We start from the raw sequence: 42,976 nt of genomic DNA on the forward strand, positions 1-42,976 counted from the left end.
TTCCGCAATTGGGGCTACGCCCTGGCCGAGCGCGAATTCGGCGACAAGGTGTACACGTGGGAGCGGTGGGAGCGGACGAAAAAGGACAAGGGCGAAGAGGCGGCCAATGCTGAGCAAAAGGCGGCCCTGGCTTCGGGCAAGTTGTTGATCAAAGACGTGATCGCCGATATCGTCTTCCAGCAAACGATCACTCGCGCCACCGAGTTCGATATGATCGCCACCATGAATTTGAACGGCGACTATCTCTCCGATGCCCTCGCCGCGCAGGTGGGCGGCATTGGCATCGCCCCCGGCGGCAACATCAACTACGACACCGGCCACGCCGTGTTCGAGGCCACGCACGGAACCGCGCCCAAATATGCCGACCTCGACAAGGTGAACCCCGGCTCGGTCATCCTCTCCGGCGAGATGATGTTGCGTTACCTGGGCTGGACGGAAGCCGCCGACCTGATCGTCAAAGGCATGGACGGCGCGATTGGGGCCAAGACCGTGACCTACGATTTTGCCCGCCTGATGGACGGCGCGAAGGAAGTGAAGTGTAGCGAGTTCGGCGACGCGGTGATTGCCTGGATGGATGGGAAGAAAAGGGAAATGGCGCGAAAGACAGGAAAGAAGACTGCTAAAAAGAAGGCGGTTGTAAAGAAGAAAACGGTTGCCAGAAAAAAGGCGGCTAAAAAAACCAGACGGTAAGAGTGTGGCGGGTCGAGGTTGAAAACTTCGGCCCGTTTTTTTGCCTTACTGTAGGATTAGAAAAGACTGAGTCAATCAATCTTGAAGCGCGACTATGGTATATTGTTTGTTGGATATCCGTTGCATTCCCGGGTACAAAACAGACAGGCAACATGTTCCCGCGTTCAAATCAGGACTGGTTGTGGGCGCTCAACGAATCGCCCGGCGAGGCTCAGACCGAGGCGCTGGATGAATTGCACGATTTCCTCCTGCGCGCTGTTCTGGTTTACCTGTCTCAAAACCGCCATGAGTTGGCCGAGTGGGGACGGCAAGCGGTGCGCGGCCTGGCCGAAGACCTGGCCCAGGAAGCCCTGCTTGAAGTGCGCGACAACCTGCACACCTTTCGCGGCGAGTCCAAATTTACTACCTGGGCCTGCCGCGTCGTCATCAACCGCGCCGCCAGCGAATTGCGACGGCGGCGCTACAGCGACCTCTCGCTCGACAGCCTGCGCGAAAACGAACCGGCGGTCTTCCAATCCCTCGTCGCCGACAAAGAAAGGGCCGAACCGGAACACCTGGCCGAACGGCGCAACTACCTGGCCCTGCTCCGCGAGATCGTCGAGACCGAACTTGGCGAGCGCCAGCGTTTGGCCGTCATCGCCGTTCACTGGCAGGGCCGTTCGATGGACGAAGTGGCCGAGGCGCTCGGCCTCTCCCGCAACGCCCTTTATAAACTCTTGCACGACGCCCGCAAAAACATCCGCGACCAGCTCATCGCCCGCCACCTCACCCCGGGCGATATCTTGGCCGCCTTCGAGGAATAGTGGTAAGATAACGCCTACCCAAAGCGTCTAACCTATTGGTGCAGGGAGCAACAATTCTGCCAAATCTTCTCACCGGGAGAGCAAACGTGGACCGCATTCAACTACTGCACTGGCTGGATCAGATTTATTCGACGCACGACACGGAGATTGACTGCGAAACACTAAGAGAGATTCTTCCGGTTTACGTGGATGCCGAAATAACCGGCAATGGCCGGACTCCCTTGGGCGACCGCCTCGTGCCCGTCACCGTTCACCTGGCCCAGTGCCCCGACTGCGCCGAAGAACATGCCGCCCTGCTTACCGTAGCCCGCATGTTGGCCGACGGCGCCCTGCCGCAAGCCGAAAAACTCCTGGCCACCTTCGAGGAAGAAGAGACGTTGGAAGGCGAAGTCGTGTAAACAAACCGGTTTTCGATAAACCGCCCAGACACCAAATGTTCGCTTCGCGAAAACACTTGGTGTCTGGGCGGTGTTGTTTAAGACGAAGCTCCCCTTTAGTCATAATTCACTACTTGTCCTCAAACTATTTCTACCGATTTTCGACCAAACCCTAACCAAACCGTCGTAAGACGCCGCCCATTCACATCGTCCAATCTATCAAGACCGACACCATTTGTCGGCACTGATGTCTTAACGACTGCTGTTTGTCAGTCAAAAAATGGAGATGAACATGGGCCAAACATCCATCCTGTCCAAGATCGAACAATTGCAAGACGCCGGCAATTTTCGCGGCCAGCACTGGGAAGGCACATTTGAGGAGTATCTCGACATCGTGCGCCACGATCCCAAAGTGGCCCGCTCGGCCTTCCAGCGTCTTTACGACATGATCGTTTCTTACGGCAGTGAGGAATACAGCCGCAACCGTGAGACTCTGATTCACTACCGCTTCTTCGACGACCCGGTTGAGAACGGCAAGGACGCCGTCTTTGGGCTGGACAAGCCGCTCATGGAGTTGGTGCGCATCTTCCAGTCGGCGGCCCGGCGCTACGGAACCGAGCGCCGTGTTTTGCTCCTGCATGGCCCGGTCGGCACGGCCAAGAGCACCATCGTCCGCCTGCTCAAGAAAGGCCTCGAGGCTTACACTCGCACCGAAGCCGGCCGCCTGTACTCCTTCTATTGGCTTCCACCAGACGGCGAGCGCATGGATTGCCCCATGCACGAAGACCCGCTCCACCTCATCCCGCCGGAATTTCGGGCGGCGGTTTTGCAGGAGCTAAACGCCGGCAACAGCAACTACGACCGGGTCGAAATCGAAGGCGACCTGTGCCCGGCTTGCCGCTACGTCTACAACCGCCTGTTGCAACAAGCCGATGGCAACTGGCTAGAGGTGGTCAAACAAGTGCGCGTCAAGCGGCTCCTGCTTTCGGAAAAGGATCGGGTCGGCATCGGCACCTTCCAGCCAAAAGACGAGAAGAACCAGGACTCAACCGAACTGACCGGCGACATCAACTACCGTAAGATCGCCGAATACGGCTCCGACTCGGATCCGCGCGCCTTCAACTTCGATGGCGAACTCAATATTGCCAATCGCGGCCTGGTCGAGTTCATAGAAATCCTCAAGCTCGATGTGGCCTTCCTCTACGACCTGCTCACCGCCTCGCAGGAACACAAGATCAAGCCCAAGAAGTTTGCCCATACCGACATTGACGAAGTCATCATCGGCCACACCAACGAGGCCGAGTACCGCCGCCTGCTCAGCAACGAGTACATGGAAGCCCTGCGCGACCGGACGATTAAGATTGACGTCCCTTACGTCACCCGCTACAGCGACGAAGTGCAGATTTACCAACGCGACTTCAATGACCGCCGGGTGGTGGGCAAGCACATTGCCCCGCACACTTTGGAGATTGCCGCCCTGTGGGCGGTGTTGAGCCGCCTCGAGGAACCCAAACGCGCCGGCCTCACCCTCCTGCAAAAACTCAAACTGTACGACGGGCGCGTCATCCCCGGCTTTACCGAAGACAGCGTCATGGAATTGCAGGCCGAAGCCAAACAGGAAGGCATGATCGGCGTCTCGGCCCGTTACATTCAGGACAAGCTTTCCAACGCGCTGGTGAGTGATCAGAGTCGCACTTGCATCAACCCCTTCCTGCTCATGCGCGAACTGGAAACCGGCCTGAAGCACCACTCGCTCATCACCAACGACGAACAACGCAAACGCTACCGCGAATTGCTGGCCGTGGCCCGCGCCGAATACGACGAGATCGTCAAGAACGAAGTCCAGCGGGCCATCACCGCCGACGAAGCCGCCATCAAACGGTTGAGCGCCAACTACATTGACAACATCAAGGCCTACACCCAGCGCCAAAAAGTGCGGAACGCCTACACCGGCCAGGACGAGCCGCCCGACGAACGGCTGATGCGCTCAATTGAAGAGAAGATCGAAATTCCCGAAGCCCGCAAGGACGACTTCCGCCGGGAGATTATGAACTACATCGGCGCGCTGGCGATTGACGGCAAGACGTTTAGCTGGGACTCGAACGACCGCCTGCGCCGCGCTCTCGAACTCAAGCTCTTTGAAGATCAAAAGGACTCAATCAAGCTCACCAGCCTGGTCTCGAACGTGATTGACAGCGAAACACAGGAGAAGATTGAAGTGGTGAAGAGCCGGTTGATCAAGAATTTGGGCTATTGTGATGTGTGCGCGACGGATGTGTTGAACTATGTGGCAAGTATTTTTGCCAGAGGTGACACGTCACAAAAGTGAAACGGCAAACGTCAAACGACAAACGCGCTTCGCGAGTCGTTTGACGTTTGGCCCGAAGTTGTGATTGGGTAGGAGTGATAAGCCATGATACTAGCGATTGAACAGGACGCCAGCCGGTTCCGGCAAATTGTGCGCGGCCAGGTGCGCCAGAATTTGCGCAAGTACATGTCCAACGGCGAATTGATTGGCCGCCAGGGCAGGGACTTGGTCAGCATCCCGATCCCGCAGATTGAACTGCCGCACTTTCGTTTTGGCAACGGGCAGGGCGGGGTGGGCCAGGGCGACGGTGAACCCGGCACGCCGCTCGGCCCCGGCCAGCCGGGAAACGGCGATGGCGTGGCCGGCGATCAGCCCGGCGCGCACATTCTCGAAGTGGAATTGACACTGGAAGAGTTGGTGCAGATGCTGGGCGAGGAGCTTGGCCTGCCCCGAATCCAGCCCAGGAGCAAGAATCACGTTCAGGGCGAAACCACCCGCTACACCGGCATCCGTCGCGTCGGCCCGGAAGGCCTGCGCCACTTCAAACGGACGTATCGCGAAGCCCTCAAGCGGCAAATGGTGTCCGGCACGTATAACCCTCAGCGCCCGGCCATCATCCCCATTCACGACGACAAGCGCTATCGCTCGTGGAAGACTTACCCGCGCCCGGACAGCAACGCCGTCATCATTTACATGATGGACGTGTCGGGAAGTATGACTCAGCGCAAGAAAGAGCTGGTGCGATTAACGGCTTTCTGGATCGACTCCTGGCTGAAGGCTCACTACAAGAATCTGGTGACGCGCTACCTTGTCCACGATGCCGCCGCCCACGAAGTGGACGCCCACACTTTTTTCCACGTCCGCGAGAGCGGCGGCACCAAGATTTCGTCGGCCTACGAACTGTGCCGCGACATCATTCGCAAAGATTATCCGGCTGACGAGTGGAACTTGTACGCTTTTCATTTTTCCGATGGCGAGAATTTTGGCGACGAGGACGACAAACGATGCCTGGCTCTGTTGAAAGAAGAGTTGTTGCCGCCGATGAATTTGTTCTGCTACGGACAGGTGCAGGGCGGGTATGGCCGCCAGTTCATGGAAACGCTGGGCGATGTCCATAACGAAAAGCTGGCGACGGCCAAAATCAACGAGGACGGGGATGTTTATTCGGCGATCAAGACGTTTTTGGGGAAAGGTGTGTAAAGTCAAACGACAAACGTCAAGGTTTTACGTTTTACGTTTGTCGTTTGCTGGAGATAAGGAATGTCGCTCTCGCTTGATCTTCTCGAACTACAATGCGTCATCGAAGGCTACGCCCGCGAGTTTGGGCTGGACTTCTTCGAGACGCGCTTTGAGATGCTCGACTACCGGACGTTGAACCAGGTGGCGGCCTACGATGGCTTCCCGACGCGCTACCCGCACTGGCGCTTTGGCATGGAATACGAGCGCCTGTCGAAGTCTTATGCTTACGGCCTGCACCGCATTTACGAGATGGTGATCAACACCGACCCGTGCTATGCCTACCTGCTGGCAAGCAATCTGCGAGTCGATCAGAAGCTGGTGATGGCCCACGTTTACGGCCACTGTGATTTCTTCAAGAACAATTTGTGGTTCGCCCACACCAACCGCAAGATGTTGGACGAGATGGCGAACCACGCCACCCGCGTCCGCCGCCACATCGAACGGCAGGGCATTGACAAGGTCGAGGCCTTCGTTGATACCTGCCTCTCGCTCGACAACCTGATTGACATTCACGCCGCCGGGATTCGGCGGCGACCGCATCCCACTTCAGAGACGGCTGAACCCGAGTCGGTGCGGAAACTTCCGGCGAAGGAATACATGGATCAGTTTATCAATCCGCCGGAATTTTTGGCCGAGCAACAGCGCAGGATCGAAGCCGCCGAGCAGGCGCGTCAGCATTTCCCCGAGTCGCCGGAGCGCGACGTTCTGCTCTTCCTGCTCGAAAACGCGCCGCTGGCTCACTGGCAACACGACATCCTCGACATCATTCGCGAGGAAGCCTATTACTTTGCGCCGCAACGCCAGACGAAAATTATGAATGAAGGCTGGGCCGTGTTCACCCACACTCACATCATGACCGAAAAGGCCATGACGCCCGACGAATTGATTGACTACGCCGAGCATCACTCCGGCGTGGTTGCCACGCACGGGGGCCGCCTCAATCCTTACAAGCTGGGCTTCGAGTTGTTCCGCGACCTTGAAGACCGCTGGAATCGGGGCGCATTCGGGGCCGAGTACGAGGCCTGCCATGATTACAGGACGCGCAAGGAGTGGGACAAGAAGGTGGGTCTGGGGCGGCAGAAGGTGTTTGAAGTGCGGCGCATCTACAACGACATCGGCTTCATTGACGAGTTTCTTACTGAAGATTTTGCCCGCGAGCAAAAGCTCTTTACCTTTGCTTATAACGACGAGACCGAAAATTACGAGATCGCCAGCCGTAAGTTTCAGGACATCAAGCGCGGCCTGCTCTTTCAACTGACCAACTTCGGCCAGCCGTTGATTGAGGTGGTGGACGCCAATTACGGCAACCGGGGCGAGCTTTATTTGATGCACCGTCACGTGGGCGTTGACCTTGATCTGCCGTTTGCCGAAGAGACTCTGCGAAACCTGTACGCCGTTTGGATGAGGCCGGTTTACATTGAGACGGTGGTCGAAGACGAAGGGCCGGTGTTGTTCAGCCACGGCGCAGATGGCGGCGTGAGGCGGAAGCTGGACTGACGCTTGGACTTTTCTTTTGGTAAGTCAGACCGGATTGGAAAGCAAATTCCAATCCGGTTTTGATTCTTGGCAGATCTGTAGAGCGAGTTGCCAACTCGCTCTACAACTGATTCTCGGCAAGAGACCGGACATTAATCATCCGAAGATATTACATATTACATTCAACGTTTAGCCGCTGTAACGCCTCTGTGCTACAATTTCACCCGCTTCAATTCTTCTACCCTCACGGAGACTCTTCATGGCAACCCTCATCAACACCCTTTGGGAAGGGGTGCGCTACCGCGGCGGCATCGGCCACTGGGCCTATCAATTTCACCGCCTGGCCGGTCTGGCCACCCTCCTCTTCCTCATCATCCACATCCTGGATACAGCCACCGTCTACTTCTTCCCCAACCTCTATCAACACGCAATTGAACTTTACCGGAGCACACCCTTCATGCTCGGCGAGATTGCCCTCGTGGCCGGCGTGCTCTACCATGGCCTCAACGGCCTGAAGATCATCATCTTCGACTTCTGGCCGCAGTTGTGGACGCACGACCGGGAAGTGAGAGCGACCTGGGCGGTGATGGCCGGCACTTTCATTCTCTGGTTGCCAGCCGCCATTTTGATGGGCAACAGCCTCGTCCAATGTAACTTCCTCAATGCCTGTGGAGGCTAAACTGTGACTGCTACAACTTCTTCTCCAACTCTCCGGAAAGCGGACGTGCCCCGCACGTTCGACACCTGGGCCTGGTTGTTCATGCGCTGGAGCGGCATCGCCCTCCTGCCGCTGGCTTGGGGGCACGTGCTCTTGCAAGATGTGATCGTCGGCGTGCATCGTATTGATCTCAATTACGCCGCCTGGCGCTGGAGTTTCATCGGCTGGCAGATTTACGACATTGCTCTGCTGGGCTTCGCCTTCGCCCACGGCATGAACGGCCTGCGCTACGTGGTGAACGATTACGTCCACCACGAAAATTTGAGAAAGACGCTGAACCGCCTCATCTTTTTTGCCTGGCTGGTCATCACTGCCGTCGGCGGCATCGCCATCTTTGGCAGCCGAGCCGCAAACGCCAACCTCACCTTTGATCGCGGCGGCGAAGCTGTCGGCTTTGGCGTCACCATTGGCAATAGCGGGGTCACCTCACTGGCGGTTGTTGGCGCCGTTATCGTCGTCGTCGCCCTGGCCTTTCTGACGTTGAGGAGGGGGAAGAAATGACTCAACATCATCAATTCGACGCCGTCATCGTCGGCGCGGGCGGGGCGGGACTGATGGCCGCCCTGCACGCCAGCAAAACCGCCAACGTGGCCGTCGTCTCCAAGTTGTACCCGACTCGTTCTCACACCGGCACCGCCCAGGGCGGCATCGCCGCCGCGCTTGGCAATATGGAGCCGGACTCGTGGGAGTGGCACATGTACGACACCGTCAAAGGCGGCGACTATCTGGTGGATCAGGACGCCGCCGAGATTCTGGCCCGCGACGCGATTGAGGCCATCATCGAACTGGAGCACATGGGCCTGCCCTTCGACCGCACGCCCGAGGGCAAGATCGAACAACGCCGCTTCGGCGGCCACACCGCCAACTTTGGCGAGAAGGCCGTGATGCGCGCCTGCAAGGCCGCCGACCGCACCGGCCACATGATCCTGCAAACTCTGTTCCAGCAGTGCATCAAGAACAAAGTCAACTTCTTCAACGAGTTCTTCGTCACCGACGTGATCCTCGAAGACAACGTTTGCCGGGGCGTGGTGGCGATTGAAATGGCGACCAGCGAAATCCACGTCTTCCACGCCAAGGCGGTGCTGATCGCCGCCGGCGGCTTTGGCAAGATGTTCCAGGTCACGTCCAACGCCCACACCCTCACCGGTGACCCCGTGGCCGCGCTCTACCGTCGCGGCGTCCCGCTGGAAGACATGGAGTTCTTCCAGTTCCACCCGACCGGCATTTACAAGATGGGCATTCTGCTCTCCGAAGCGGCGCGTGGCGAGGGCGCGGTGTTCATCAACGACAAGGGCGAGCGCTTCATGGAGCGTTACGCGCCCACACTCAAAGACCTCGCGCCCCGCGATATGGCTTCGCGCTATATCTATCAGGAAGTGCGCGACGGGCGCGGCATCGGCGGCAAGGACTACGTTTACATGGACTTCCGCCCCGAGACCATCAACCGCCTCAAGAGCGGGCCGGGCGGCAAGGAAGTCACCCGCGAGCATCTCGAAAAAGCCCTGCCCGACATCCTGGAATTTGCGCGAGTCTATCTGGGCATTGACCCGATGAAAGACCCGGTTCCCATTCAGCCGACGGCTCACTACGCCATGGGCGGCATCCCCACCGACGTGGATGGCCGGGTTCTGGCCGACAATTCCAAAGCCGTCGCCGGTTTGTACGCCGCCGGTGAGTGCGCCTGCGTGTCGGTGCATGGCGCGAACCGGCTCGGCACTAATTCACTGGTGGACCTGGTGGTGTTTGGGCGGCGCGGCGGCAAGCACATGGCCGACTTTTGCAAGCAGGCAACGTTCGCCCCTCTGCCGGCCAATGCCGCCAGAGACACCGCCGCCGAGTTCGACCGGTTGCACGCCGGCAAGGGCCACGAGCGCCCGGCGGCTCTTCGCAACACGATGCAAAAGGCGATGACGGGCGATGTCGGCGTCTTCCGCAACGAGGCCGACATGGAACGGGCGCTGGACACTGTCCGCGAGTTGAAGGAGCGTTACCGGAATGTGAAGATTGACGACACCGGCAAAATTTTCAACACCGATGTGCTGGAGACGTTTGAGCTGGGCTGTTTGCTCGACCTGGCCGAGATTACGGCGGCGGCGGCCCTGCGCCGCACCGAGAGCCGCGGCGGCCACTCCCGCGAAGATTATCAGGCCCGCGACGATGCCAACTGGCTCAACCACAGTATGGCCTACTGCGCCATGAACGGGGCCGCCGTCGGCGTGACGGCGGGCGACATCAAGTTCGACAAGAAGCCAGTCGTCATCACCAAATTCCAGCCGAAGGAACGGAAGTATTAGACAACGGATTCAACGAATGAAGCGGATTCTTGTTTTCATCATCCGATAAATTCGTTTCATCCGTTGTCAAAGAGAAATGACATGAAAGTTCATCTCAAAATCAAGCGCTTCAACCCCGAGAAAGACGCCAAACCTTACTGGGCCGAGTACGATCTGGAAGTGGAACCGACCGACCGCGTCCTGGACGCCTTGCACCAGGTGAAGTGGTACCACGACGGCACGTTCAATTTGCGGCGCTCGTGCGCTCACGGCGTGTGCGGCTCGGACGCGGTGCGCATCAACGGCCAGAACCGGCTGGCTTGCAAAGTGCTGATTCAAGACGTGGGCGCAAACATTGTCGTCGAGCCGATCCTGGGCATGAAGGTGATCAAAGACCTGATCGTGGACATGGAGCCGTTCTTCGATCACTACAAGTCGGTGATGCCGTATTTCGTCAACGATACGCCCCTGCCTGAAGATGGCCGGGAGCGGCGGCAAAGCATTGTGGATCGCGAACGTTTTGACGAAGGCACCAAGTGTATTCTATGCGCCTGTTGCACCACCTCCTGCCCGTCGTTCTGGGCCAACGGCGACTACGTCGGCCCGGCGGCGGTGGTGCAGGCTCACCGCTTCATCTTCGACAGCCGCGACACGGCGGCGGCCCAGCGGCTGGAAGTGCTCAACCAGCAGTTCGGCGTGTGGAAGTGCCGCACGGCCTTCAATTGCACCAACGCCTGCCCGCGCGACATTCCGGTGACGCAGTTGATTGGCGAAGTGAAGAAGGCGCTGGTGACGGGCGAGATCAAATAAAAGGCTCAGACTTCCGAAGTCTTGGAGACTTCGGAAGCCTGGATTCCAATTGCAAAATCCGGCCAGCGCGAGTAAGTTTGCCCGCACTGGCCGGATTATTTTTAGAGGAGTCATTGTATAATTTTGTCGGCGCGACTTATGCGCCGCTACGCCCCAGTAGTTCAACGGATAGAACAGGGCACTCCTAAGGCTCTGATGTGGGTTCAATTCCTGCCTGGGGCACAAAAGCCGAAGCGCCTTTGGGGCGCTTCAGTTGTCAAAGGAAATCGCTATGACAATCGCTACTCGCGCTTCACGCAAACGCACCCCAAAACGCCGCCGGGCGAAGACCACGCCAAATGGCGCACATATCATTTCCACGCCCGGCATTTGCGGCGGCAGGCCGCGCATTGTCAAGCATCGCATCACCGTGGAAAATGTGGTGATCTGGCATGAGCGGATGGGGCAAAGCGCCGATGAGATTGCCGCCGACTACGACCTGACCTTGGCCGAAGTCTATGCAGCGATTGCCTACTACTACGACCACCGGGTTGAAGTAGACAAATCTATTCGGGCTGGTGAAGCTTATGCCAACGCCATGCGCGTTTCCATTCCCTCTAAAGTTCAGGCAAAGCTGAGTGGCCGACAGAATTAAGTTCTACATGGATGAACATGTGAATCCTGCCGTAGCACGCGGGTTGCGCCAGCGTGGGGTGGACGCACTGACGGCGCAAGACGCTGAGATGCTTGACTCGGAAGATGAACAACATCTAGCATTTGCTGCTTCTCAGGAGCGAGTGACTGTCAGTCAGGGCGCGGATTTTCTACGGCTACATGATGCAGGCATCTCTCACAGCGGCATTCCTTACGCGCCTCAGCACACGCCTGTCGGTGTAATGGTGCGTGGACTCATGCTGATTTATGACGTTCTAAATCCGGACGATATGCGCAATCACATTGAGTTCTTGTGACTCTTTTTCAGGAATCGGCCTTGCAATTGTTCTATTACTCCAAGAACATTGCCAGCCTCATCCATTTGTTGTATTCTATAACCGGACAGGCCTCTGGGTGCCCCCCCTCACCCAGGGGCTTGTCCATTTTTTACGCTTATGGTCCTGGCATTTCAATTGCGCCCAAGATGCCCGAGGGTATCCGCATGGCGCTGAGCGTACTAAACCATTCGTAAGCGCCCAGATCGATCTTTCCATCCTTCCGATTGCGAAGCCGTAACTCCAGATCAGTAGTCGGGCCGCCTTGCGTGGGAGCCTTGTTGATCACCGGAGAACTTGCCTGGAGATGCCAGTCAAGGCTCAAGGGATCTACGAACAGAGGATCAATGTCGAGATTCCTAAGCCCGGCCAGGTAGCCGCCGCGGATGTCGTTGTACTTGACGTAGGTGAAGCTTTCCGAGTTATTGGCGCTCTGCCATTCGGGCTGGAGCCCCGGATTGTCCACGTGCAACTCGCTCGGCGTCCACTGGTAGTTGACGCCCGATGTGTAAGGCAGGTCTTCGCCCGGCAGGTGGGCAGGTTGGTCGTACTGCAAGCGCCAGTTGCCCCAGAGGATGTTGTTGAAGATCTTCGGGTCGCTGAAGCCGGGGGCCTTGCCGACATACTCGTGGCCGTTCCGTTCGCTGTCGAGGCCGCCGCCCGCCGGATCAATGCTCCCGGCGACGATGTTGCCGACGATGGTGTTGTTGTACACCGAAGCATAAAGCGTGTCATCGAAGGCCAGCGCCCCGCCGCGAGCGTGGTTCTCGCCCCGGTCGTCGGCGATGTTTTGCGCGAACAGATTGTTGTAAACCTTCACCGTCGCGATGTCGTCACCCACGTCCTCGAAGCTGACGGCCCCGCCGTCGTCCGGGCTGTAGTTCCGCAGGAAGATGTTGCTGTAAAGCTCAACCGGTCCGGTATCTTCGAAGAACGCGCCGCCGCCGTGATCGTCGGCCTTGTTCTCCAGAATCACGTTGCCGTAGATCAACAATTTGTCCTTGACCTCGTACAGGGCGAGGCCGCCGCCATAATCCGGCGAGAAGTTGTGGAAGATCAGGTTGTTGAAGATGCGGTACGTGCCCGGCGGAGACGTGAGGGCATGGTCGTCGAGGATGTGCTCCGGCTCGCCGTGCTGGGGGCCGTACTCCGGCTCGTCGTTCACGCTGATGCCGCCGCCGTAGCCGCCGGTGTTCCCGTTCTCGGCAATGAGGTTCGACCAGATCTTCACGTTGTGGTTGGACTTGTGCAGCCAGATGCCGCCGCCGTAGTAGCCGCCGTTGCGGGCGATGATACTGTTGTTGATGTCTATGTTGTTGTTGCCGTAGTCGCCGAAGACGCCCGCGCCGATCTCGTCGTTCACACTGCCGCCGGTGACGGTGAAGCCGCTGATCACGATGTTGCTCACCCCGCCGGTCTGGCCGCCCGCGCCGATGTAGAGGGTCGGGCCTTTGCCGGATGCGCCCGGTGAAGTGTCGAGGCCGTCAATGGTCGTTTCGCGCGGCCCGGCGCCGATGAGGCGGACGTTGGAGACCGGGATTTTCACCCTTTCGTGATACGTCCCCGCCGCGACGAACACGTAACGCGGCGTGGCCGAGGGCAGGTGATTCAGCGCCTCGCCGATCGTGTTCCACGGATGCGCTTTGCTGCCGTCTTCTGCGCCAGTGTTGGCAGCGTCCACGTACACCGACCGCTTGGCCATGTACTTGGCCCATTGCGCAGTGTAAGTCACGTTGGGGTACATGGCATTGGAGATGCCGGTCGAGGTCGCCACGGTGAGCGGGCCGCTCACCAGATTCGGCGGGGTCTCGGCGTGGATCAGCGTATCCGTCCACGACATCACGGGAAGCGACTGGCCGCTCAAGGTGACGGTGGAGTTGCCTTGCGTCGCTCCAAAGTTCTGGCCGTGGATCCAGAAGCTGCCCGGCAGCACCGCGTTAATGACGGGCGCATTGTTGGGGAGTAGTTGACCGGGCACCTGGGCCATGCCCAGCCCCGCGAAGCAGACTGGCAGGAGCGACCAGTCGGCCTCGAACTTGTTCCCGCCCTGATGGAACTCATACGACATGTACAGCGGGTCGTAGCAGGGGTTGTAGCCCGACAGGCTCGGATCGTTGCCGTAGAAGCGGTGAACGCCCGGCGCCGTGCGAATTTCAACTTCCGGCTTCTGTCCCAGCGGTCCACCACCCGGGCACACCGTCGAGTCGGTATAGCAACGCGGATCACCCATGTGGCCGTCGCCCATGAAGTAGCCCAGATGGTCGTACACGCCGACCGGAACGCCGGGGACGCCGGCCTTTTCTTCAAACAGAAGGCTCTGGGATTCTTCGTCGAGGTTGAGGTCGTCAAAGACGCCGCCTTCGACTTCTCCCGCCAGAGGCGCTAGTGTATTGACGCCGAGATTGACGTCGCTGCGAGCGCCGTCGGCGACCGCAACAGCCTGCACATCTGAACCGGCAGGCGATGCGGAGAAACCGAACGGCGGGATCACCTTCACCACGTAGTCACCCGGCGTCAGCCCCCGGAACTCGTAGTAGCCGGGCACTGCGCCTTTTATCACCCGGCCAAACTCGTCCATATTGCACTTCACAAAGCCGTAAGCTGGATCGAACCCGGGATTACAGGTGTAAGGCCTGATCCATCCCTGCGCCAGCGCATCCGCCTCGCTGAACTGCCCGGTCGTCGTGGTGTCGAGCAACGTCGTTCCCGTGGAGTCGTACAACTCGACGGTGGCGCCGTGGATCGTCCCCTCTTCATCCGGCTCATAGAGGCCATTGCCGACCCAGGTACCCTGTTCCAGATGGTCGTAGAAGACCATGCCGGCGATGTTACCCGTGCCCGCCGGGATGGCTTCGAGTGTGAGGTTCGCCCGGTAGTTCATGGTGAACCACAGAATATCCCGGCTCATCAGGTTGAAGGCTTTGCCGGGGAGGGTGTCGCCGACGTTCTCGATCTGGCCGTGATAGCCCGGCGGCAGCGTGACATCCAGGTGCCCCGTGATCTCGACCTCTTCGAGGGTGTCGAAGTTGTACCAGCCGTCGGCATCCGTAGTCGTCTCTTTCCAGATGCTGCCGTCCTCCAGCCGCAGGTTCACTGTCGCGCCAGCAATGGGATTGCCCGCCGTGTCCTTCACATATCCGTTGGCGCGGGCGTAGAAGCGCGGCACGAAGATGTCCAGGCCGATCACCGCCGTGCCCGGCGCTACCGACACCTGTTGCTGGACGTAGATGTAGTTAAGGGGAACATCCACCGCGTGGATCTTGTAGCGGCCCGGCGGGACGTTGTCGAAGGTGAAGTTGCCAGACGCATCCGCCTCGGCGGTTGCCACGGGATGAACGGGCGTATTCTCGAAGTCGGTGAAGAGGACGGCCAGGCCGTTGGGCACATAGTCATTCGGCGTGACGCCGTCGGGCACACAGAGCAGTGGCGCTACCGGGGATGAACACGGAATCAAAGGCTCGTCGGCGAACCAGTTGCCGTCGGCATCCTTGAGCGTGCCGCTGATGCTACCTGCGTCCGCGCTCGGAGGCAGTTGCCCCAACTTCGGCACATACCCGAACCAGTCGAGGTAAAGGCCGGCCTCGGTGCCGGGGTCGCCGGGGTAGAGGTTGTTCTCCCAGCAGTGCGTCCCCTCCTCGGTCGTGAGGAGATACCAATCCAGTGTGGGCGGATCGGCGCACACCTTGACCTCGCCCGGCGGGAGGCCGGTGAAGTAATAGAGGCCGTTCGGGTCTGGCCCCGCGCCCGGCGGCAGGGTTGGGCTGGCCCCGCTCATGCCTGTCCATTCATTGCCCGCCTCGTCGTACACGTGAAAGGTCACGCCCGCAAGGCCGGGATCATCTGGAAAGTCGTCCTCGCCGTTCACGTAGTTATCTGTGAAGGCGTAGACGAGGAGATTAGCCAGCGGCAGGGGCAGGGGCGGCAGGTAGGCGTCTTGAGTGAGGTTGTCGCCGTCCACGACCTCGAAAGCGCGGCTGGTGGCGTCATGTCCGGGCGCGCTGAACATGACGATGTACTCGCCCGGCGCGTCCACTGTAGCCGACCAGGCATTGCCCGTCACCGTCGGGTAGCCGACGATGTCTCCCGCTTCGTTCTGGATCATGACGGTAGCGCCAGCGATCGGCGGGGCCGCCGGATCGGGAGCGTAGATCGGCAGCCCGGTCAGCGAATCTTGCGCCCCGGTGTAGATGCTGCCGCCGATGGCGGCCGTGCCGGGCGCGGCATAGGCTTTTCCGTTGGCCCACGCGCCCCACGGGGCCACGCTGGAGACAAGGATGCCGATTGCGACAAAGTACCTTGTGATTTTGAATGCTCTTCCCTTTTTTGTATTCATCGTGTCCTCCTGACCACTTACATCGCATTTGCAAGTGGTCACTATGGCGCCGATGAGTTTCGTCGGCGGTGATACGTCACACTTTTGGAAAGTGTGAGGCTCCGACCTGTGTCAAGATCAAAGGATTGATCGCCAAGCGCTGAGAGGCCCATGTGTATCATAAGAGAGGACATAGGATTAATTCGGCATGAAAAAAAGAGCGATCTTTCGATCGCTCTTTCAGGCCAATGGACTAGTTAGTTTTACGAAGCAGGGTGTGACGTCAGGCCCCTTTGCCTGTGAGCGGTTGCTTGGGCCGGGCGTACAGTACGGCCTCCTGCCGACTGCTCACGTGCAGTTTGGCCAGAATGTTGCGCATGTGGCTCTTCACGGTGTTGAGGCTGAGGTAGAGGGCGTCGGCGATTTCCTGATCGGTAGCGCCCTCGGCCACCAGGCTGAGGACTTCCTGCTCGCGGCGGGTGAGGGCCGCGCTTTGCTCGCCAGGCACGCGCTGGCTCAAGCGCCGGAACTCCTCCAGGACGTGGCTAGCCATCGCCGGCGTGAGAGCCGCCTCGCCCCGCACAGCGCCGCGCAACATGTCCAATATCTGCCGCGAATAAATGTTTTTCAAGAGGTAGCCCTGCGCGCCGCCCTTGATCGCCTCAAACAATTTTTCGTCTTCACCCCGCACGGTGAGCATCACCACGATCACGGCGGGGAGTTCTTGTACGATCTGCCGCGTTGCTTCCAGGCCGTCAAAGCCGGGCATCTCGATATCCATCAAAATGAGGTCTGGCACCAGTTCTCGCGCCTTGACCAGGGCCTCCAGGCCGTCGCCCGCCTCGCCCACGACTTCGAAATCCGGCTGGGCGGCGAGAATAGTGGCCAACCCTTCGCGAAACAGCGCGTGATCATCCGCTAGCAATACCCGAATCCGTTCCATGCTACCTGCCCTCGACCTTCGCTAGTTGTTCTTCGTCTTTTGTTTGCGGCAGGGGCCAGGCCAGGGTGACGCGCGTGCCTTGCCCCGAAGCCGAAAGAATTGTCAGATGCCCCCCGAGGCGAGCGGCGCGGGCGCGCATGATGCTCAGGCCGAAATGACTGCCTCGGTCCGGGAGAGGCGCTTTGGGATCGAAGCCCCGCCCGTCATCTTCCACGCTCGCCACCGCTTCCACCCCTCGCTGTTCCAGGCGGACGACGATGTGCTCTGCCTGAGCATGGCGCCAGGTGTTCAACAACGCCTCGCGAATTACCCGGCGTACCTGCTCGGCCTGGGCGGGCGGCAAAAACAATGGCGGGGGCTGGAGGGCGAAGGTCAGGTCAATCGCTGACCCGCCGTTCACGGCGGCCTCGCTCGCCAACTCGGTCAACTGGTCTTGCAAAGAGCGGCGCCGGGGCGGACTTTCCTGCAAACTGGCAATCGCCTGACGCGCCTCGCGCGAGGCCTGAGCAATCGCCTCACGCACACCCTGCAACACGCCCGCCGTCTCTTTGCCGTCTCCCGCCTGCGCAAGGTCGGCGGCCTGCTCGGCTTTGAGGCTCAGGTAACTGAGAGTCTGGGCGATGCCGTCGTGCATCTCGGCGGCGATGCGCTGGCGTTCTTCCAGCATCGCCAGCCGTTCCGCTTGCTCGTAAAGACGCGCATTCTCCAGAGCAATCGCCACCGAATTGGCTAGCTTGGTGAGCAGGCCCGCCGATTCGTCGGAAAACGCTCCCGGTCTTTGGCTGCCCACACACAGCTCGCCGGTGACTCGCCCGCCAATCCGCAACGGCGCCGCGATCTGACTGACCCGAAAGGGAGCGGCCAGGATGCCGCATGAGTTTGGACACTCATCCCGCCCGCAAATCAGCGCCCGGTCACCCGCCAATACGCGAACAGCCGGCGGGTCCTGCGCCAGACTACGGGTTCCAGAGACGGCCTCCGGGGAACCGCTGGCCGATTGCAGATTCAAAACCTGCGCCGTCTCGTCCAACAGGCACAACGCCGCTGTGTCCCCTCCCAGGAGGTCCCTCGCTTTCTCGGTTACCGACCGCAGAACGTGGTTGATGTCCAGGCGTGAGGAAATCTCGCGGCTGACCTCGTACAAGGCGACGAGTTCCCGTGTTCGTCGGGCGACGCGGGCCTCCAATTCCTCTGTCCAGGCGCGGAGAGTCTCCTGTGAGGTCTGCAGTTGGCCGCGCATAGTCTCAAAGCTTTGGGAGACGGTGAGGATTTCACGCGAGCCTTGAACCTGCACTGCGGTATTAAGGTCTCCACGACCAATGCGCTCGGCGACATGGGTCAGGCTCTGCAGGGGGCCGATGACCAGGCGCTGGATTGCCGCCGAGCCGATCACCAACAACGCCAGGGCGCTGACCAGGAAGATCAACTGTAGCCATTGCAGACGCCCCACTTTGCGCGCCGAGGCGGCCTCGAACAGATTCTCGACGTGGTCTGTCTTTTGGGCCATGTCGGTAGCCAGACTCTCCAAAGCTTCATGCTCGGTCTCGAATTCTGGGCTGTTCGGGTCTAAGGTTGCAAACTTGTTCAGGTGTTCGCGGTAAACGTCCCAGGCAGACTGAACCTGCTGTAAGCCGGCCACGATCTCCGAATCTTGCGCGGGCGGCACAGAGATCAGGCGGCCAGGCTGGAAGAGAACTTGACCACCGTTGGTCAAGGCTTGCAGGGTGGTGTCGAAGGCCTCGATCGACTCCTGCAGAGGCAGGATATGGGTTTCAGCCTCCAACGCATCTATGGTCATCTGCTGAATCAACAGCCGCAGACGACCGGCCAGACTGATCACCAACTCGTCACTGGCCTGGGTTCGGATGGTCAAGAAGGTGGCCGTGACTGAGCCGCTGACGAGGAGCAGAAAGGCGAGGAAGATTAGGCCAAGTTGGGCGCGCAGAGAGCGCATTTGAATACCTCACTGCTGATGCAAGCCGCGTGGCTTTCAATCCTAACGCCGATAATTCAAAATGACAAGCAACTCAAAATCAGGTCGTTTATTCTGCATATACGAAAGGTTACAATGAGCGCACTGTCTCTACTAGCTGATCAATCTCCTCCACCGTATTGTAATGCGCCGCGCCCACGCGCACCATGCCGCCGCTCTTCTGCAACTCCAGGCGCTCCATGATCGCCAGCGCGTAGTAGTTGCCGTCCCACACAAAAATGTTTTGCTCGCCGAGCTTCCGGGCCACCTCTCGCGGTTGCCAGCCTTCGAGCGTGAAAGACACCGTCGGCACGCGGCGGCCAAGCTGGTTGAAGTCGGTAACGCCCCAAACCTTGAGGCCGGGGATTTGACTGAGGCCGCTAATCAATCGTCGGCTGATTTCCTGCTCGTAGTCCACCATCAGCCGCATCGCCTCTTCCAACTGCGCCCGCCTTTGGGATTTTGGATTTTGGGATTTGCCACCGAAGGTGTCGCCCACCCAGGCTAAATACTCCACCGCCCCCAGCGTCCCGGCGATGCCTTCGTGGTTTTGGGTTCCGGTCTCAAACTTGTAGGGTGGTTTGTTTTTAGCCGGGCGCACTTTGTAGGCGGTCAATCGGTCGAGTAGATCATACTTGCCATATAGAATGCCAATATGCGGCCCGAAGAACTTGTAGGCCGAGCAGGCTAGGAGATCACAGTCGAGCGCCTGCGCGTCGGTCGGGCCGTGCGGCACATATTGCACTGCGTCCACGAAGACCAGCGCCTTAGCGGCGTGGGCCATATCAATCACGGCCTTGATGTCATTGATCGTGCCGACGGCGTTTGAGGCGTAACCACAAGCGACGATCTTGGTGCGGTCGGTGATCTGGCTTTCAAAGTCGGCCATGTCCAACGTGCAGTCTTCGGGATGAATGTCCACCCAGCGGACGACCGCCCCGCGATCTTCGGCCACCAGCAGCCAGGGCGCAATGTCGGCGTCGTGGTCGAGGCGGGTGACGACTATCTCATCGCCGGGGTTGAGAAGGCGGCCCAACGCTCGCGAGATCGAGAAGGTGAGGGTGGTCATGTTGGGGCCGAAGATGATTTCGTCAGGCGAGGCCGCGTTGAGCAAATCGGCGACGGCGGCGTGGGCCTCGTGCAGGATTTCATCCGACTCTCGGGCGGTGATGAACTCGCCATCTTTGTTGGCATTGGTGTGAACGAGATAGCGAGTCATGCGATCCAGGACGGGCTGGGCGACTTGCGTGCCGCCGGGGTTGTCGAGAAAGATTCGAGGGCGGCCATCGTCGCTGACGGCCAGGGCAGGGAATTGAGCGCGGATGCGGGCGAGATCGAGGGGCATGAGGAGTCTCCGGTGATAAGATTAAGCGCATTATATACTCTACGCAGTTATAACTCTATTTTCTTCCACGAAGTCACACGAAGAAACACGAAGGCTTGGTGAGATTTCGTGGATTTCAAAGAGGCCGTTTGAAACTTTTGATAGCGCATCTTACAGCGCCGATCCGGTTCTAAACTTGGTGGTTGCCAATTGCTCCTGAGATGGTTACACTTGGGTTGTCTGACATAGGAGACTTTGCTTGATGTCCAATATTGATCTTGTACCTCTACAAGCCACTCTCAAAGAATTTTCTCCTCAAGGCCGCGCGGCCCTGCTCCCGGCCCTGCATGCCGCCCAGGCTATTTATGGTTACCTGCCCGAACCCGTCACCGCCGAAGTTGCTCGCGCCCTGCGCGTGCCGCTGGCCGATGTTTATGGCGTGATCGAGTTTTATGCGATGTTCTACAACGAGCCGGTCGGCAAGACTGTCGTTCGCGTTTGCGCCGACCCGGCCTGCGCGATGTGCGGCGCGGATGCGGTGCTGGAGGCCGCTCAACGCAAAGCAAACAGTGATTACACGGTCGAGCGCGCGCCATGTTTGGGACTGTGCAATCTGGGCACGGCGGCGAATGTGACCAGCGGTGATCGCGGCCTGACCTTTGGCAAGGTGACAGCCGACTCGCTCGACGCAGTCTTTGCCATGAACGCCGGGGAAGCCGCCGATTACGTGGGCGGCGACTTGCGAGTGCTCACCGCCCTCTGTGGCCAAGGCCGGGCAGCAACGCTGGCCGAGTACGAAGCCGCGGGCGGCATGGCGGCGCTGAAGAAAGTCATCGGCGGCAAAACGCCGCCTGCCGGCGTGATCAACGAAGTAAAAAATTCGGGTCTGGTCGGGCGGGGCGGCGCGGCCTTCCCCACCGGAGTCAAGTGGGAAGGCGCGGCGAAGGCCGCCGGTTCGCCAAAATACTTTGTCGTCAACGCCGACGAGTCCGAGCCGGGCACGTTCAAGGATCGCATCTTGATGGAAGGCGATCCGTGCCGCATCCTCGAAGGCGCGATGCTGGGCGCTTACGCGATTGGCGCGAATAAAATCTACATCTACATTCGCGGCGAGTACCCGACGGCGATTGAGCGCGTGAGCGCGGCGGTTGACGAGTTGAGGCAAGCCGGCTATCTGGGATCGGGATTCGATTTTGACATCGAAGTGCGAAGCGGCGCGGGCGCGTACATTTGCGGCGAGGAGACGGCGCTGTTTGAATCGATTGAAGGCAAGCGCGGCTTTCCGCGAGTGAAGCCGCCGTTCCCCACCACCCACGGCCTCTTTGGCAAGCCGACGGCGATCAACAATGTGGAGACTCTGGCGACAGTGCCTTACATTTTGACTCACGGGGCAACCGCCTTCCGTCAGCTTGGCACCGAGAAGTCCCCTGGCCCCAAACTGTTTTGTGTCTCCGGCGATGTGGCCCGGCCCGGACTCTACGAAGCGCCGTTCGGGGTGACCATTCGCCATTTGCTCGACGATTTGGCCGGCGGTGTGACGGGCGGCGGACTCAAGTCCATTCTCTTCGGCGGCGCGGCTGGCGCGTTTGCGACTGAGAAAGATTTGGATGTGAAGCTGACGTTTGAAGACCTTCGGAGCGCGGGGTTGCCGCTTGGATCGGGCGTGGTGATGGTGTTCAACGAGACGCGCGACATGCGTGACGTGCTTCTGCGGCTGGGGCGCTTTTTCGCCCACGAGTCGTGCGGCAAGTGTTACCCGTGCCAGCTTGGCACGCAACGCCAGCACGAAATTCTGGAGCGAGTCGCGGAGGGCAAGCAACGGGCTGGCGACGTGACCCGCCTTTCGGATGTTGGCTGGACGATGACCGACGCCTCGCTTTGTGGCCTCGGCCAGACGGCGGCCAGCGCCGTGCTAAGCGCGATGAAACTTTGGCCGGAGATGTTTAAGGGGTAATTATGAACAATGTGACTCTCACTATAGACGGCCAACCCGTCACCGTTCCTGCCGAGACGACTATTCTCAAAGCGGCGCAAAGCGTTGGCAAGGATGTCCCCACGATCTGTTATCACGAGCATTGCACCTCCAACGCCCTGTGCCGCATTTGTGTGGTGGAAGTGGAAGGAGCGCGAGTCCTCTCCCCGGCCTGCGTGGCTCAGGTGAGCGAGGGGATGAAAGTGACGACGCGCAACGAGCGAGTGGAGCGCAGCCGGCGGACGATTCTGGAGATGCTGGACTCGGCGGTTGACCTTTCCGAAGCGCCGGAGATTCAGGGCATGATCGGCGATTACGGCGCGAGCGAGACGCGCTTTGAAGGCGGCGAAAAGCGTGAGCGCCCCCTGCTGGACGACAACCCGATGTACCTTCGTGATTACTCGAAGTGCATTTTGTGCTGGCGGTGCGTGCAGGTCTGCGCTGAGGACGCGCAATATACGTTTGCCATCAACTTCAGCGGACGCGGTTTTGAGACCAGCATCGGCACGTTCTTTGACAAAGGAATGCAAGAGACGACGTGCGTGTTCTGCGGCCAGTGCGTGGGCGTTTGCCCCACCGGCGCGCTCAAGCCCAAGCGCGAGTGGTTGCTGGAGGGCGGCAAGACGCCGGACGAGATTATGAACATGACGCGCAACGAGCGAAGGCGGAAGCGCAAATAGCGATTTGGCTTGCGGCCTCGTAACTATCCGGGCTGGTTTTTAGGACGCAGACGCTTCGCGCGCAGATTTTCGCTAGTATCTTTTTGGTTTTAAAGGAGAACAGGATGGGCGCTAACAATCTAAAACCAATATTGACGTTCTTGAGCGAGCTTGAACACAACAACAACAAGCTCTGGTTTGATCGCAATCGCGATTCTTACGACGAGGCCCGCCAGCTTTTCGAGGAACTGGTGATCGCCCTGATTTCTGAAGTCGGCAAGTTCGAAGACCTGGGCGGACTGATGCCAAAAGATTGCGTCTTCCGGATCAACCGCGACCTTCGGTTCTCCAAAGACAAATCCCCTTACAAGACGGCGATGAGCGCCGTCATCGGGCCGGGCGGCAAAAAGCAAACCAGCCTGCCTTACTACGTCCACCTTGAACCGCGTGGCCGCTCGATGCTGGGCGGCGGCCACTACATGCCCACGCCCGGACAGCTTGCCAGATGGCGGCAGGCCGTTGACCAGGACGCGGCTCGCCTGAATAAAATCATCCACCACAAAAATTTCGTCAGCGCCTTTGGCGCGCTGGAGGGCGATAAGTTGAAGAGCGCGCCCAAAGGATATTCGCGCGATCATCCTGAAATCGAACTGCTCCGCCTGAAACAACTGGTTGTGGTTCATCGGTTGACCGACAAGGAAGTTCTGTCGCCGGAGTTCGTAAAGGAAACGGCGAAAGCGTTCAAGACGATGAAGCCGTTTCTGGATTACCTCAACCAATCACTTGGCTCGATGTCAGCCGGATCAGAATGATCTGGGCTGAAGTTGCGCCGACGGTATTTGGCTTGCTCTCGGCGGCGGTGTGGGGCGCGGGCGATTTTTGCGGCGGGCTGGCGACGAGGCGCGCGAACGTTTACGGCGTCGTCATCGTCGGCGACGCGATTGGCGGCTTGCTGTTTGTGTCGTTGGCTTTAGCCGTTGGCGAAAAAGTGCCGCCGCTGGCAGATATGGTGTGGGCCGCCGCCGCCGGCGTGTGCGGCGCAATCGGTCTGCTGGCTTTGTATCGGGCGCTGGCTTCGAGGCGGATGAGTTTGGCCTCGCCTGCCGCCGCCGTCATCTCCGCCGCTCTGCCCGCCGTGTTTGGAACGTTCGTTGACGGCTTCCCCGGCGGGTGGCAGATCGGCGGCTTCGGATTGGCTTTGCTCGGCGTGTGGCTGGTGTCGAGCAATGAGCAGGCAAAAATTCGATTGGGCGAATTGGGATTGCCCATCGTGGCCGGATTGGGATTTGGACTCTTTTTCATCCTGATGGATCGAGTGAGCGCGGCGGCTGTATTCTGGCCGCTGGTGTCGGCCAGAATTGTGGCGGTGATAGTGTTGGCCGCCTTTGCTTTGGGAACCCGCCAACTCGTATGGCCCGCCCGCGAACACTGGCCGCTCACGGCGATGGTGGGCATTTTCGACGCGGGCGGCAATGCCTTTTTTCTGCTGGCAACGCAGGCCGGGCGGCTGGATGTGGCCTCGGTGTTATCGTCGCTCTACCCGGCCTCCACCGTCTGGCTGGCCTGGCTGATCTTGAAAGAGCGCATCACGCGCTGGCAACTCGTCGGCGTCCTCGCGGCGCTGGCGGCGATTGTCTTAATCACGGTATAAAGACAATCCGCAGATTACGCAGATTTTCACAGATGATTTGAATAAATCTGCGTCAATCTGCGTAATCTGCGGATAAATTGAGGAGGCTTCTATGTTGACGGCAGATCGCATCACTCGCACCACCTGCCCTTATTGCGGCGTCGGCTGCACGCTCGACTTGCATATCAAGGACGATTTCATCTACCGGGTCACGTCGCCGTTTGATTCGGTTGTCAACCACGGCAACCTGTGTGTCAAAGGCCGCTTCGGCTACGACTTCATCTACAACCCGGATCGGGTGACGACGCCGCTGATCCGCAAGACGCCGCAGAAGCCGGGGGGCCGCACTCAGGCGTTTGATCGCAGTGAGTGGCACGAAGCGACGTGGGATGAGGCGCTCGACACTGTGGCCGACCGGCTGGTGGAGATTTACAAGCGTGACGGCTCGGAGGCCATGGCCGTCTATTGTTGCGCCAAGGCTACCAACGAAGACAACTATCTTCTGCAGAAGATGTATCGCTCGCTCTTCCGCACCAACAACATTGATCACTGCACCCGGCTGTGCCACGCCGGGTCGGTCGTCGCCCTGCTGAAGTCGCTGGGCACGTCGGCCATGAGCAACACCGCCGCCGAGGTGGTCAAGACCGACTGCTTCATCGTCACCGGCTCCAACACCACCGAGAACCATCCCATCATCGCCCTGCACATGAAAGAAGCGGTGATGAAGCACGGCTCGAAGCTGATCGTGATTGACCCGCGCCGGATCGAGTTGTGCGACCTGGCTACTCTCTGGCTGCCCATCAAACCGGGAACCAACGTGCCGGTCTTCTCGGCGATGGCTCACATCATCATCAAGGAAGGGCTGGTCAACGAAAAATTCGTGGCCGAGCGCACCGAGGGCTACGAAGAGTTCAAAAAGTCGGTCGAGAAGTTCACGCCCGAATATGCTGAGACGATTTCCGGGGTGGATCGGAATTTGATCGTCGAAGCCGCCCGGATGTACGCGACGGCCAAAAACGGGGCGATCTACTGGGGCATGGGCATCTCGCAACTGTCCAGCGGCACGGTCAGCGCCCTCGGCCTCATCCATCTGGCGCTCCTCACCGGCCACATCGGGCGCGAAGGCACGGGGCTGAATCCTCTGCGCGGCCAGAACAACGTGCAGGGTGCGTCGGACATGGGCGCGATGCCGTTTCACTATCCGGGTTACATGGACGTGGACAAGGAAGAGAACGCCGTCAAGTGGGAGAAGGCGTGGAACGTGGAGCCGGGCGGCCTGAGCCGCAAGCGCGGCCTGACCACGACCGAGATTCTTTCCAACGCCAAACCGGGCGGCGTGCGCGCCCTCTACATCATGGGCGAGAACCCCATGATGACCGAGCCGAATCTGAACGTCACCCGCCATCACATGGAGCAGTTGGAATTTCTGGTGGCTCAGGACGTGTTCATCAACGAGTCGGGCGCGTTCGCCGATGTGTTCCTGCCCGCCGTCTCGTGGGCCGAGAAGGAAGGCACGTTCAACAACACCGACCGCCGCGTTCAGCGCGTGCGGCAGGCGATTGAGGCGCGCGGCCAGGCCCGCCCGGACTGGCAGATCATTTGTGACGTGGCAACTCGGGTTGAAGAACGGTTGGGCCGCCCGGACACCGCCCGCTGGAACTACGAAGAACCGGAAGAAGTCTTCCGCGAGATGGCGAATGTGTCCACGATGCTCAAGGGCGTGACCTACGCGCGAATTGAGAACGTCGGTTTGCAGTATCCGGTTGCCGACGAGACTCACCCCGGCACGCCGTTCCTGTTCGCCGAGACGTTCCCGTCCGGGCGCGGCAAGTTCTTCCCGCTCGAACATGTGCCGACGGCAGAACAGCCGGATGATGAGTATCCATTCATTTTGACCACCGGCCGCTTGCTGGAACACTGGCACGGCGGCACGATGACCCGCCACTCGGAACTCGACGCCCTCTTCCCTGAAGCGTTTGTGGACGTGCACGAAGTGGACGCCGCCCGCCTGAGCCTGAAGACGGGTGACGTGGTGCGCGTCGCCTCGCGGCGCGGCGAAGTGGTGCTAAGGGTGAAAGTGTCGCCCAAGACCAGCCCCGGCGTGGTCTTCATTCCCATGCACTTCGCCGAGGCCGCCGCCAACCTGCTGACCATTGACGCCCTCGACCCGCACGCCAAGATACCGGAGTTCAAGGCCTGCGCGGTGAAGATTGAGATTGCGAAAGAGTCAGCCCTGCTCAACCCAATGGAGCCGGTGGTGAGAGGGAGATATTGATGAGCTTACCACCTCTCAAACCTCTACATTCGGATGAGACGCTCATTCAACTTAAGCTCGATCAATTTCGCCAGACGCCCACCAACGAACTGATCAAATCTCTGGCGCCGGGCCAGGCAGGGGCGCTTAAGGCCAAGCCGGACGGAACACTCTTGGACGGACATCATCGGATAAAGGTGCTTCGTGAACGTGGCGTTGACGTAAACGCTTTGCCCCGCGAGATTGTATCGAGGGTGTGAAGGAATTATAAAATGCCTGACGTTATTTATTGGATTGAGGGACCCTGGCAGGGACGGCTGGCAATCCTGACACGGCCTCGCGGCCGCGACTGGCTGGAAGACGATGTGGCGGTTTGGCAGCGCGCCGGTTTAGACCTCGTTGTTTCACTCCTGACGATGGATGAAAGCGCGGAGTTGGGGTTGGAGCGCGAAGGCGAAATTGCTCACCGGCAAGGGCTGGAGTACATTTCGTTCCCTATCGCCGACCGCAAGGTTCCAACCTCGCGGGAAGACGCGCATAAGCTCATTCAACAATTGACGGCCCGCCTATCTGAAGGGAAGCACATCGGGGTGCATTGTCGCCAGGGCGTTGGGCGTTCGGCATTGCTCGCGGCCAGCGTCCTCGTAAGCTCAGCGGTCGGCGTTGGCCCGGCATTTGAGCGCATCGAAAAGGCGCGCGGTTGCCCGGTGCCGGATACGCCCGAACAACGGTTGTGGGTGGAGCAATTCGGGAAGATGACGGTAAGGGAGAAAGAAATGCCGACGGAGGCCGGGCCGATGGTGAAAGGAGCAACGTGACTATGAAAAAAAGGCCAAACACCGAAAAGTTAACTGACGACATGCGAGCAGAGTATCGCTTTGATTATGCCAAAGCCCGGCCCAATCGCTTTGCCAATCGCGCCAAAGACTATGTGATCGTCGTTCTCGATCCAGATGTCTCTCAAGTTTTCACTACACCTGACTCGGTGAATACGGCTCTGCGCGCTTTGATCAACGTGATGCCGAAGACGGTAAAGCGCAAACCGGCGCGCAAGGCGCAAGCCATGAGTCATGGATGATGGATGTCCATCCAACTCGTCCAGCAGTATCACGCCAAAGTTGAAAAGCTGATCCGCTACGGCGGCTCGTGTAATAAGAGCGCCGCGCATGCACCGTGAGTGTGGAGACGATGAAGATTGTGCGGCAGATGCCGTAAGCAACTTCCACCTCATACCGCCAAAAAAGAAGCCCTGTTATTTTCGCCGGGCGGGCATAAAATAACACCATGATCAACTTAGACACGACCCTTGCCCGGTTGTCGGCGGACGCCGACACCATCGCCTCCTTGTCTCGCGGCGTAACCGACGCCCAGGCCCGCTGGAAACCCTCGCCCGATGAGTGGTCAATCCTCGAAGTGCTCTGCCATCTTTACGACGAAGAGCGCGAGGACTTTCGCACCCGCGTTGATTTCACTTTGCACAAGCCGACCGAAGCCTGGCCGCCCATTGACCCGGCCGGCTGGGTGACGGCGCGCGGCTACAACCAGCGCGAGTTTGGCTCCTCGCTGGAAGCGTTCTTGCGTGAACGTCGCGAGTCGCTCAACTGGTTGATGAGTCTCCAGAATCCCGACTGGAACTCGACTCATCAACACCCTCGAATTGGCGCAATGATGGCAGGCGATGTGCTGGCCGCCTGGGTTGCCCACGATCACTTGCACATCCGCCAGCTCAATCACCTGCACTGGCAACATCTCTCAACGCAAGTCAAGTCAATTTCGCTCGACTACGCGGGCGGATGGTGAGAAGATGACTCAGAAAGCTTTTCAGGATTACTACCCCGATCAACTCGCCCACTGTTACGGTTGTGGCCGCCTCAACGAACACGGCCTGCAAATCAAAAGCTACCAGGACGGCGACGACTCGGTGTGCGTCTTTCAACCCAAACCTTATCACACCGCCATCCCCGGCTACGTCTATGGCGGCCTCATCGCTTCGCTGATTGACTGCCACAGCACCGGCACGGCCTCAGCCGCCGCCTACCGCGCCCAGGGCCGCGAGATGGACACCGACCCGCCTCTGCGCTTTCTCACTGCGTCCCTCCATGTGGACTACATTCGACCGACTCCGATTGATGGGCCGCTCGAAGTGCGGGCGCGAGTCAAGGAGATCAAAGGCCGCAAGGTGGTGATCGTCTCCACGTTATCGGCGGGCGGCGAGATTTGCGCCCGCGGCGAAGTCGTCACTGTTCAAATGCCGGAACATTTGACGAAGTGAGGCAACATGACCCGCATTACAAGCGACTTAAGAGAGACAGGCCATCGCGCCCAGCGCGGGCAGGGCCTCGTCGAGTACGCCATCATTTTGGTTTTGGTGGCAGTGGTCGTCCTCATCATCCTGGCCGTGCTCGGCCCGGGGATCGGCAATGTCTTCAGTAATGTGGTGACGAACCTGCAACAACCGGGAGGCGGCGGAGGAGGTGGCGGCGGAAACGTCATTACCAGCCTGACCGCAACCCGCACCGGCGGCGGCCACGGCAACTCGGTCAAGGTGGATATTACGGTGTCCACCAGCACCACGGTCACCGTCACCGACTCGCAAAGCGGCGGGTCGCAAAGTCTTGCCTGCAACGGCAGTTGCTCGGTGACGATGGGCGGCGTTGGCGATAATGCCGGCACAATCACCGTGACCGCCTCTGCCGGGGGAACGATGAGCGCCGGGTATCCACCGAAGTCGTAGCCGGATTTGCCGGACGGTCACACCGTCTCTGTTCGTCCCCCGTTTCATCAAAATTGATCTACAATCACCCCACAATCTTTCTGTGGCAAGTTGAGTTTCGCCCAAAGGAGCTATCATGCCAGACGTGATCAAAATTCTCTCGATTGACGGCGGCGGGATGCGCGGGGTGATCCCGGCAGTGCTACTGGCCGAGCTTGAGAAGCGAACGGGCAAGCGCGTCGCCGAATTGTTTCACCTCATCGCCGGAACCTCGACCGGCGGCATTCTGGCCCTGGGCCTGGCCAAGCCGGGCGCAGACAAGCAGAAGTCGCAGTTCGCCGCGCGCGAGTTGCTCGGCATTTACGAGACGGACGGCCCGGTGATCTTTCACCGTTCGGCGCTGTACGCCGTGCGCTCGGTGGACGGCGTCCTTGATCAGAAATATCCGTCAGACGGGATTGACAAGACGCTGGTGAAGTATTTTGGCGAGGCGCGGCTCTCGGAAGCGTTGACCGAAGTGCTGATCACCAGTTACGAAACCGAGAAGCGCGACCCGTTTTTCTTCAAGCGCCACAAGGCCAAGCTCGACCCCAATATGGATTTTCCAATGCGGCTGGCGGCGCGGGCCACCTCAGCCGCCCCGTCGTATTTTGAGCCGGTGAAGGTTCAGATGCCCAACGCCAGCTACTCGTTCGTGGATGGCGGGGTGGTGGCCAACAACCCGGCCATGTGCGCTTACGTGGAAGCTCGGAAGATTTTCCCGACGGCCAAACACTTCATTCTCGTTTCGCTGGGAACGGGCGACATGGTGAAACCCATTCTTTACGACAAGGCCAAAGACTGGGGCCTGGCCGAGTGGGTTCAGCCGCTCTTCAATATTTTGCTCGACGGCGACGCGGTGGATTATCAACTACGCCAGCTTATGCCCATCATCCGCGACGAGCCGCGCCACTACTACCGCTTCCAGACCCGGCCCGATCCTAATATCGAGCCGATTGACGACACCAGCCCCGACTACATCAACCTGCTCAAATCCCTCACCGAAGAATTGATCCGGGCCAACACCAACAACATTGATAATTTGTGCGGCCAACTGCTGGCGGAGTGAATGCTCATCTTCAAGTCAATCTATTACATCCGTTGACGAGTCAACCGTTGCCATAGTCCGACCGGATAGCCGATCATCTTCGCCACATCTCCCGCCACTCTAATCACCGGAATCCAAAACAGAACTTTCAGCCAATCCGCTAAATTCTTCAAATCCGTTGTCCTCTTCACCAGCCGTTGCAATGGCCGCCGGAGGTAAGCCAGTCCGGCCACTATTCCCAACAGCCACAACCACGGTGAAACCGTCACTGCCGCATAAACCAAGAGCGGCGCGGCCACGAGATAGGTGAAGTAACGAGTGAAGTGAATCTTCGGCCACAGGTTGGCCTTGCCATCACCTTTCGCATAATTGAAGTATTGCTTCGCAAACGTTGCCAGCGACGGGCGCGGGCGAAAGTGGGCGATGGCCTTTGGCGCAAAAGCGAACGCGCCGAACTTTTCGCGCATCGCCAGATCAAACACAACGTCTTCGGAAAAATCCAGCCACTCCGGGTAGCCGCCCACCGCCTCCCAGGCCTCTTTGCGAAAGGCCACGCTCCGGCTCGACGGCAGAAACCTCGCCGGGTTGATCTCGTTCACGTCTGGCAGGGTCGTCGCGCCCAGCGCCACTTCAAACACGTTCTGCGGATCAGATTTATAAAAACCTGCTACCACAGCTACTTTTCCCCCGCTTCCTTTATTTCCCCATTTCCCGGCGCCTAACAACTCTTCCAGCCATCCATCCTCCAGCCAAACCCCGGCATCGGTCACGGCGATGATGTCGCCGCCGGCGGCGCGAATGGCGGCATTGCGCCCTTGCGAGATGTTGGCCCCCGGCGCGATGATGACTTTCAGCGGCAGACGATTTGTGTACTCTTGAATCACGGCCAGCGTGTTGTCCTTCGAGCCGCCGTCGCACACCACGATTTCGCCGGGCAAACGGCTCTGCTGGGCAACCGACTCCAGCAATCGCCGGATATGGCCGCCTTCGTTGAGGACGGTGAGAATCAGGGAAACCTTCATCCGCTGAATTATAATTGCCGCCACGTATTTCGTATTGCGTATTCCGTTGATGTTTACGCAACACGAAATACGCAATACCCATGTCCATCGAACTCACCCTCACCGCCCTCTCCAACGGCCCCGACGCAATTGGCCGCCATGAAGGCCGCGCCATCTTTGTGCCTTTCACCATCCCCGGTGAGACGGTGCGCGTCGAGATCGTCGAAGAGAAGCCGACCTTCGCCCGCGCCCGCCTGCTCGAAGTCCTCTCGCCCTCGCCGGATCGCGTGACACCCGCCTGCAAACACTTTGGAACGTGCGGCGGCTGTCACTTCCAGCACATGAGCTACGAAGCGCAACTCAAATGGAAGCGGCAAATCGTCGTTGACCAATTGGCCCGCATCGGCGGCCTCGAGTCGCCCAATGTCCTCGAGGCAATTCCCTCGCCTGACCCGTTTCACTACCGCAACCACGTCCAATTCTCGCAAACGCCGGATGGCAGACTGGGTTTCATAAAATCCGCTAAATCCGTTCAATCCATTGACCCCATCTCCGAATGCCACATTGCCCGCCCGGAGATCATGGAACTCTTCAACCGGCTTGAAATTGAAAAGCTGGACGTGGACCGGATCGGCGTTCGGGTTGGGACAGAGGGCGAAACCATGCTGGTCTTCGAGTCCGAGACCGGCGAGCCGCCGGACGTGGAACTCGACCTGCCGATCTCGGTGGCAACGGTGAGCAAAGAAGGCGAAGCCTTCGCCATGATCGGCGGCGATCATCTTATCTATGAAGTTCTTGGGCGTTCGTTCCGCGTCTCGCCCGGCAGTTTCTTTCAGGTCAACACGGCCCAGGCCGAAACGCTGGTGAAGCTGGTGTTGGATGCTCTGGGATTGAAAGGCGGCGAAACCGTCCTTGATCTTTACAGCGGCGTCGGCCTGTTCTCGGCCTTCATCGCCCCTGCCGCCGCCCGCGTCATTAGCGTCGAATCTTTCGCCCCCGCCGTCCGCGATGCCGAAACCAACCTCGACGAATTCGACAACGTCGAGCTTTACGAATCTCCCGTTGAACTCGCCCTCGATCACCTTGTCACCTTGTCGCCGTGTCACCTTGTCTTGCTCGACCCGCCTCGCGCCGGTTGCGATAAGCAAGTTATCCAGCACCTTCTCACCCTCGCCGCTCCACGCCTCGTTTACGTCTCGTGCGACCCGGCGACCCTGGCCCGCGACGCCAAACGGCTGATTGCCGGCGGCTATCGTTTAGCCTCGGCTCAACCGTTGGATATGTTTCCGCAGACGCATCATGTCGAGACGGTCGCCATCTTTGAAAGGCCGATTTTGTAAGAGAGCGCACCGGGTTCGTCACACCTGCCCCACCGCAGGCGTGGGCCGGCGGCGTCCTCTCGCTGGGCCACGTTGAGGCGTTGACCACTTTCATTGACGAAGATTTGATGCGGTATGATTCGATTTGGGCCGCCGCCGGGACGCCCAACACCGTGTTCCCGCTCACTCCCGCCGAGCTGGTAAAGATAACGGGCGGGCAGGTGGTAACAGTAAAGCAGTAAAGTAGACAGCGGATTTGGCGAATTCGACGGATTATGATCCGTTCAATTCACCCGCGAAGCATCCGTTGTCCCAAAATGGAGCCTATGAAACCCAAACTTCAAGAACTCAAAACGCTTTTGCTCGAAGCCAACGACCTGGCCTCTGCGGCCAATGTGCTGGAGTGGGATCAGGCGACTTACATGCCGCCCGGCGGCGGGCCGGGCCGCGCCCGCCAGCTGGCCACGCTGGAGCGGCTGGCACACGAGAAGTTCACGGCGGCGGCGGTCGGCAAATTGTTGGACGACTTGCGGCCTTACGAAGAGAGCTTGCCTTACGAGTCGGATGAGGCGTCGTTGATTCGGGTGACGCGGCGCGAGTACGAGCGCAAAGTGAAAGTGCCCGCCGGCTTTGTGGCCCGGTTCAAAGCTCACACTGCCGAAACGTACGACGCCTGGACGACGGCCAAACCGGCGAACGATTGGCCCAGAATGATGCCGCTCCTGGAAAAGACGCTCGATCTGAGTCGCGAGTATTCCAATTACTTCCCCGGCAGTGAGCATCCCGCCGACCCGCTGATTGACTTGCAGGATTTTGGGATGAAGGCCTCGTCTTTGCGGAAGTTGTTCGCCGAATTGCGGGCGCAACTCGTGCCGCTGGTGCAGGCCATCACCGCCCGGCCGCCCGCCGACGCCTCGTGTCTGTCTCAGCACTTCCCGGAAGCGAGACAGTTGGCGTTTGGCCTGGAGGTCGTTCAAAGACTCGGCTACGATCTGGAGCGTGGGCGGCAGGACAAGACGCACCATCCGTTCGAGACCCGGTTTTCGAGCGGCGACGTTCGCATCACCACCCACGTCAAGGAAAACGATCTGGGTGACGCGCTGTTCAGCACCATTCACGAGTCGGGGCATGCGATGTACGAGCAGGGCGTGGCCCCGGCGCTCGACGGCACGCCGCTGGGCGAAGGCACGTCGGCGGGCGTCCACGAGAGTCAATCGCGGCTGTGGGAGAACATCGTCGGGCGCAGCGCCGGCTTCTGGGAGTTTTTCTATCCGCGCTTGCGGGCCGTCTTCCCCGATCAGCTTGGCAAAGTTTCACTCGACACGTTTTACGGGGCGATCAACAAGGTGGAGCGCTCACTGATCCGCATGGACGCCGACGAAGTGACGTACAACCTGCACATCATGTTACGACTCGATTTTGAATTGCAACTGCTAGAAGGCTCGTTGGCTTTGCGCGACCTGCCCGAGGCCTGGCACGAGCGCCTCGAGGCCGACCTGGGCATTGCGCCGACGAGCGACCGCGACGGCGTTTTGCAGGACGTGCACTGGTACTCGGACTACATCGGCGGTGTGTTTCAGGGCTACACGCTGGGCAACATCATGAGCGCCCAGTTTTACGAAGCCGCCCTCAAGGCGCATCCCGACATTCCAGCGCAAATCAACGCCGGCCGGTTCAGCGCACTGCACGGCTGGCTGAAGGAGAACATTTATCAGCATGGCATGAAGTTCACTGCCGCCGAATTGCTGGAGCGGGCGACGGGCGGGCCGTTGAGGATTGAGCCTTACATGAGGTATTTGCGTGACAAATATCAATTGCTCTACGGTCTGGGCGGTTGAGGCTGGTGGCTTTTTTGTTTGGGTGTTTTGTGATTGCGCTTTAGCGGGCGGGGCTTATACTTGGCGGGTAGAGATTGCGGCTAAATAGTTGCGGCGATTTAAGCCCTATGGGACGACTCCGCCGTCGGGGAAGATGCCAGAAAATCACCCCGATGGCGGGGATAAAAAGCGGATGGGTCTTCGCAATTTGGGCCGGTGCGGGATACAAATTTTCTGTCTATATCATTTTAGCCTGCGCGATTGGAGAAACGCAAGTGGAAGACAAGGATCTCCAGGAACTCATCAAGAAACTTAGATCACTCCGACAGGAATGGAAGACAGTAGACGCAAAGCGAGAACTCATTCTTCAGGAGAATGGTGATAAAGCAGAATTTGTGAAAGACGTTGTAGCTATGGCAAACAATGGAGAGTTAAGCTACCTAGTAATTGGGCTAGAGGATAAAACATTTAGACCTATTGGGGCTTTGAGTCATCGCCACACTAAAAATGACCTAAATCAGCTTCTTGCTGACAAAATTGATCCGCCACTAGTCGTTGGTTATCAAGAGTTTACGAGTAGCGAAGGCGACTATGCAATTATTGAAATATTAGGCCGCAACCCTCCCTATATTGTCGCTCGCGATCTTACCCACAATAAGCAAGACCGAAAGCAAGTCAGAATTTATAAAGGGACAATATTCGTCCGTCACGAAGATAGAACTGAAGGGATCAGCAGATCAGAGTTAGAGGTGTTCTTCCAAGGTGGGTTACGAAGAGCATTTGAGGGTGAGTCTGACCTTGCGTTACAACTTGTTTTGAACCAACCTGATTTTTGGGAGTACCTTCTTACAGCAGAATTGCTACAGTTGAAAATGGCACAAATCACGCGCGCTTATGCCGATCTGAACAAGGGGCTTCTCTATAAAGGAATCGTCCGAATGAGCGGAGCTGATTTCTTGAATTGGGCTAGCACGAGAGGTAACGACTTAGGCTCTTTGATAAATCTTTTGAAGGCTACCATCACTGAAGAAATGCCTGCATCATGGAGAGCGCAGAGCGAATCAGGAGATCCGCTGGAAATCAAACGCGCTGTCGAGAAGATTGTTTCTGCCTGCAACGAGCTTGTGCAATGGGAAATTGACCTGCGTTCAGTAGTTCCACCCGATGCATTCGTGCCGTTGAAACAAATGATGGAGGGCTGGACATCACAACCTATCAAGCAGATAGAAAAATTAGCCACAAAGCTACGGGAACCATTTGAACAACCTAATCCAAAAGAAGAGTATGCCGTAGAAATCGTTTTTGAGGCTCCTCCAAATGTGGATGAGGCAATAGCGGAGATCGAACGCCTCAAAAATCATCCCGAGGAATGGCTTGCCTAATTGTTTCTAGACCAAGGGTGGGCATGGCCCCGCGTGGGGGACTGCTCGGCCAACCCAAACACTTTTCTGGATGGATACTTTCTCGCGCCCCGCACCGTTAGGCCGCTGGCTGAGGCTGGCGGCCTTTTCGTTAGCGTGGCTGGCTCTCGGCGAGGTGAGGCCAAATCAGTACAATGGTCTATAGATAATATGGCGGGAGCGAGTTAGACTGAATAAATGTAAGAAGGCCAAGAGAAGGTATGGATAAGAAATCAGCACTTCAGCAAGCACAAGATGCAATCAAGCAGGGAGATAAAGACCAGGCCCGCAATTTGTTGAAGGCAGTCATTAGTCAAGACCCGAACAACGAAGAGGCGCTAATGCTTTATGCCGGGATTGCCGAGAAGCGCGAGTATGCAATCTTATGTTTGAAAAAAGTAATTCAACTTAATCCCAGCAATCACGCCGCCCGCCAATGGCTGGAAAAGTTAAGCGCTGACTCTGCTTCCCCTCCCACAGCAACGCAACCCCGGCCCGAAGTTATACCCTCATCAATCCAACGTCTACAACCTGGTCAACAGCCACTTCCTCCCAAAAGAACATCAAAAACAAACCGCGCACTTGTAATACTGGCAGTTAGTTTTCTTGCTGTTGCCGCCGCATCGTGTGTGCTTGGCACAATCTTAGGAGCAAACATATTTCCGCGCAACGCAAAGAACTCGACTGCCAATGCGCCAATCTCGCAGGTTGCCATCACCGCTGTGACTCAAATTGTTGGTGATTCTCCTGTGACACAAAACGTCGTTACTGCTGTTACGGAAGTGGCTGGCCCAACGTATACACCCTTGCCAACCTACACCCCACAACCTATCCCAACTCCGATAGAGATACTTGTTACTGCCACCTTCCCGCCCGACTTCACCGAACTCTATCGCTTTAGTGGAACAGGTAAAAGCACAACCGATTTGTTCTCGCTCCAGACCGGCATTATTCGCGTCAAATGGGAGTACACTGGTGACAGTAATTTTGCTTTTTATATTCGCCGTTTAGATAATGACGCCAGAGATTTGATAGAGAATACCGTCGGCGCAACGTCAGGACAAAAAATATTCAATGTTGGCAATTCCGACCAATACTTGTTTGACATTGACCTAGCGCGAGGCGACTGGGTGATTACTGTGGAGTTCAAGCCCTAACACATCCAATAGTTGTACAAACTGTCATGACTCCCCCTCGCCACGTTCGGCCACTTTCCACAATTGACCCTTTCCCCGCCGCCTGTTACCATTTCGCCCAATGAGCATCAGCCCCTTCACCACTACCAATACCATGACTACGACTGCGCGCACGCGACAGCCGTCGCTTCCGGTTGGGTGAAGACAGGATAGAGAAACTACTCACACCAAACGCGGAGCCACACGGCTCCGCGTTTTTGGTTAACCGCGAAGTCGCAACGCGGAGCGCGCAAAGATTTCCTTTGTTTCCTATGTTTCCTTTCTTTCCTTAGCGCCCTTCGCGCCTTCGCGGTGAAAAGAGGAGATTGCATGAAGAAGACTCTTGTCATGAAATTCGGCGGCACCTCGGTCGGCGGCGCCGAAGCCATTGCCAAATCTGCCGACATCGTCGCCGCTGCCAAAAAGGAGTGGGATCAGGTGGCTGTCATCGTCTCGGCCATGAGCGGCGTCACCGACTTGCTCCTCAAGGGCGCGCACACCGCCGCCGCGGGCGACGGTGAGACCTTTCGTGCTATTGCCGCCCAATTGCGAGAGAAGCATGAGATGGCGATCGCCGGCCTCGTAGGGGCAATTCATGAATTGCCCTTACGTGAATTGCCCTTACACTACCTCGCCGAGTTCGAGAGCCTGTGCCACGCCGTCAACATCCTCGGCGAGGCCTCGCCGCGCGCGATTGACGCCATCTCGTCGCTCGGCGAGCGCATGAGCATCCACCTCGTGGCCGCCCGCCTGCGCCAACTCGGCCTTGAATCCGAAGCGGTTGAGTCCAGCGAACTGATTCTGACCGACGACGTATTTGGCTCGGCCAACCCGCAGATGGAAGAGACAAAAGCAAAATGCGAAGCCCGTTTGCGCCCGCTGATGGAACGCGGCGGCGTCCCGGTCATCACTGGCTTCATCGGCGCAACCAGGAACGGCGCAATCACCACGCTGGGCCGGGGCGGCAGTGACTACAGCGCCGGTATTCTGGGCGCGGCCCTCGACGCCGACGAAGTGTGGATTTGGACGGACGTGAACGGGGTAATGACGGCTGACCCGCGCGTGGCAACCGACGCCCAAACCCTGCCCGAACTTTCCTTCCGCGAAATCTCCGAACTGGCCTACTACGGCGCGAAAGTTCTGCATCCTAAAACGATCCGGCCCGTCGTCGAGCGCGGCATTGATCTGTGGATCAAGAACACCTTCAACCCCTCGCACCCCGGCACGTTGATTGTGCCTGATAATGGAAAGGCCGTCGGCGCGATCAAAGCCGTCACCGCCATCAAAGGCCAAAGCCTGATCACGATTGAGGGGCGCGGCATGTTGGGCGTGCCTGGCGTGGCCGCCCGGACGTTTGGGGCGGTGGCGCGGTCGGGAGTCAGCGTCACGCTCATCACGCAAGCCTCATCCGAGCAAAGCATTTGCTTCTCTGCGCCGTCGTCATCAGCAACGCGCGTCATTGCCGCTCTTGAAGAAGAGTTCCGGTTGGAGCTTGCCCGGCGCGACATTGACAACATTGCCTCGCTTAATGACACGGTCATTATTACCGTCGTCGGCGCCGGCATGAAGTACACACCAGGGCTGGCCGGGAAAATTTTCACCGCCCTCGGCAACGCCAGCGTCAATGTCATCGCCATCGCCCAGGGTTCATCCGAAGTCTCCATCAGCCTCGTCGTGGACGCCGGGCAGGCAGACGAGGCGGTGAGGGCGATCCACAGTTTAATTGTCAATTGACAATTCACAATGCACAATTGCGAATTGAGAATTGCGCATTGTGAATTAAACCGAAAGGAACTTTCAATGAACAAACGCATCAAAGTCGCCGTTTTAGCCGCCACCGGCGCCGTCGGTCAGCGGTTCGTGCAGTTGCTGGATAATCATCCCTGGTTTGAGGTGACGGCTCTCACCGGGTCGGATCGCACCATCGGCCAAACGTACAGTGACGGTTGCCGCTGGATTCTGGCAGGGCCGATGCCAGAGTACGCGAAGGCCATGAAAGTCGTTCCGACTGAACCCGGCCTCGACGCCGTCATCTGCTTCTCGGCCCTGCCAACCGATCAGGCCAAAGAGTTGGAACCGGCGTTTGCCAAAGCCGGGCACGTCATCGCCTCTAATGCCTCAGCACACCGCATGTGGCCCGACGTGCCGCTCCTCATCCCCGAAGTCAATCCTGATCACACCTCGTTGAAAGCCGCGCAACAAAAGGCTCGCGACTGGAGCGGCTTCCTCACCACCAACCCCAACTGCACTGCCACCGGTTTCACCATCGCTCTGCGGCCCTTGCTCGACACCTTCGGCCTCAAACGAATCTTTGCCGTTTCGATGCAGGCCGTCTCCGGCGCGGGCTACCCCGGCGTGCCCTCGCTCGACATTGTTGACAACGTGATTCCTTACATCGGCAGCGAAGAGGACAAGGTGGAGACCGAGCCGCAGAAGATGCTGGGCAGGTTGAATGGCGGTAACGTGATCCCCGCCGACTTCAAAATTTCGGCCCACACCAACCGGGTGGCGGTGATTGACGGTCACACCGTCTGCGCCTCGGTGGAGCTTGGTTCTAAGGCCGGCCCCGCCGAAGTTGCTCAAGTGATGGCCGAGTTCAGAGGCCCGGAGATTGTCCGCAATCTTCCTTCATCACCCAGGAACATCATCGAAGTGCGAAGCGAAGCCGACCGGCCCCAACCGCGACGTGACCGCGACGCGGGCAAAGGTATGACGACCGTGGTGGGCCGGGTGCGCGAAGACCCGCTCTTCGACGTGAAGTTCGTCATCCTCTCGCACAACACCATTCGCGGCGCGGCGGGCGGCTCATTGTTGAACGCCGAGTTGATGGTGGCGCAAGGTTTGATCTCCTAAGGTTTTCTGAAACCCTGACGGCTTGTAAAAAAACAACTTCGCATGGAAGTTCATTTCGTGTAAATTCGTGCAATTCGTGGCAGAGGTCGTTACGCCCAGCCACGTTCTTCCAACTCCTCCTCCGAAAACCCGAAGTAATGGCCGAGTTCGTGAACCAGCGTCTTGCGAATCTGGGCCTTGAGTTCGACTTCGGTGCGGCACATGGACGCGATGGCCAGCCGGAAAAGGGTGATGCGGTCGGGCTGGAGGAGGACACTGTTCGGGCGGCGGCGGATGAGGGGGACACCTTCGTACAGCCCCAGCAGAATGCCGTCGGTGTAGCCGCCTCGTTCCAGTTGCTCCGAAGCGGGCCGGTCGGCAACGTCGAGAATCACCTGCTCGGCGTCGGCCCGCAGGTCGGGCGGCAATCCGGCCAGCACCTCGTCGGCGATGGCGAAGGTAAGCTTTTCGAAGCGGTCGGCGGAGATGCGCATGGAACCAAGTTTACCAACAAACCTCCGCTAAATCTGCTCAATCCGTTGACCCACTTTCTTTAGTAGAACGGTCGTGCTACAATCCTCGCATGGCTCTTGAACTCAACAAGCTCACCTCATCCGTTGACGCGCTTGGCGCAAGCACAGCAGAACGATTGACGAAGCTGGAGGCGGCACTGCCAACCGCGCAAGCAACACTCAACGCCATCGCCGCCGACCCAACCAAGCTGGAAGCGCAAATCGCGAAAGCAATCAAGCTTCGTTGGATCGGCGCCCTCCCCACGCGCGAACCCGTCAACGCCGTTTACCCTCAGCCGGAGCCGCCCTCACGCTACAACTTCATCGCCGCCGATGGCTCCCAAATTTACCCCGACCGTCATGGCCTGGCGCTCTACTATCTAATCAATGTCGGCAGTATCATTTTTCAGATGGGCACCGGCGGCGCGCCTGTTTGCAATTCGCAACCGCAGTTGTTTTTTGACGAGCAGGATTTGTATTACGACGGCGAAAATTTTCCAATTACCAGGGAACGAGTGGATGCCCTGCGCGACGTCTACGAAGCCGGTGAGCTTGCCCGACTGGTCTCAGGGGAAGCCGCCACTGCGCCCACAGCCGCCATCATTGATGGCACCTTGCGGCTGGCAAGCAATGCCCGCGAACAGAACCGGGCCTTCATCGAAGAAGCCCGGACGCAATACATCAACCATCTGAGCGACATTCGCGCATCGAAAGCGGCGCTGGCCGGTGTCATTGACCGTTCAGCCTCCAACGTAGTCATCCGCCTGCTCAATCTTGCCACCCTAGAGCCTGAAGCCATCACCCAACAGGAAATTGACGCCACTGATTTGTTTCCGGGCGCGCTGGATATTGACCTTTTTGGCAAGTTGAAGTTTGGCGAACGCAGCGCGCTCTTCACCACTCCAGCCGCCGAAAAAGACCTGTATGTTGCAGAAGGCCACCGTGTCTACTTCTTCTATCTCAACGCCGGGCAACCGCCCCACGACCCGCCTCTGCGCGTTGAAGTTCCCGAATGGGTTGTCAACAACAATCAAGTTGATCTTGTTCACACTGCCATCGTGGAACAAAGCCGCCATACAAGCGGTTATCCATATGCCCTCACCCGCGCGCACGAACTCGCCGTCGTCACCGTCCAAGAACACCGCGCATTCGACGAAATGCTGGTTGCCACGCTTGTGCGTCGCGGCGTCGCTCCCACCGTTTCGCAAAAAGCAAGAGGCAAAGCCATGCTTGGCAAGAGGAGATAAGCAATGTTCAATGTGACCATTGGCCGTTTGACTCGAAGCACCACCACCGACTACGTTTTCGCCTGCAAAGTCCCCGAACCGGAAGTGCCCACCTTTGGCGCGTTCGTCAAAGCGCCCTCCCAGCGCGGCCAGGCCGATGTACTGGGCCTGATCTACAACATCGCCTTCACCGACGATATGTTGGTTCGCCAGTTGGCCGCCGCCGAGAATTTGCCGGATGAGATGGTGCAAGATCAACGGCAGAACCGGCAAGTGCCAATCGAAGTGAGCGTGCTTTCAATTGGATATCGAACGGGTGACACATACATCTACGCTCTTCCGCCTCAACCACCGGTCACCCTCGACCGAATCTCTCCCTGCGACTCCGCCGAGATATGCAGCTTCACTCAACGGCTTGATTTCCTGCGCTTGATATTGAACTCGCCCGTTCCCATGATGGACGAACTGGTTGCAACAGCCATTCTCGCCGCCGCAGCCTGTCGGCCCGTTGAAGAACGTGAGCGCTTCCTCCGCGAGGCGGGCCGCGAACTGGCCCGATTGCTTGGGCGAGACCTGGCGCGCTTGGAGAATCTTCTGCGGCGGATAAAACCTTAGCCACGAATTACACGAATGATCACGAATTCTTTGGAGGTTGCTTATGGCCGAACTGCTTTATAAAGAACTTGCGTATGCGATTGTGGGTGCGGCTATGGAAGTCCACAATCAATTGGGGCCTGGGTTTCTGGAAGTGGTTTACCGGAAGGCGCTTGTTTACGAGTTGACGCTTCGGGGTATCCTCGTCGAGGAAGAAAAGCCTCTTCCAGTTTATTACAAGGGGCAACTGGTGGGCGAATACCGAGCCGATCTTGTAGTAGATGGCAAAATCATCCTTGAGATAAAAGCAGTCTCGGCGCTCATCAAAGCCCATGAGGCTCAGGCAATTCACTATCTCACCGCAACCGATTTGCGTCTTGCACTGTTAATCAACTTCGGCGCAAACTCATTGCAACAGAAACGCATTGTGAAACAGTAGCCGCAAAATTCCACCTACAAGGCGTTTCTTAAGGTTTATGGCGAATCGCCTCAGCCCATTGTTGTTCCAATTGCTTGAGACAACGCCGGGGGTGATGGCGAAACCGATACAACACTTGCAGCCGTCGTTGGGC

The 42,976-nt window shown here is 58.6% G+C and carries 40 protein-coding genes and 1 tRNA gene (1 of these 41 running past the window's edge); 35 read left to right on the plus strand and 6 right to left on the minus strand.

Going from position 1 to position 42,976, the window contains the following annotated elements:
- The 13 genes from icd to HYZ49_20250 form a co-directional block, all read left to right on the plus strand.
- A protein-coding gene (gene icd, locus HYZ49_20190) for an NADP-dependent isocitrate dehydrogenase (protein MBI3244606.1) crosses the window boundary here: on the plus strand, positions 1 to 690 show its 3' end. Its footprint begins 729 nt before the window's first position; the window shows 690 of its 1,419 coding nt (coding positions 730-1,419); its start codon lies beyond the left edge, outside the window; the stop codon is at positions 688 to 690.
- 152 nt (positions 691 to 842) lie between these two features.
- Positions 843 to 1,493 (plus strand): sigma-70 family RNA polymerase sigma factor, encoded by a 651-nt coding sequence (locus HYZ49_20195; protein ID MBI3244607.1) that lies wholly within the window; start codon positions 843 to 845, stop codon positions 1,491 to 1,493.
- Positions 1,494 to 1,579: 86 nt separating this feature from the next.
- On the plus strand, positions 1,580 to 1,891 hold the full coding sequence (locus tag HYZ49_20200; GenBank protein MBI3244608.1) for a hypothetical protein: 312 nt from the start codon (positions 1,580 to 1,582) through the stop codon (positions 1,889 to 1,891).
- A gap of 271 nt (positions 1,892 to 2,162) precedes the next feature.
- The gene (locus HYZ49_20205; GenBank protein MBI3244609.1) at positions 2,163 to 4,199 is read left to right on the plus strand and encodes a serine protein kinase; all 2,037 of its coding nucleotides are present in this window, start codon (positions 2,163 to 2,165) and stop codon (positions 4,197 to 4,199) included.
- A gap of 84 nt (positions 4,200 to 4,283) precedes the next feature.
- Positions 4,284 to 5,378 (plus strand): DUF444 family protein, encoded by a 1,095-nt coding sequence (locus HYZ49_20210; protein MBI3244610.1) that lies wholly within the window; start codon positions 4,284 to 4,286, stop codon positions 5,376 to 5,378.
- 60 nt (positions 5,379 to 5,438) lie between these two features.
- Positions 5,439 to 6,914 carry a SpoVR family protein gene (locus HYZ49_20215; GenBank protein MBI3244611.1) on the plus strand — a complete coding sequence of 492 codons (1,476 nt, stop codon included), beginning with the start codon at positions 5,439 to 5,441 and terminating at the stop codon, positions 6,912 to 6,914.
- 238 nt (positions 6,915 to 7,152) lie between these two features.
- The gene (locus HYZ49_20220) at positions 7,153 to 7,572 is read left to right on the plus strand and encodes a succinate dehydrogenase, cytochrome b556 subunit (protein MBI3244612.1); all 420 of its coding nucleotides are present in this window, start codon (positions 7,153 to 7,155) and stop codon (positions 7,570 to 7,572) included.
- A gap of 45 nt (positions 7,573 to 7,617) precedes the next feature.
- Positions 7,618 to 8,112, plus strand: coding sequence for a hypothetical protein (locus HYZ49_20225; protein ID MBI3244613.1), 495 nt, complete (start codon positions 7,618 to 7,620; stop codon positions 8,110 to 8,112).
- Entirely contained in the window at positions 8,109 to 9,905 is a 1,797-nt protein-coding gene (locus HYZ49_20230) for a succinate dehydrogenase flavoprotein subunit (GenBank protein MBI3244614.1), read from the plus strand. The genes HYZ49_20225 and HYZ49_20230 overlap by 4 nt, the downstream gene beginning before the upstream one ends.
- Positions 9,906 to 9,986: 81 nt before the next feature.
- On the plus strand, positions 9,987 to 10,694 hold the full coding sequence (locus HYZ49_20235) for a succinate dehydrogenase iron-sulfur subunit (GenBank protein MBI3244615.1): 708 nt from the start codon (positions 9,987 to 9,989) through the stop codon (positions 10,692 to 10,694).
- 150 nt (positions 10,695 to 10,844) lie between these two features.
- Positions 10,845 to 10,916 (plus strand) — tRNA-Arg (locus tag HYZ49_20240).
- Positions 10,917 to 10,965: 49 nt separating this feature from the next.
- On the plus strand, positions 10,966 to 11,328 hold the full coding sequence (locus HYZ49_20245; GenBank protein MBI3244616.1) for a DUF433 domain-containing protein: 363 nt from the start codon (positions 10,966 to 10,968) through the stop codon (positions 11,326 to 11,328).
- Entirely contained in the window at positions 11,312 to 11,644 is a 333-nt protein-coding gene (locus HYZ49_20250) for a DUF5615 family PIN-like protein (protein ID MBI3244617.1), read from the plus strand. Before HYZ49_20245 ends, HYZ49_20250 begins: the two co-directional genes overlap by 17 nt.
- A 136-nt stretch (positions 11,645 to 11,780) precedes the next feature.
- On the opposite strand, the gene HYZ49_20255 is transcribed toward HYZ49_20250, so the two are convergent.
- The 4 genes from HYZ49_20255 to HYZ49_20270 all read right to left on the minus strand — a co-directional run bounded on the left by HYZ49_20255 (position 11,781) and on the right by HYZ49_20270 (position 20,234).
- Complete coding sequence (locus HYZ49_20255; protein MBI3244618.1) at positions 11,781 to 15,995, minus strand: carboxypeptidase regulatory-like domain-containing protein; 4,215 nt, start codon at positions 15,993 to 15,995, stop codon at positions 11,781 to 11,783.
- Positions 15,996 to 16,257: 262 nt separating this feature from the next.
- Positions 16,258 to 16,917, minus strand: coding sequence for a response regulator transcription factor (locus HYZ49_20260; GenBank protein MBI3244619.1), 660 nt, complete (start codon positions 16,915 to 16,917; stop codon positions 16,258 to 16,260).
- A gap of 1 nt (position 16,918) precedes the next feature.
- Positions 16,919 to 18,871, minus strand: coding sequence for a GAF domain-containing protein (locus HYZ49_20265; protein ID MBI3244620.1), 1,953 nt, complete (start codon positions 18,869 to 18,871; stop codon positions 16,919 to 16,921).
- Between the two features lie 109 nt (positions 18,872 to 18,980).
- Positions 18,981 to 20,234, minus strand: coding sequence for a cysteine desulfurase-like protein (locus HYZ49_20270; GenBank protein ID MBI3244621.1), 1,254 nt, complete (start codon positions 20,232 to 20,234; stop codon positions 18,981 to 18,983).
- Between the two features lie 241 nt (positions 20,235 to 20,475).
- Between HYZ49_20270 and HYZ49_20275 the strand changes: the two genes are divergently transcribed.
- The 12 genes from HYZ49_20275 to HYZ49_20330 all read left to right on the plus strand — a co-directional run bounded on the left by HYZ49_20275 (position 20,476) and on the right by HYZ49_20330 (position 30,549).
- A complete protein-coding gene (locus HYZ49_20275; protein MBI3244622.1) occupies positions 20,476 to 22,167 on the plus strand; it encodes an NAD(P)H-dependent oxidoreductase subunit E in 1,692 nt (563 codons plus the stop codon).
- 2 nt (positions 22,168 to 22,169) lie between these two features.
- The gene (locus tag HYZ49_20280) at positions 22,170 to 22,865 is read left to right on the plus strand and encodes a (2Fe-2S)-binding protein (GenBank protein MBI3244623.1); all 696 of its coding nucleotides are present in this window, start codon (positions 22,170 to 22,172) and stop codon (positions 22,863 to 22,865) included.
- 104 nt (positions 22,866 to 22,969) lie between these two features.
- Positions 22,970 to 23,656, plus strand: a complete 687-nt coding sequence (locus HYZ49_20285) for a DUF2461 domain-containing protein (GenBank protein ID MBI3244624.1) — start codon at positions 22,970 to 22,972, stop codon at positions 23,654 to 23,656.
- Positions 23,653 to 24,495: a DMT family transporter gene (locus HYZ49_20290; GenBank protein MBI3244625.1), complete on the plus strand. Its 843-nt coding sequence runs from the start codon at positions 23,653 to 23,655 to the stop codon at positions 24,493 to 24,495. Before HYZ49_20285 ends, HYZ49_20290 begins: the two co-directional genes overlap by 4 nt.
- 91 nt (positions 24,496 to 24,586) lie before the next feature.
- Positions 24,587 to 26,749, plus strand: a complete 2,163-nt coding sequence (gene fdhF / locus HYZ49_20295) for a formate dehydrogenase subunit alpha (protein MBI3244626.1) — start codon at positions 24,587 to 24,589, stop codon at positions 26,747 to 26,749.
- The gene (locus tag HYZ49_20300) at positions 26,749 to 26,988 is read left to right on the plus strand and encodes a hypothetical protein (protein ID MBI3244627.1); all 240 of its coding nucleotides are present in this window, start codon (positions 26,749 to 26,751) and stop codon (positions 26,986 to 26,988) included. Before fdhF ends, HYZ49_20300 begins: the two co-directional genes overlap by 1 nt.
- Before the next feature lie 12 nt (positions 26,989 to 27,000).
- Positions 27,001 to 27,546 carry a dual specificity protein phosphatase family protein gene (locus tag HYZ49_20305; GenBank protein MBI3244628.1) on the plus strand — a complete coding sequence of 182 codons (546 nt, stop codon included), beginning with the start codon at positions 27,001 to 27,003 and terminating at the stop codon, positions 27,544 to 27,546.
- A 2-nt stretch (positions 27,547 to 27,548) separates the two neighbouring features.
- The gene (locus tag HYZ49_20310) at positions 27,549 to 27,806 is read left to right on the plus strand and encodes a hypothetical protein (protein MBI3244629.1); all 258 of its coding nucleotides are present in this window, start codon (positions 27,549 to 27,551) and stop codon (positions 27,804 to 27,806) included.
- 206 nt (positions 27,807 to 28,012) lie between these two features.
- Positions 28,013 to 28,528: a DinB family protein gene (locus tag HYZ49_20315; protein MBI3244630.1), complete on the plus strand. Its 516-nt coding sequence runs from the start codon at positions 28,013 to 28,015 to the stop codon at positions 28,526 to 28,528.
- Positions 28,529 to 28,532: 4 nt separating this feature from the next.
- Positions 28,533 to 29,000 carry a PaaI family thioesterase gene (locus HYZ49_20320; protein ID MBI3244631.1) on the plus strand — a complete coding sequence of 156 codons (468 nt, stop codon included), beginning with the start codon at positions 28,533 to 28,535 and terminating at the stop codon, positions 28,998 to 29,000.
- A gap of 6 nt (positions 29,001 to 29,006) precedes the next feature.
- Entirely contained in the window at positions 29,007 to 29,462 is a 456-nt protein-coding gene (locus tag HYZ49_20325; protein ID MBI3244632.1) for a hypothetical protein, read from the plus strand.
- A 115-nt stretch (positions 29,463 to 29,577) separates the two neighbouring features.
- Complete coding sequence (locus tag HYZ49_20330; GenBank protein MBI3244633.1) at positions 29,578 to 30,549, plus strand: patatin-like phospholipase family protein; 972 nt, start codon at positions 29,578 to 29,580, stop codon at positions 30,547 to 30,549.
- 23 nt (positions 30,550 to 30,572) lie between these two features.
- Here HYZ49_20330 and HYZ49_20335 read toward each other — a convergent pair whose 3' ends face one another.
- Positions 30,573 to 31,550, minus strand: coding sequence for a glycosyltransferase (locus tag HYZ49_20335; protein MBI3244634.1), 978 nt, complete (start codon positions 31,548 to 31,550; stop codon positions 30,573 to 30,575).
- A gap of 80 nt (positions 31,551 to 31,630) precedes the next feature.
- Here HYZ49_20335 and HYZ49_20340 point away from each other — a divergent pair, with 80 nt between their 5' ends.
- The 7 genes from HYZ49_20340 to asd all read left to right on the plus strand — a co-directional run bounded on the left by HYZ49_20340 (position 31,631) and on the right by asd (position 40,093).
- The gene (locus HYZ49_20340) at positions 31,631 to 32,869 is read left to right on the plus strand and encodes a class I SAM-dependent RNA methyltransferase (GenBank protein MBI3244635.1); all 1,239 of its coding nucleotides are present in this window, start codon (positions 31,631 to 31,633) and stop codon (positions 32,867 to 32,869) included.
- A 62-nt stretch (positions 32,870 to 32,931) separates the two neighbouring features.
- Complete coding sequence (locus HYZ49_20345) at positions 32,932 to 33,090, plus strand: hypothetical protein (GenBank protein MBI3244636.1); 159 nt, start codon at positions 32,932 to 32,934, stop codon at positions 33,088 to 33,090.
- 75 nt (positions 33,091 to 33,165) lie between these two features.
- Positions 33,166 to 34,686, plus strand: coding sequence for a carboxypeptidase M32 (locus tag HYZ49_20350; GenBank protein ID MBI3244637.1), 1,521 nt, complete (start codon positions 33,166 to 33,168; stop codon positions 34,684 to 34,686).
- Between the two features lie 107 nt (positions 34,687 to 34,793).
- Positions 34,794 to 36,047 carry an ATP-binding protein gene (locus HYZ49_20355; protein MBI3244638.1) on the plus strand — a complete coding sequence of 418 codons (1,254 nt, stop codon included), beginning with the start codon at positions 34,794 to 34,796 and terminating at the stop codon, positions 36,045 to 36,047.
- A gap of 239 nt (positions 36,048 to 36,286) precedes the next feature.
- Positions 36,287 to 37,222, plus strand: coding sequence for a hypothetical protein (locus HYZ49_20360; protein MBI3244639.1), 936 nt, complete (start codon positions 36,287 to 36,289; stop codon positions 37,220 to 37,222).
- A 348-nt stretch (positions 37,223 to 37,570) separates the two neighbouring features.
- On the plus strand, positions 37,571 to 38,974 hold the full coding sequence (locus HYZ49_20365; protein ID MBI3244640.1) for an aspartate kinase: 1,404 nt from the start codon (positions 37,571 to 37,573) through the stop codon (positions 38,972 to 38,974).
- A gap of 66 nt (positions 38,975 to 39,040) precedes the next feature.
- On the plus strand, positions 39,041 to 40,093 hold the full coding sequence (gene asd, locus HYZ49_20370) for an aspartate-semialdehyde dehydrogenase (protein ID MBI3244641.1): 1,053 nt from the start codon (positions 39,041 to 39,043) through the stop codon (positions 40,091 to 40,093).
- A gap of 89 nt (positions 40,094 to 40,182) precedes the next feature.
- Here asd and HYZ49_20375 read toward each other — a convergent pair whose 3' ends face one another.
- Positions 40,183 to 40,566, minus strand: coding sequence for a metallopeptidase family protein (locus HYZ49_20375; protein MBI3244642.1), 384 nt, complete (start codon positions 40,564 to 40,566; stop codon positions 40,183 to 40,185).
- 89 nt (positions 40,567 to 40,655) lie between these two features.
- Between HYZ49_20375 and HYZ49_20380 the strand changes: the two genes are divergently transcribed.
- From HYZ49_20380 to HYZ49_20390, 3 genes are read left to right on the plus strand one after another with little or no spacing between them, the layout of a single operon-like run.
- Entirely contained in the window at positions 40,656 to 41,831 is a 1,176-nt protein-coding gene (locus tag HYZ49_20380) for a DNA double-strand break repair nuclease NurA (protein ID MBI3244643.1), read from the plus strand.
- A 3-nt stretch (positions 41,832 to 41,834) separates the two neighbouring features.
- On the plus strand, positions 41,835 to 42,425 hold the full coding sequence (locus tag HYZ49_20385) for a hypothetical protein (protein MBI3244644.1): 591 nt from the start codon (positions 41,835 to 41,837) through the stop codon (positions 42,423 to 42,425).
- 43 nt (positions 42,426 to 42,468) lie between these two features.
- The gene (locus HYZ49_20390; GenBank protein ID MBI3244645.1) at positions 42,469 to 42,843 is read left to right on the plus strand and encodes a GxxExxY protein; all 375 of its coding nucleotides are present in this window, start codon (positions 42,469 to 42,471) and stop codon (positions 42,841 to 42,843) included.
- The last annotated feature ends 133 nt before the right edge of the window (positions 42,844 to 42,976 follow it).

This window comes from Chloroflexota bacterium (assembly GCA_016197225.1).
Lineage (GTDB): Bacteria > Chloroflexota > Anaerolineae > Anaerolineales > VGOW01 > VGOW01.

Excerpts from the sequence above, each read along its gene's own strand:
- HYZ49_20195 (MBI3244607.1), top strand. The coding sequence starts at position 843 with ATGTTCCCGCGTTCAAATCAGGACTGGTTGTGGGCGCTCAACGAATCG.
- HYZ49_20205 (MBI3244609.1), top strand. The coding sequence starts at position 2,163 with ATGGGCCAAACATCCATCCTGTCCAAGATCGAACAATTGCAAGACGCC.
- HYZ49_20210 (MBI3244610.1), top strand. The coding sequence starts at position 4,284 with ATGATACTAGCGATTGAACAGGACGCCAGCCGGTTCCGGCAAATTGTG.
- HYZ49_20215 (MBI3244611.1), top strand. The coding sequence starts at position 5,439 with ATGTCGCTCTCGCTTGATCTTCTCGAACTACAATGCGTCATCGAAGGC.
- HYZ49_20220 (MBI3244612.1), top strand. The coding sequence starts at position 7,153 with ATGGCAACCCTCATCAACACCCTTTGGGAAGGGGTGCGCTACCGCGGC.
- HYZ49_20230 (MBI3244614.1), top strand. The coding sequence starts at position 8,109 with ATGACTCAACATCATCAATTCGACGCCGTCATCGTCGGCGCGGGCGGG.
- HYZ49_20235 (MBI3244615.1), top strand. The coding sequence starts at position 9,987 with ATGAAAGTTCATCTCAAAATCAAGCGCTTCAACCCCGAGAAAGACGCC.
- HYZ49_20245 (MBI3244616.1), top strand. The coding sequence starts at position 10,966 with ATGACAATCGCTACTCGCGCTTCACGCAAACGCACCCCAAAACGCCGC.
- HYZ49_20255 (MBI3244618.1), bottom strand. The coding sequence starts at position 15,995 with ATGAATACAAAAAAGGGAAGAGCATTCAAAATCACAAGGTACTTTGTC.
- HYZ49_20260 (MBI3244619.1), bottom strand. The coding sequence starts at position 16,917 with ATGGAACGGATTCGGGTATTGCTAGCGGATGATCACGCGCTGTTTCGC.
- HYZ49_20265 (MBI3244620.1), bottom strand. The coding sequence starts at position 18,871 with ATGCGCTCTCTGCGCGCCCAACTTGGCCTAATCTTCCTCGCCTTTCTG.
- HYZ49_20270 (MBI3244621.1), bottom strand. The coding sequence starts at position 20,234 with ATGCCCCTCGATCTCGCCCGCATCCGCGCTCAATTCCCTGCCCTGGCC.
- HYZ49_20275 (MBI3244622.1), top strand. The coding sequence starts at position 20,476 with ATGTCCAATATTGATCTTGTACCTCTACAAGCCACTCTCAAAGAATTT.
- HYZ49_20280 (MBI3244623.1), top strand. The coding sequence starts at position 22,170 with ATGAACAATGTGACTCTCACTATAGACGGCCAACCCGTCACCGTTCCT.
- HYZ49_20285 (MBI3244624.1), top strand. The coding sequence starts at position 22,970 with ATGGGCGCTAACAATCTAAAACCAATATTGACGTTCTTGAGCGAGCTT.
- HYZ49_20290 (MBI3244625.1), top strand. The coding sequence starts at position 23,653 with ATGATCTGGGCTGAAGTTGCGCCGACGGTATTTGGCTTGCTCTCGGCG.
- fdhF (MBI3244626.1), top strand. The coding sequence starts at position 24,587 with ATGTTGACGGCAGATCGCATCACTCGCACCACCTGCCCTTATTGCGGC.
- HYZ49_20300 (MBI3244627.1), top strand. The coding sequence starts at position 26,749 with ATGAGCTTACCACCTCTCAAACCTCTACATTCGGATGAGACGCTCATT.
- HYZ49_20305 (MBI3244628.1), top strand. The coding sequence starts at position 27,001 with ATGCCTGACGTTATTTATTGGATTGAGGGACCCTGGCAGGGACGGCTG.
- HYZ49_20310 (MBI3244629.1), top strand. The coding sequence starts at position 27,549 with ATGAAAAAAAGGCCAAACACCGAAAAGTTAACTGACGACATGCGAGCA.
- HYZ49_20315 (MBI3244630.1), top strand. The coding sequence starts at position 28,013 with ATGATCAACTTAGACACGACCCTTGCCCGGTTGTCGGCGGACGCCGAC.
- HYZ49_20320 (MBI3244631.1), top strand. The coding sequence starts at position 28,533 with ATGACTCAGAAAGCTTTTCAGGATTACTACCCCGATCAACTCGCCCAC.
- HYZ49_20325 (MBI3244632.1), top strand. The coding sequence starts at position 29,007 with ATGACCCGCATTACAAGCGACTTAAGAGAGACAGGCCATCGCGCCCAG.
- HYZ49_20330 (MBI3244633.1), top strand. The coding sequence starts at position 29,578 with ATGCCAGACGTGATCAAAATTCTCTCGATTGACGGCGGCGGGATGCGC.
- HYZ49_20335 (MBI3244634.1), bottom strand. The coding sequence starts at position 31,550 with ATGAAGGTTTCCCTGATTCTCACCGTCCTCAACGAAGGCGGCCATATC.
- HYZ49_20340 (MBI3244635.1), top strand. The coding sequence starts at position 31,631 with ATGTCCATCGAACTCACCCTCACCGCCCTCTCCAACGGCCCCGACGCA.
- HYZ49_20350 (MBI3244637.1), top strand. The coding sequence starts at position 33,166 with ATGGAGCCTATGAAACCCAAACTTCAAGAACTCAAAACGCTTTTGCTC.
- HYZ49_20355 (MBI3244638.1), top strand. The coding sequence starts at position 34,794 with ATGGGACGACTCCGCCGTCGGGGAAGATGCCAGAAAATCACCCCGATG.
- HYZ49_20360 (MBI3244639.1), top strand. The coding sequence starts at position 36,287 with ATGGATAAGAAATCAGCACTTCAGCAAGCACAAGATGCAATCAAGCAG.
- HYZ49_20365 (MBI3244640.1), top strand. The coding sequence starts at position 37,571 with ATGAAGAAGACTCTTGTCATGAAATTCGGCGGCACCTCGGTCGGCGGC.
- asd (MBI3244641.1), top strand. The coding sequence starts at position 39,041 with ATGAACAAACGCATCAAAGTCGCCGTTTTAGCCGCCACCGGCGCCGTC.
- HYZ49_20375 (MBI3244642.1), bottom strand. The coding sequence starts at position 40,566 with ATGCGCATCTCCGCCGACCGCTTCGAAAAGCTTACCTTCGCCATCGCC.
- HYZ49_20380 (MBI3244643.1), top strand. The coding sequence starts at position 40,656 with ATGGCTCTTGAACTCAACAAGCTCACCTCATCCGTTGACGCGCTTGGC.
- HYZ49_20385 (MBI3244644.1), top strand. The coding sequence starts at position 41,835 with ATGTTCAATGTGACCATTGGCCGTTTGACTCGAAGCACCACCACCGAC.
- HYZ49_20390 (MBI3244645.1), top strand. The coding sequence starts at position 42,469 with ATGGCCGAACTGCTTTATAAAGAACTTGCGTATGCGATTGTGGGTGCG.